General features: G+C 41.8%; 55 protein-coding genes, 1 riboswitch and 1 other annotated feature (1 of these 57 cut by a window edge). Of the genes, 20 read left to right on the plus strand and 35 right to left on the minus strand.

What is annotated here, in order from left to right:
* Window positions 1-236 precede the first annotated feature (236 nt).
* The 5 genes from ytpR to NST81_RS13445 all read right to left on the minus strand — a co-directional run bounded on the left by ytpR (window position 237) and on the right by NST81_RS13445 (window position 4,024).
* Window positions 237-842, minus strand: coding sequence for a YtpR family tRNA-binding protein (ytpR, locus tag NST81_RS13425; protein WP_341030068.1), 606 nt, complete (start codon window positions 840-842; stop codon window positions 237-239).
* 18 nt (window positions 843-860) lie between these two features.
* Window positions 861-1,655 (minus strand): DUF1444 domain-containing protein, encoded by a 795-nt coding sequence (locus NST81_RS13430; protein ID WP_341030069.1) that lies wholly within the window; start codon window positions 1,653-1,655, stop codon window positions 861-863.
* A 26-nt stretch (window positions 1,656-1,681) separates the two neighbouring features.
* The gene (locus tag NST81_RS13435; RefSeq protein WP_341030070.1) at window positions 1,682-1,999 is read right to left on the minus strand and encodes a thioredoxin family protein; all 318 of its coding nucleotides are present in this window, start codon (window positions 1,997-1,999) and stop codon (window positions 1,682-1,684) included.
* A 314-nt stretch (window positions 2,000-2,313) separates the two neighbouring features.
* Window positions 2,314-2,835, minus strand: a complete 522-nt coding sequence (locus NST81_RS13440; RefSeq protein ID WP_341030071.1) for a DUF84 family protein — start codon at window positions 2,833-2,835, stop codon at window positions 2,314-2,316.
* A 121-nt stretch (window positions 2,836-2,956) separates the two neighbouring features.
* Complete coding sequence (locus tag NST81_RS13445; RefSeq protein WP_048623850.1) at window positions 2,957-4,024, minus strand: M42 family metallopeptidase; 1,068 nt, start codon at window positions 4,022-4,024, stop codon at window positions 2,957-2,959.
* A 157-nt stretch (window positions 4,025-4,181) separates the two neighbouring features.
* On the opposite strand from NST81_RS13445, the gene NST81_RS13450 reads away from it, so the two are divergent.
* Window positions 4,182-4,496 carry a PepSY domain-containing protein gene (locus tag NST81_RS13450; RefSeq protein WP_040342037.1) on the plus strand — a complete coding sequence of 105 codons (315 nt, stop codon included), beginning with the start codon at window positions 4,182-4,184 and terminating at the stop codon, window positions 4,494-4,496.
* 127 nt (window positions 4,497-4,623) lie between these two features.
* Here NST81_RS13450 and trmB read toward each other — a convergent pair whose 3' ends face one another.
* Complete coding sequence (gene trmB, locus NST81_RS13455; protein WP_341030072.1) at window positions 4,624-5,295, minus strand: tRNA (guanosine(46)-N7)-methyltransferase TrmB; 672 nt, start codon at window positions 5,293-5,295, stop codon at window positions 4,624-4,626.
* A gap of 113 nt (window positions 5,296-5,408) precedes the next feature.
* Between trmB and NST81_RS13460 the strand changes: the two genes are divergently transcribed.
* A complete protein-coding gene (locus NST81_RS13460; protein ID WP_003355696.1) occupies window positions 5,409-5,687 on the plus strand; it encodes a YtzH-like family protein in 279 nt (92 codons plus the stop codon).
* A 5-nt stretch (window positions 5,688-5,692) separates the two neighbouring features.
* Here the strand turns inward: NST81_RS13460 and NST81_RS13465 are convergent, their stop codons facing one another.
* The 4 genes from NST81_RS13465 to thpR form a co-directional block, all read right to left on the minus strand.
* Window positions 5,693-6,466: a phosphotransferase family protein gene (locus NST81_RS13465; protein ID WP_048624514.1), complete on the minus strand. Its 774-nt coding sequence runs from the start codon at window positions 6,464-6,466 to the stop codon at window positions 5,693-5,695.
* Between the two features lie 584 nt (window positions 6,467-7,050).
* Window positions 7,051-9,192: a type I pullulanase gene (gene pulA, locus NST81_RS13470; RefSeq protein ID WP_341030073.1), complete on the minus strand. Its 2,142-nt coding sequence runs from the start codon at window positions 9,190-9,192 to the stop codon at window positions 7,051-7,053.
* A 314-nt stretch (window positions 9,193-9,506) separates the two neighbouring features.
* Entirely contained in the window at window positions 9,507-10,502 is a 996-nt protein-coding gene (locus NST81_RS13475) for a hypothetical protein (protein ID WP_048623853.1), read from the minus strand.
* Entirely contained in the window at window positions 10,486-11,076 is a 591-nt protein-coding gene (thpR, locus tag NST81_RS13480; RefSeq protein WP_244878007.1) for an RNA 2',3'-cyclic phosphodiesterase, read from the minus strand. The genes NST81_RS13475 and thpR overlap by 17 nt, the downstream gene beginning before the upstream one ends.
* Window positions 11,077-11,254: 178 nt before the next feature.
* Here thpR and cysK point away from each other — a divergent pair, with 178 nt between their 5' ends.
* Window positions 11,255-12,184 (plus strand): cysteine synthase A, encoded by a 930-nt coding sequence (gene cysK / locus NST81_RS13485; RefSeq protein ID WP_003355701.1) that lies wholly within the window; start codon window positions 11,255-11,257, stop codon window positions 12,182-12,184.
* Window positions 12,185-12,427: 243 nt separating this feature from the next.
* Here the strand turns inward: cysK and dat are convergent, their stop codons facing one another.
* Both dat and pepV read right to left on the minus strand, forming a co-directional pair.
* A complete protein-coding gene (dat, locus tag NST81_RS13490; protein WP_048623854.1) occupies window positions 12,428-13,288 on the minus strand; it encodes a D-amino-acid transaminase in 861 nt (286 codons plus the stop codon).
* 70 nt (window positions 13,289-13,358) lie between these two features.
* A complete protein-coding gene (gene pepV, locus NST81_RS13495; RefSeq protein WP_341030074.1) occupies window positions 13,359-14,774 on the minus strand; it encodes a dipeptidase PepV in 1,416 nt (471 codons plus the stop codon).
* Window positions 14,775-15,099: 325 nt separating this feature from the next.
* On the opposite strand from pepV, the gene NST81_RS13500 reads away from it, so the two are divergent.
* Window positions 15,100-15,318, plus strand: coding sequence for a DeoR family transcriptional regulator (locus tag NST81_RS13500; RefSeq protein WP_003355705.1), 219 nt, complete (start codon window positions 15,100-15,102; stop codon window positions 15,316-15,318).
* A 51-nt stretch (window positions 15,319-15,369) separates the two neighbouring features.
* Here the strand turns inward: NST81_RS13500 and NST81_RS13505 are convergent, their stop codons facing one another.
* Window positions 15,370-16,107: a pseudouridine synthase gene (locus NST81_RS13505; protein WP_003355706.1), complete on the minus strand. Its 738-nt coding sequence runs from the start codon at window positions 16,105-16,107 to the stop codon at window positions 15,370-15,372.
* A gap of 52 nt (window positions 16,108-16,159) precedes the next feature.
* Window positions 16,160-17,785, minus strand: coding sequence for a putative polysaccharide biosynthesis protein (locus NST81_RS13510; protein WP_048623856.1), 1,626 nt, complete (start codon window positions 17,783-17,785; stop codon window positions 16,160-16,162).
* Window positions 17,786-17,914: 129 nt separating this feature from the next.
* Here NST81_RS13510 and NST81_RS13515 point away from each other — a divergent pair, with 129 nt between their 5' ends.
* A complete protein-coding gene (locus NST81_RS13515) occupies window positions 17,915-19,183 on the plus strand; it encodes a BaiN/RdsA family NAD(P)/FAD-dependent oxidoreductase (protein ID WP_327823844.1) in 1,269 nt (422 codons plus the stop codon).
* A 109-nt stretch (window positions 19,184-19,292) separates the two neighbouring features.
* Here the strand turns inward: NST81_RS13515 and NST81_RS13520 are convergent, their stop codons facing one another.
* On the minus strand, window positions 19,293-19,484 hold the full coding sequence (locus NST81_RS13520) for a sporulation protein Cse60 (protein ID WP_040341861.1): 192 nt from the start codon (window positions 19,482-19,484) through the stop codon (window positions 19,293-19,295).
* A 505-nt stretch (window positions 19,485-19,989) separates the two neighbouring features.
* Here NST81_RS13520 and NST81_RS13525 point away from each other — a divergent pair.
* From NST81_RS13525 to NST81_RS13535, 3 genes are all read left to right on the plus strand, one after another.
* Entirely contained in the window at window positions 19,990-20,586 is a 597-nt protein-coding gene (locus tag NST81_RS13525) for a chromate transporter (RefSeq protein WP_003355714.1), read from the plus strand.
* Window positions 20,583-21,125, plus strand: a complete 543-nt coding sequence (locus tag NST81_RS13530; RefSeq protein ID WP_003355715.1) for a chromate transporter — start codon at window positions 20,583-20,585, stop codon at window positions 21,123-21,125. Before NST81_RS13525 ends, NST81_RS13530 begins: the two co-directional genes overlap by 4 nt.
* A 561-nt stretch (window positions 21,126-21,686) precedes the next feature.
* Window positions 21,687-23,882, plus strand: coding sequence for a methyl-accepting chemotaxis protein (locus NST81_RS13535; RefSeq protein ID WP_341030075.1), 2,196 nt, complete (start codon window positions 21,687-21,689; stop codon window positions 23,880-23,882).
* A 696-nt stretch (window positions 23,883-24,578) separates the two neighbouring features.
* Here the strand turns inward: NST81_RS13535 and NST81_RS13540 are convergent.
* From NST81_RS13540 to NST81_RS13565, 6 genes are all read right to left on the minus strand, one after another.
* Window positions 24,579-26,006, minus strand: coding sequence for an NAD-dependent succinate-semialdehyde dehydrogenase (locus NST81_RS13540; RefSeq protein WP_341030076.1), 1,428 nt, complete (start codon window positions 26,004-26,006; stop codon window positions 24,579-24,581).
* Window positions 26,007-26,538: 532 nt separating this feature from the next.
* Window positions 26,539-26,853 carry a rhodanese-like domain-containing protein gene (locus tag NST81_RS13545; protein ID WP_327797769.1) on the minus strand — a complete coding sequence of 105 codons (315 nt, stop codon included), beginning with the start codon at window positions 26,851-26,853 and terminating at the stop codon, window positions 26,539-26,541.
* A gap of 157 nt (window positions 26,854-27,010) precedes the next feature.
* Window positions 27,011-29,422 carry a leucine--tRNA ligase gene (gene leuS, locus NST81_RS13550; protein ID WP_341030077.1) on the minus strand — a complete coding sequence of 804 codons (2,412 nt, stop codon included), beginning with the start codon at window positions 29,420-29,422 and terminating at the stop codon, window positions 27,011-27,013.
* Between the two features lie 78 nt (window positions 29,423-29,500).
* Window positions 29,501-29,718: a binding site (T-box leader), on the minus strand.
* 282 nt (window positions 29,719-30,000) lie between these two features.
* Complete coding sequence (locus tag NST81_RS13555) at window positions 30,001-30,417, minus strand: hypothetical protein (protein WP_048623861.1); 417 nt, start codon at window positions 30,415-30,417, stop codon at window positions 30,001-30,003.
* A 263-nt stretch (window positions 30,418-30,680) separates the two neighbouring features.
* Complete coding sequence (locus tag NST81_RS13560; protein WP_003353826.1) at window positions 30,681-30,833, minus strand: hypothetical protein; 153 nt, start codon at window positions 30,831-30,833, stop codon at window positions 30,681-30,683.
* Window positions 30,834-30,844: 11 nt separating this feature from the next.
* A complete protein-coding gene (locus tag NST81_RS13565; protein WP_003353827.1) occupies window positions 30,845-31,114 on the minus strand; it encodes a YtzC family protein in 270 nt (89 codons plus the stop codon).
* 241 nt (window positions 31,115-31,355) lie between these two features.
* On the opposite strand from NST81_RS13565, the gene NST81_RS13570 reads away from it, so the two are divergent.
* On the plus strand, window positions 31,356-32,318 hold the full coding sequence (locus tag NST81_RS13570; RefSeq protein ID WP_048623862.1) for a TIGR01212 family radical SAM protein: 963 nt from the start codon (window positions 31,356-31,358) through the stop codon (window positions 32,316-32,318).
* A 16-nt stretch (window positions 32,319-32,334) separates the two neighbouring features.
* A complete protein-coding gene (locus NST81_RS13575) occupies window positions 32,335-32,934 on the plus strand; it encodes a class I SAM-dependent methyltransferase (protein WP_341030078.1) in 600 nt (199 codons plus the stop codon).
* A gap of 55 nt (window positions 32,935-32,989) precedes the next feature.
* On the opposite strand, the gene NST81_RS13580 is transcribed toward NST81_RS13575, so the two are convergent.
* The 3 genes from NST81_RS13580 to NST81_RS13590 all read right to left on the minus strand — a co-directional run bounded on the left by NST81_RS13580 (window position 32,990) and on the right by NST81_RS13590 (window position 36,068).
* Window positions 32,990-33,994, minus strand: a complete 1,005-nt coding sequence (locus NST81_RS13580) for an LLM class flavin-dependent oxidoreductase (protein WP_341030079.1) — start codon at window positions 33,992-33,994, stop codon at window positions 32,990-32,992.
* Window positions 33,995-34,173: 179 nt separating this feature from the next.
* Window positions 34,174-35,244 carry a tetraprenyl-beta-curcumene synthase family protein gene (locus tag NST81_RS13585; RefSeq protein WP_327797764.1) on the minus strand — a complete coding sequence of 357 codons (1,071 nt, stop codon included), beginning with the start codon at window positions 35,242-35,244 and terminating at the stop codon, window positions 34,174-34,176.
* 14 nt (window positions 35,245-35,258) lie between these two features.
* Window positions 35,259-36,068: an alpha/beta fold hydrolase gene (locus NST81_RS13590; protein ID WP_048623866.1), complete on the minus strand. Its 810-nt coding sequence runs from the start codon at window positions 36,066-36,068 to the stop codon at window positions 35,259-35,261.
* Window positions 36,069-36,370: 302 nt separating this feature from the next.
* On the opposite strand from NST81_RS13590, the gene NST81_RS13595 reads away from it, so the two are divergent.
* Both NST81_RS13595 and NST81_RS13600 read left to right on the plus strand, forming a co-directional pair.
* Entirely contained in the window at window positions 36,371-36,892 is a 522-nt protein-coding gene (locus tag NST81_RS13595) for a gamma carbonic anhydrase (protein WP_003353834.1), read from the plus strand.
* Window positions 36,893-37,021: 129 nt separating this feature from the next.
* On the plus strand, window positions 37,022-37,861 hold the full coding sequence (locus tag NST81_RS13600) for a C39 family peptidase (RefSeq protein WP_082142330.1): 840 nt from the start codon (window positions 37,022-37,024) through the stop codon (window positions 37,859-37,861).
* Between the two features lie 14 nt (window positions 37,862-37,875).
* Here NST81_RS13600 and asnB read toward each other — a convergent pair whose 3' ends face one another.
* Window positions 37,876-39,765 (minus strand): asparagine synthase (glutamine-hydrolyzing), encoded by a 1,890-nt coding sequence (gene asnB / locus NST81_RS13605; RefSeq protein WP_048623868.1) that lies wholly within the window; start codon window positions 39,763-39,765, stop codon window positions 37,876-37,878.
* Between the two features lie 364 nt (window positions 39,766-40,129).
* Entirely contained in the window at window positions 40,130-41,332 is a 1,203-nt protein-coding gene (gene metK, locus NST81_RS13610; RefSeq protein ID WP_048623869.1) for a methionine adenosyltransferase, read from the minus strand.
* Between the two features lie 287 nt (window positions 41,333-41,619).
* Window positions 41,620-41,801: riboswitch (SAM riboswitch) on the minus strand.
* Window positions 41,802-42,166: 365 nt separating this feature from the next.
* Between metK and pckA the strand changes: the two genes are divergently transcribed.
* The gene (pckA, locus tag NST81_RS13615) at window positions 42,167-43,750 is read left to right on the plus strand and encodes a phosphoenolpyruvate carboxykinase (ATP) (RefSeq protein WP_341030080.1); all 1,584 of its coding nucleotides are present in this window, start codon (window positions 42,167-42,169) and stop codon (window positions 43,748-43,750) included.
* A gap of 915 nt (window positions 43,751-44,665) precedes the next feature.
* Here pckA and NST81_RS13620 read toward each other — a convergent pair.
* The gene (locus NST81_RS13620) at window positions 44,666-44,908 is read right to left on the minus strand and encodes a DUF2584 domain-containing protein (protein WP_003352726.1); all 243 of its coding nucleotides are present in this window, start codon (window positions 44,906-44,908) and stop codon (window positions 44,666-44,668) included.
* Window positions 44,909-44,953: 45 nt separating this feature from the next.
* Window positions 44,954-45,679 carry an alpha/beta hydrolase family protein gene (locus NST81_RS13625; protein ID WP_244878074.1) on the minus strand — a complete coding sequence of 242 codons (726 nt, stop codon included), beginning with the start codon at window positions 45,677-45,679 and terminating at the stop codon, window positions 44,954-44,956.
* A gap of 331 nt (window positions 45,680-46,010) precedes the next feature.
* Here NST81_RS13625 and NST81_RS13630 point away from each other — a divergent pair, with 331 nt between their 5' ends.
* The 3 genes from NST81_RS13630 to NST81_RS13640 are packed head-to-tail and all read left to right on the plus strand — an operon-like array spanning window position 46,011 to window position 48,601.
* Window positions 46,011-47,021, plus strand: coding sequence for an ABC transporter substrate-binding protein (locus NST81_RS13630; protein WP_003352724.1), 1,011 nt, complete (start codon window positions 46,011-46,013; stop codon window positions 47,019-47,021).
* Between the two features lie 13 nt (window positions 47,022-47,034).
* Window positions 47,035-47,805 (plus strand): ABC transporter ATP-binding protein, encoded by a 771-nt coding sequence (locus NST81_RS13635; RefSeq protein ID WP_327823836.1) that lies wholly within the window; start codon window positions 47,035-47,037, stop codon window positions 47,803-47,805.
* On the plus strand, window positions 47,792-48,601 hold the full coding sequence (locus NST81_RS13640) for an ABC transporter permease (RefSeq protein WP_048623873.1): 810 nt from the start codon (window positions 47,792-47,794) through the stop codon (window positions 48,599-48,601). Before NST81_RS13635 ends, NST81_RS13640 begins: the two co-directional genes overlap by 14 nt.
* Here NST81_RS13640 and ytkD read toward each other — a convergent pair.
* Window positions 48,598-49,080 carry an RNA deprotection pyrophosphohydrolase gene (ytkD, locus tag NST81_RS13645; protein ID WP_003352721.1) on the minus strand — a complete coding sequence of 161 codons (483 nt, stop codon included), beginning with the start codon at window positions 49,078-49,080 and terminating at the stop codon, window positions 48,598-48,600. The two genes, NST81_RS13640 and ytkD, sit on opposite strands and share 4 nt — an antisense overlap.
* A gap of 77 nt (window positions 49,081-49,157) precedes the next feature.
* A complete protein-coding gene (locus NST81_RS13650) occupies window positions 49,158-49,502 on the minus strand; it encodes a hydrolase (RefSeq protein WP_341030081.1) in 345 nt (114 codons plus the stop codon).
* 238 nt (window positions 49,503-49,740) lie between these two features.
* Here NST81_RS13650 and NST81_RS13655 point away from each other — a divergent pair, with 238 nt between their 5' ends.
* The gene (locus NST81_RS13655) at window positions 49,741-49,986 is read left to right on the plus strand and encodes a DUF6154 family protein (RefSeq protein ID WP_003352715.1); all 246 of its coding nucleotides are present in this window, start codon (window positions 49,741-49,743) and stop codon (window positions 49,984-49,986) included.
* 116 nt (window positions 49,987-50,102) lie between these two features.
* Here the strand turns inward: NST81_RS13655 and NST81_RS13660 are convergent, their stop codons facing one another.
* Window positions 50,103-51,227 (minus strand): zinc-dependent alcohol dehydrogenase family protein, encoded by a 1,125-nt coding sequence (locus NST81_RS13660; RefSeq protein WP_048623875.1) that lies wholly within the window; start codon window positions 51,225-51,227, stop codon window positions 50,103-50,105.
* Between the two features lie 17 nt (window positions 51,228-51,244).
* Window positions 51,245-52,093: an AhlS family quorum-quenching N-acyl homoserine lactonase gene (gene ahlS / locus NST81_RS13665; protein ID WP_341030082.1), complete on the minus strand. Its 849-nt coding sequence runs from the start codon at window positions 52,091-52,093 to the stop codon at window positions 51,245-51,247.
* A 453-nt stretch (window positions 52,094-52,546) separates the two neighbouring features.
* On the opposite strand from ahlS, the gene NST81_RS13670 reads away from it, so the two are divergent.
* Both NST81_RS13670 and NST81_RS13675 read left to right on the plus strand, forming a co-directional pair.
* Window positions 52,547-53,419 (plus strand): EamA family transporter, encoded by an 873-nt coding sequence (locus NST81_RS13670; RefSeq protein WP_341030083.1) that lies wholly within the window; start codon window positions 52,547-52,549, stop codon window positions 53,417-53,419.
* 209 nt (window positions 53,420-53,628) lie between these two features.
* Entirely contained in the window at window positions 53,629-53,841 is a 213-nt protein-coding gene (locus NST81_RS13675) for a hypothetical protein (protein WP_048623878.1), read from the plus strand.
* 999 nt (window positions 53,842-54,840) lie between these two features.
* On the opposite strand, the gene NST81_RS13680 is transcribed toward NST81_RS13675, so the two are convergent.
* The gene (locus tag NST81_RS13680; RefSeq protein ID WP_048623879.1) at window positions 54,841-55,281 is read right to left on the minus strand and encodes a Dps family protein; all 441 of its coding nucleotides are present in this window, start codon (window positions 55,279-55,281) and stop codon (window positions 54,841-54,843) included.
* Between the two features lie 126 nt (window positions 55,282-55,407).
* Between NST81_RS13680 and yidD the strand changes: the two genes are divergently transcribed.
* Window positions 55,408-55,650 carry a membrane protein insertion efficiency factor YidD gene (gene yidD / locus NST81_RS13685; protein ID WP_270583970.1) on the plus strand — a complete coding sequence of 81 codons (243 nt, stop codon included), beginning with the start codon at window positions 55,408-55,410 and terminating at the stop codon, window positions 55,648-55,650.
* Between the two features lie 152 nt (window positions 55,651-55,802).
* Here the strand turns inward: yidD and NST81_RS13690 are convergent, their stop codons facing one another.
* A complete protein-coding gene (locus tag NST81_RS13690; protein ID WP_341030084.1) occupies window positions 55,803-57,308 on the minus strand; it encodes an o-succinylbenzoate--CoA ligase in 1,506 nt (501 codons plus the stop codon).
* A 76-nt stretch (window positions 57,309-57,384) separates the two neighbouring features.
* Window positions 57,385-57,671, minus strand: the final stretch of a protein-coding gene (menB, locus tag NST81_RS13695) for a 1,4-dihydroxy-2-naphthoyl-CoA synthase (protein ID WP_003352704.1). 532 nt of this gene lie beyond the right edge of the window; 287 of the gene's 819 nt are visible here — the last part of the coding sequence; its start codon lies off the right edge, out of view — the gene reads right to left on this strand; the stop codon is at window positions 57,385-57,387.

Consider the following 57,671-nt stretch of genomic DNA (forward strand, 5'->3'; position numbering starts at 1 on the left):
CCACCTAGATCTTTCTATACTGAAAATCTCGGAAAATCATTTTTGCAGAAATACCATCCAATCTTTACTCGTTGCTCACTTTTCAACCGATCCTTTCAATATCCACAACAAGAAATCCATTGAAACGAATAAAGGGTCCGATCCTTCTACAACCATTAATAGGATACAATCATCTTCCTATAAAGGTTGAAAGAACCAAACCCTTGTTCACATCTTTATTCACCGGCCATTATCCATTAAAAGGAAAACGGCTGACCGACTTCATATTCATCTGATAAAACTAAAATTCCTTTTTCTTTAGGAGCATTCGGCAGCTCAAGCTCGCGAGCCGAACAGATCATGCCTTTCGAAGGAACTCCTCGCAGCTCCGCATCTTTTATAACCATTCCGCTTGGCATGACAGCGCCGATCTTGGCGACAACCACTTTTTGGCCCGCCTCCACATTAGGCGCTCCGCATACAATCTGCAATGTTTCATTTCCTACGTCGACTTGGCAGATGCTCAATTTATCTGCATTAGGATGCTTTTCCTTTTCTTTCACATATCCTACCACAAATTTAGGAGAAAAATCTCCTTCTAACGTTTCATCAAAACCGCACTCCTGCAAAATCCGATTGATTTTGCCGAGAAGGTCTTCGTTCATGACGACGGGGCCATTACCTTCAATTTCCAGGAATTTGGATATATGAAAAATATTATAACCAGCCGTTTCATTGGTTGGTTCATGATAAATTCTGGCCGCTTCTTTTCGCACGTCTACGGCAATTTCCTCTTGCGAAAAATCTTTGATCGATATTAGTAGAGTATCCCCTACACCTTTTCGATTATAAAATACGTTCACTTACAATCTTCCATCCCTTCATTTTCTTTTGTTTTTGGCTAAAATAAAAATCGGTTCCAGCTTGCCATTTTCATACAAAAATGACAAAGCCGTAATCGGTATCCGTCCGTTGGCAAAAAAGCTCATCGTCATATTAGCCAATATGTCATATCCGGTTTCATTGCGAATATCCCCGATGATCAGCACATCTGCATGAGGCACGGAGACAGTCATCACACCTTCGACTTTCTCCTCCATCTCAGAAAGCCATTTTTCGTTTAAAATTCGGCTTGAATCATAACCGTCATTTGTATTTAAAAAATAAAAAACATTATCCGCTACCTCATCTTTTTTAACGGAAGTAGAAAGGGAGCGGGCGTTGAATTTCGCCGTCTCTCTCACTCTTCTGGCATCCCAGTTTTCCTTTTCCAACAGTTCCTTATCAATCAACCGATAAGTAGTCCCCATATCAAGGGCATAATATATTCTTGTTTCGGCCGTATGATCATCATACAAAAAAGGTACGCCTTCTTTCGCTTCCTTTGGAAAAGATGTGGAGCGAATAACCGGATAAATGTACTTTTCTCTTTCCGATAAGCTTGGTTCTTTTCCCATGACAGCCAGCGCTTCATTGACATAGTAAACAACCTCATCGATTGCCTTCTCTTTCATTGTTTCACATCTGCCTAAAATGGGCGGGAGTGAAACGTTAACCCCTTTTCTCGTTTCTTTGTCCTCAATTCGTAAAACATCTTTTTCCCGATCAAATGTAAAAAGGCGGTTTTCTGATTTTAATCGTTTTTCCAATTCCTTTCGCAGCGCTTTACTGTCCAATGAATTTTCCTCCTGTCCAAAGGAACTTATTTTTGGAGGCTGTCAATAAACTGATCCACTTCTTCTTTTGTTTTACGATCTCTGCTGACAAACCTTCCAAGCTCTTTCCCGTCTTCATAAGCAATAAAACTAGGAATTCCAAAAACGTCTAATTGTTGGCAAAGGTCGATATATTCATCCCGGTCAATATGGACAAACGTATAATCCGGGTGCTCTGCTTCAATTTGAGGAAGAAAAGGTTCCAAAAAGCGGCAATCTCCGCACCATTCTGCTGAAAAAAGAAAAATGTGTTTTCCGTTATTTTTAAGTTCTTCAAATTGTTCTAATGATTTTAATTCTTGCATCCTTTATTCCTCCTGACCATTCTCATTTAATAAAAATTAGAAATTGAATCCTTTAAAAACACACGGAGAAAGATACATCCGAATCTATCATAAGATTATCATAAACTACCCAGTAAAATGAAGAATAGCGCTCACCATGCCGCAAAAAACTTCATTCGTTTTTTAAAGCCACCGAGCGCTTCGTTCTGATCGACAAGCAAAGATCCCTTTTGCTTGAAATTCGAAAACCTGCCAAGAGTTACCCAAAAAAACAAAAATTTACTTCAACAAACAAACCGGGGCTTCAATGGCTATATCCTTATAAGAGTAAGATCTTACCTTTCATTCTTTCGGTACAGCCATTGTCCGAGGAGCAGCTTCATCACATGGAAAAACATGTCTTTTCTCGTGACAAGCCCGTTTGTAAAGATGCCAACTGCTCCTTCTTTTTCACGAATTTGTTTTCTGCGGCAAAATTCATCCATCACCGGTCCCAACTCTTTCCCCGCTCTTAATCTTTCGGCAATCTCTTTCGGCAAGAGAATCCGAGCTCCTCCGGCCACGAGGGACTCTTTTCCTTTTTCCGCCAGAGCTCCCCAGTTACAAAGCAAAAGACCGTGTGGCGTTTCCGTTACGCCGCCTTCCAAACCGATTCCGACATCAGCATTTTCCGCCAACAGCGATCTTTCCGCTCGTTGAATGGCTCCTCTTATGGTTTCCTCATCCGAAAAAGGCTGATTGCTTACCCCCGATTCGACGTCAACCGAAAGTACTTCGGCACTCAATTGAACAAATTGGATTCCTTCTTTCACGGCAGCGATTTTTGCTGCATTTTTTGACCCCACCGCTATTTTCACGGATTGCCACTCCCTCTGTCTCAACCAAACCACTTTCTCTATAAATGAAAAACCTTTCCGTTCCGGCAGTCACATCTTTTAGAAAAATCCATTCATGGATGGAATGTCTACCAATATTCCATTACCCGTTATTCCGAATGGCCTCAACCGTTGATTGATCACATGAACGAACTAGCTTAATCAACAATTCTTTGGCAGCTTGGTAATCATCTACATGAATCATCGAGGCGTGCGTATGAATATAGCGGGAGCAAATCCCGATCACCGCACTCGGGACGCCTTCATTGGACAAATGCACTCTTCCGGCATCCGTCCCTCCTTGTGAAACAAAAAACTGATAAGGAATTTGATTTGATTCTGCCGTATCGAGAACGAATTCTCTCATTCCTCTATGAGTTACCATCGTCCGGTCATAAATACGAATCAAAGCCCCTTGACCCAATTGGCCAAATTGATTTTTATCTCCGGACATATCATTGGCGGGACTTGCATCCAACGCGAAGAAAATATCCGGCTTAATCATATTGGCAGCTGTCTGCGCACCTCGAAGGCCGACTTCTTCTTGAACAGTCGCTCCAGAATAAAGCGTATTAGGAAGCGTTTCATCTTTTACTTCCTTCAACAATTCGATGGCAAGCCCACATCCATAGCGATTATCCCAAGCTTTGGCTAAAATTTTCTTTTGATTAGCCAATGGAGTAAATGGACAAATCGGCACGGCAAACTGCCCCGGTTTAATGCCAATCCGTTCCGCATCTTCGCGGTCGTCCGCTCCAATATCAATGAGCATATTTTTTATTTCCATCGGTTTTTTCCGCTGTTCTTCACTTAACAAATGGGGAGGAATGGATCCAATCACACCGATTACCGGTCCGTTCTCCGTTATAATTTGTACACGCTGCGCTAACAGCACTTGATTCCACCAGCCTCCCAGCGGCTGAAATCGGAGCATTCCGTTATCCGTAATCGAAGTAATCATAAATCCTACTTCATCCATATGACCAGCTACCATCACGACAGGTCCGTTTCCTTTTTTGACCCCAAAAATACTCCCTAGCCGATCTTGCACTACTTCATCAGCGTATTGAGAAAGCTGTTCCTTCATAAATGCACGTACAGCATGTTCATTTCCGGAAGCTCCCGGAAGTTCGGTTAATTGTCGAAACAATTCCAACGTTTCTTGATTCATGAGATCATGCTCCTTTTCGTTGTTGCAAAACTATGTACATCGTTATTTTACAAAACTTTGAAACCCTTTTCCAATTGAGCCTCCCCTGCCATATGGCGAATTTTTCAAATTCATGTATACTGAAAATAGTAACTTTTTTGGGGGTGTGCTCATGAGAATTGGGTGGAAGTCTTTTACATTAGGTGCAGTCGCCGGTGCAGCAGGCGCGTTGTTTGCCCAAAAAGCGGTAACGTCCTCGCCTACCGTTGCAGCTGAAAAGGTCCTTGCCCGCGTCAAAGAAGCCTTTAACAAAGAAGGAATCATTGAAGGGTCATGGATTCAAATGAAACCGGAACAATATCAAAAACTTGGAATTGACACAACTGTTTATAAAGGCGGAATTTCCAGAAGACGGGATGGCGAATTGGAGCAGTATGAATTTATTGCCGATGCCAGCACCGGAACCATTATGGACGTCTATCGCCTCTCCTGATCGCTCGCCAACGGGTTCGGTCCGATCGTTCCCGTTGGCACTGACAAAACGCTTTCCCACTTCGAAAACGGACAGTTGATTTGTGGAAAAATCATCTCTTTTTTTTCGGTTTTGTTAAGGCCCCTTTTTAAAGCAAAACTTCATTCTCCTCTGCCTTTTTTGCCGGAAACTGCACTTCACAGCGATAAATTCTATTTCCTTTTTGCGAAAATTTTTCTTCATATTCGGTCATGACATTTTCTTGATAATCGCTGTTGTGAAGATCAAGACTCACATCCTTTAAAATAAGACCGTACTGCGAGAAGCTGACAAGCGAGTATTCAAACAATCCTTGATTATCCGTTTTCATGTGGATCTCGCCGCCATCCGCCAAAATTTCCTCATAGGCTTTCAGAAAATTTTTGTAAGTCAATCGCCGTTTTTCATGTCGTTTCTTTGGCCAAGGATCTGAGAAATTCAAGTAAATTCTTTCGATTTCCCCATTGGCAAAAAAATCGGTTAAATGTCCGGCGTTCACATTCAACAGCTTTACATTCGGCAATTCTGCTTCTATTACTTTGTCAAGCGCAGATACAATCACGCTTTCTTGCAGTTCAATTCCAATAAAATTGACATCAGGATGCAATCGAGCCATCCCCACAATAAACTGTCCTTTTCCTGTGCCAATTTCCAAATGGATCGCCTGATCATTTCCGAACATTTCCCGCCATTTTCCTTTTTGCTTTTCAGGTTCAGGAATCACATATTGTGGATATTGCCGAATTTTTTCTTTAGCCCAAGGTTTGTTTCGTAAACGCATTAAAAATCCCCCACTGTCTATTCGTTCATAATCTTCATGCATAAAAAAAAAAAGAATTCCCGACACTAAAATAAGAGAATTCCTTATATGATGCGAAAGAAAGGATGAGTGCCATGCCTTTAACATGGAAGGATCAAGCACAATTATTAAGAGATATTTTAAGCGACCATCAACTGGATTGTTGCGGAACCGTCTCGGAATGCGAACAGCTCGAAAGACTGGCAAAATCGTTGATGGCCAATGCAAACGTTGATCAAGGTGTCAAATCAACATTGCAGGAAATTTATCAATACAGCCAAGATGGTCAATATACACAACATTTGGATGAGCACATCCAAGCCCATCAAAACCACTTATCTCAATGGGTCAGCGATATAGACCAATTGTCTTAACACGATCATAAGATGTTATGGAGAAAGGTAAGCCAGCGGTTCATTTCATGAAAACGGCTTTTATCTTTATGCCATTGAATAGATAATATGGTTTGCATCACCACATACCATTTCATCCGCAATTGAAGGTGAGTAGTCAGTTCCATTCCGTACAACCTAAGCCACTCTTCCCAATCATTTCCGGGGATATAACAATATAGAAGCATGCCCAAATCAATGGCCGGATCGCCTATAAGAGGGCGGTCCCAGTCAATCAAATACAAACGATTGCCTTCGGAAAGCAGCCAGTTGTTATGGTTGACATCTCCGTGGCAAACGGCATAATCGTCATAGCGAATGAACTTGACCTTTTTTTGCAGAAACTCAAAGGCTTTTTGAATGGTAGGATGCTGCAGCAAATTCAAGTCAATTCCATCTTGGACTTCCAGCAACAGCTTTTCCGGCTGAACCGGGCGCTTTTCAAGTCGCTCCAGCATTGTCAAAAGCGGTTTAGATGTATGAATTTTTTTTAGTAATTTCGTCACCCTTCTGTCCACCATCTCATCAGGAGACAGCTCTCTGCCGTTCAGCCAATGCTGGGCGGTAATCACATCCCCGCTTTCTAACCTTTTCGTCCACACAAGTTTGGGAACGATTCCCTCAGCTGACAAAGCAGCAAGAAAAGGCGAAGAATTTCGCTTTAAAAAAAGCCTCTGTTCTTCATGCTTGGCAAAAAAAGCTTCGCCGGTAAGTCCTCCGGCGGGGATAATCTCCCATTCTTGATCAAACAAATGTTCCAATTTATTTAATTTTATTTTGGCAGCTTTGTCCATACGCTCTTTTCCCGATTGATTATCCATCTTATTGCGCAATCCGATTCTCCTATATTTTTAAGCTTTCCGTCCGTTCGATCCAAACGGGCAAGCTACCACTGAATGAAATCATTCCAAGTAAAACGATCATACTCTATTCCATTCAGCTTTCCTTCAATTCAACATCCGCTTTTCAATTGAAACTACTTTTTAAATTTTATCTTCTTTCGAGTGTTTTCGTCAAGATGCCGTCCAAAACGACTTCAGCACAATGCGAAGGCAATGGTCCGACCAATGACCAATGGACTTCGCTTGAAAAAGCAGAGGGTCCCTTTTTCTCATCACAAGCAAAATAGGGGTTCGATTTTAAAGGACAATTGCCTCAAAATGACCGTTATGTCCAACTAACCATCAACAGTCCCCACTGACGGAAGTTTCGCTTTCCTCGTGTTGAAAGGATCTAAACTCATCATTTAAAAAAATAGAAACAAGTTCGCGCAAAAAAGACTTGCCGCTTTCTAAATTATTATTCTTTCCCATAGCATGAACAGAGACGATAAAAAAGATTCCTGCTATTGAACACATACATAGCAGCTAATAGGAGAAAGGACAAGCGTCTTTTCCACTTCTCGGATTGGTTGAATGCCTGCACGGTTCTCATCCGCAATCACTTTCCAAGCAGACTCGCCGGGAAGAGCCATTTCTCCAGACAATTCATTCGGATAAAACACGACGAGAATCTTATTCCAAGGTCCCTTGCCGCCCACGTCGTCCATTAAAACTGATACGATTCCCTTCCTTACTGTCCATTTTTTCAAATGCTTTCGGATCTCCTCAGCAGTTTGCAAGCGGAAAGCTCCATGATTTTTCCGAATTTCAATCAAACCTTTTATATAATCAACGGCGTCTTTATAATTCTCCTTCCTGCTCCAATCCAGCCAATTGATTTCATCTTCGCTGTTATAGCTGTTTCCAACCCCTTTTTTTGTCCGAAAAAACTCTTGGCCGCTGTGAAGAAAAGGAATCCCCTGGGAAAGCAAAACCATAGCAGTAGCTAAAAGGTGGCGGCGACGGTTTTCCTCCTCTTGGTTTGGAAAACAAGCCATTAACTTATCCCACAAAGTATGATTATCATGGCATTCGACAAAATTTACAGATTGCAGCGGCTCTGTAAATATTCCCGTTCTGCCTTCTAAAGGGATGCTTGCGCACACCGCATGGAAAGCTTTTTCATACATATCCAGCTTTCCAAGAGCAAAGCCTTTGTCCGAAAGATGAAATACGCCCCCCTTTACGGAGTCGCGGAAAAAATCATTAAACTGGCCAATTTCGGGAAGTATATGCTGATTATGAAGCGCAGCTTTTTGCTTTCGGGGGAGCGGCGTCGGCAAATCCCATCCTTCCCCGATGATAAGACAGTCCGGCTTGTAAGAGCGAGCCACTTTTACTGCTTCTTTCATCGTTTCTACATCGAGAATACCCATTAAATCAAAACGAAACCCGTCAACATTATATTCTTTCAACCAAAACTCAATGGAATCCAGAATGAATTTTCGAGCCATCAGACGTTCAGAAGCAAAGTCATTTCCAACTCCGGTGCCATTGGACGGCCGCCCGTTTTCATCAAAACGAAAATAATACCCCGGAACAAGTTGTTCGAAAGCGGAGCTCTCCCGTTCATACAAATGGTTGTAAACAACATCCATTATGACTCGCATTCCTTCAGAGTGAACGGCTTCAATCATTTCCTTTAACTCTAGAATCCGATTGTAAGGGTTTTGAGGCTCACTTGCATAAGATCCTTCAGGTACGTTATAAAATAGAGGGTTATACCCCCAATTGTATGATTCTTCCGGTTTTTCGTCAGAAACGCCGTAAAAATCGTGAAAAGGAAGAAATTCGATATGGGTGATTCCTAAATTTTTGATATAAGATAAACCCGTTATTCCTCCCGTCTTTCCTCTCGTATTTTTTTCCGCAACTCCTAAATATTTTCCCTTGTTCTTTACTCCGCTGTCAGGATGAATGGTGAGATCTCTAATCGATGTTTCGTATATGATTGCATTGACGGGCGATCCAAAAGACGGAGGAGAAACTCTTTTAACATTGGTTTTGCCGAGATCGACGACGCAGCTGTACTCGCTGTTCAGACTGACTGCTTTTGCATATGGATCAGCCGCTTTTCTCCATTCTCCATTTATAAAAACTTCGTAATAATAGCAAGATTGTTCCCAATCGCCTTTCACGACAGCAGAAAAAACTCCTCGTTCTTCCCGAATGAGCGAAAACGTTTCCCAATTGATTGCCCCTCTTCTTTTTACATGGACTTTCGCCTCTATCGCTGCCGGCGACCATATTTTAAAAACGGTCCTTTCCTTTGTATAATGAGCTCCCAAATCTTTTCCCTCATAAAAAAACATTTGGTCGAACTCTTTCGTACGAATAACTTTGCCGACAAGTAATAACGTTTCTTGCCCTCTTTCATCCAAAATATAATGACTTTTCCCGAAAACCGGAACCACCGGAGATTCGCAACGATATGTTCTGCCGTATTCTGAATCCAGTTTCTCCAATATGTTCAAGTCAATTATGGCATCTTCCGTTTTTAGTCGAAAAGAAGACGATTCTCCTTGAAAGTAATCGTATGAAAGAAAAATAGTGAAGACATCCAACTCATCTTGGTAGGCATGAAACGATTGATTTTTAGGAAGCATACATCCTTCTTTCCTTTCCACTGTTTCAGTCCTTGCTCCCGCTTAACGGATCATTAGCCAAGGAGACGGTGCCGCCCATTCATTTATAAAAATTCTTTTTGTCATCTGAGCACTCTGAAAGTGGAAATGTTTTTATCATCATTTTCTTTACTGACTTGTCAACAGAAACCTATACAACGCTGAAAAATTACAGCCGGATGATGAAATTGATCCGATTATACAGCTAAAAGAATCCAGCTTTTGCCCCCTCTGATCGAATTTTATCTAACGGTCAGGCAGTTGGTGATAAATGAAAAGCACAGCTTTTGTGCTTTTCAAAGTGTTCTATCTTCTGCTTCATCTCCGATTTCAATTTCATGATCTGGCCATTCCGCCTCATCGTCCCACTCCGGCCTATTGATGCTGTTGGTTTCCGCAAATTCCAAAACGGTTTTGGCTGCTTTTAACTGTGTCATTTTTAACGGGGAACGGAACTCTCTCATCGATTCAAACCATTTCGGATAGCTTTTTTTATCGAAAATGTGGAGATCAAAAGGAGGAGATGGATAATCAATGTAGCCGTTTCGCGATATGACCGCTTTTTTCACCGGAAAATCCACATTGTACGTACGAAATAACTTAGACACGATGACCCCCATTCTTTGCAAAGAAAGAACCGGACTTAACACTTTTTTCTCTTTTTTTCCTATTTTTTTGATCCAGAATCGATCCGATGATCCAAAATAAACAGCCCGGTTTTCCTCCTCCAAAAAAGTAAGACACCATAGTTCAGTGGGCGTCAACAGGAGAACATCCAATTCGACCGGCGCCTTTTTCAAAGCCAATATCGGCTTATACATGACGAGAAACGTATCTGGAAATCTTTGCAGAAAATATTTTAAGCGTTCATCATAAAAATATTTGTAATCAATATATGATGTTTCTGTTAAAGTGGAACTTGCCCACTTGATTTGAAATTCAAACAGCTGATCGAGAAAAAATTGTTTTAACTCCAATTCGTTCATATTCGAAAGATCCATTTGAAAAAAGGGAGACTCTTTCTTTTCATTTTCCCCTTCATCCATCGAAAAATTCCTTTTTCGAAACATATTTTTCAATTTATGGAACATATTTGTTTTTTCCTTGTTCTCATCTTCATAAAAAAGGGATTCCTCTTGCGCCCACCCCTCATGCTCCTGTTTTTGCATTTCGCTCCAATTCACAAACTTGTCCCACTGTTGTTTTTTTAATCGGATAAATTGGGATGGGTAACGGTACACATCTTGTTGATATCGAGACACATAATCTTGGAGCTTAATTAACTGAGCCATTTCCTTTCGATTCCTTTCCTTCCTTATTTTCGAAACAAAACCGGACAATTTCTTCATACATGGGCGAACGGTCTAAATGGGTCTGATACAACACCACTGAGTCTGCTTGAAAAATATGGGAAGGTGGTTTGGCGTACAAAAAACCGGTTGCATCTGTAAACGAAATATCCCCATTCCATTTTTTCGCCAGCGTAATATGAGGGCGGAATGGTTTAGAATCCAACTGAAAACCTGCCTCTTTCGCAGCTTGGAATACTTGTTTTTGAATATCGAAGAGGCGGTTGTTCTGTTTGGTTCCTGCCCAAAAAATTCGGGGAGATTCTTTACGGCCGAATGTTCCGATAGAGTCAATCTGCACGGAAAAAGGCGGCGTTTTTTCGACGATCCGTTTTACTGTATCCACCGCTTCTTGTAACGGCTTTGGATCTGCGTCGCCTAAAAAAGCGAACGTAATATGATAATCGTTCGGGTGCACCCAACGTTTGAACGGCAATGAAAATTGGCGCCGCCAAGAATACAAATATTCTTTTGTTTCATCAGGCAGCCTTAAAGCAAAAAAATAATGAGTTTTCACTTCCACCACTCCTATGATTGGCCCTCCAGCACATGATGTCTAAAAATCGAGCCACTATCCCAAAATAATAATTACATTGTATCAAAAAATGGGAAAAAGTATAAAATCTGCAAAAGTTGATTAGACCTCTAAGAATAGGTATGATGAATAATGAAGATTAGAAAGGAAGGCGTAAACAATGAAGATCGTTCAAAACATAGCTGATCTAATCGGCGATACACCTTTGGTAAAACTAAACCGTCTTAATCCCAAAAACGGGGCCGATATTTACTTAAAGCTGGAATATTTCAATCCGAGCAAAAGTGTAAAAGACCGCGCCGCGTATAATATGATTGTGGAAGCAGAAAAAGCGGGACTGTTGAAAAAAGGATCCACCATTATTGAACCAACGAGCGGCAATACCGGCATTGGTCTAGCGATGAATGCAGCGGCTAGAGGATATCGCGCCATTATCGTGATGCCGGATACCATGACAAAAGAGCGCATTAACTTATTAAAAGCATACGGCGCCGAAGTCGTTCTGACTCCAGGAAATGAAAAAATGCCCGGAGCCATCAAAAAGGCGAAAGAATTGGCTGCGGAAATACCAAATAGCTTTATCCCCATGCAATTTGAAAATCCCGCCAACCCGGATGCCCATCGCCGCACTACCGCTATCGAAATCGTTGAGGCCATGAAAGAACTCGGAAAAGAGTTGACGGCTTTTGTAGCGACATCCGGTACTGGAGGAACGATTACCGGAACCGGTGAAGTACTGAAGGAACACTATCCCAATCTCAAAATCCATGTTGCCGAACCTTATGGATCGCCGGTATTATCGGGCGGAAAACCAGGAAAACATAAACTTGTAGGGACAAGTCCGGGATTTATTCCTGCCACCTTGAATACGGAAGTATATGATCAAATCCATTTAGTAAAAGATGAAGAAGCGTATGAAATGACCCGCAAGTTGGCCAAAGAAGAAGGTATTCTTGTCGGCCCTTCATCCGGTGCTGCTTGCTTTACTGCCATCAAAGTGGCAAGTGAGCTTTCAAAAGATGACGTCGTTGTTTGTATGACAGCTGATACAGGCGAACGTTATTTATCAAGCGACCTTTTCCGATATTAATCATTCGTGTCTGTCCACCAGCAGTGTTCCTTACTCTCCACGGATTATAGGGAAAATCCTGCTGGACCCATCAAAAATAACGGAAAAACCACGTTTTTGCCGAACCTTTTGGTGGGGTATTTTTCCATCCATATTTTTGCCCACGGAATTCGCAAGGGGTCACATTCATAAAAAAGCCAAAGCCTTCTATCTCTTCTGAAAAGCTTTGGCTAAACCACTATTCTTTCTTTTCCTGTTCAATCTCTATCCTTCAGTAATTTTACTTAAAGCTTCGATTTCTTTTTCTAACAACTCCTGTATTTTTAACGTAACCGCACCTGGTTTTCCATCAGCCACCGGCTTCTCGTTTACTTCCACAACAGGAAGAACTTCGGACGTAGTGGAAGTAAGAAATACTTCATCTGCTTGCAGCAGTTCTTGTTTCGTAAACGGCTTCTCGTCCACTTGAATGCTGTTTGCTTGGCATAACGAAATGACTACCTGCCTAGTAATTCCGTTTAAAATCAAGTTGTTTGCCGGATGTGTTTGCACAACTCCTTGTTTCACAATAAAAATATTGGAAGAGGAGCCTTCCGTTACAGTTTCTCCACGATGCAGCACCGCTTCATAGCACCCCTCGGAAGCCGCTTTTTGCTTCGCCAGTAAATTTCCCAGCAAATTTAAACTTTTAATATCGCATCGCAGCCAGCGAATATCTTCCACAAACAGCGCTTTCACGCCATATTTTCTTTCCTTGTCAGGCCTTTCGAATGATTTAGTATATGCCACCACAACAGGTAAAACGCTTGAATCAGGAAAGGCGTGAGCTCTAGGAGACGCACCGCGTGTCAATTGTAAATACACGCTTCCTCCATCCAACTCATTTTTCTCAATTAATTCTTCAAGCAAGGCTTTCCATTCATCATTTGTATAAGGATTTTGAAGGGAAATTTTTTCCGCACTTGATTGAAGGCGAGACAGATGCTGATCGACAGCAAACATTTTACCATGATAAACCCTGATGACTTCATAGATTCCATCGCCAAATTGATAGCCGCGGTCTTCAATATCCACTTTGGCTTCTTTTCTCGGCAAAAACTCCCCATTTAACAGTACCCATTCCATCGGTATCTCCCCCATTCCCTCTTCATTGAAAAACTCAATTAAATCAATCCATTGTCCACAGCTTTTTCTATTATCTCGTTAATTCATATATGGCTTGAGCATAAATCGCGGTTGCTTTCCATAAATCTTCTAAAAACATATACTCATCTTTTTGATGGGCTACGTCCGGTCTTCCTGGAAAAAGAGCTCCAAAAGCAACCCCCGTATCAAGCGACCGTGCGTACGTTCCTCCGCCAATGGCCAAAAGTTCCGCTTTTTCACCGGTTTGCTGTTCATATACATTCGCCAACGTTTGAATAAACGGATGGTCTTTGTCTACATGATGAGGTTTGCTGTCAGAGAAATTTTCAATGGCCAATCCCTTTTCACGAAGAATTTTTTTTAGCTGATCTATACGATCTTTAAGAGGAAAGGTGACAGGATAACGCATACTGATCCCTATTTTTCCTCCACGATCCCGATCAAAAGAAAGAATGCCAGCATTCAACGATAATTTGCCTGTTATATCATCTTCATAAGCGAGGCCTAATGAATCTCCTGTGAAATCTTGATGGAAATAATGAGAAACAAATTGGAAAAAATCTTTTTCGTATTCTGGCAGATCTAAACGAGATAAGAAATCACATAAATACAAACCCGCATTTTTTCCTTTTTCAGGCTCCGAGCCATGCACGGATATTCCTTCCATTTCCAGGACCAGATCGCCTCTGTCCATGAAATACTTGCCCTGCAAACCGTTTTCGCTCAAATAATCGGAAAACTGCTGCAAAATTTTTGTTTCCCCATGATGAACCATCAAAACCGCTTTTGCGTGATCAGGGACCATATTATACCGTCTTCCCGATTGAAAGGAGAGCACTTCTACCTCGCTTTCGGCCGCATCCTTCTCTTTTGCCGTTTGCACGATATCAAAATCAGCAATTCCTTTTTCTGCATAAATAATAGGAAAATCCGCGTCGGGAGCAAATCCAAAAGTCGGCATTTCCTCGACCTGAAAATAATGGTCGACACAGCGCCAATCGCTCTCTTCATCCGTTCCGATAATCATTCGAACCCGTTTGTTAATCGGCACTCCAAGATCCTTAACAATTTTCATCGCATAATAAGCCGCCATCGTCGGACCTTTGTCATCGATGGAGCCACGCCCAAATATTTTTCCGTCTTTGATTTCCCCGCCGAACGGCTCCACAGACCATCCGTCTCCTTCAGGAACAACATCTACGTGACAAAGGATTCCTAAAAGCTCATCCCCTTGGCCAAATTCAATATGACCTGCCACATTTCCGACATTGCGGCTGCTGAATCCATCTCTTTCTCCCAATTTCAGCATAAATTCAAGCGCTTCTTTTACTCCTTTTCCTAACGGAGCGTCACTCGTCGCATGGCTTTCATCCAAAACGCTTTTTATTTGAATCAATGATTGCAAATCGCGAATCAATTCCTCTTTTCTTTTTTCGACTTCTTCGTTCCAACGAATTTCAGCCATATTTTGTTCTCCTTTAACTCTTTACTTTCTTCTTTTATTTTACTCTTCCCGGCCTGCAAAAAAAACATTTCGCCATTGAAAAAACCTTTAATCAAAAACTGCTATTTTACGACAACGGGATAAATTATCCACATTTGGGGCAAAATTTCAGTAAATTCAAGTTTTTTTTATAGTAAAATATCACCTAAAGGGGTATAATGTAATTATCAGACATCTTAAATTTCTTTGCAAAGGAGTTGTCTGAAACGAAAATCGTTACATAAAAATATACCACATAAGTCGTCCGTTGTTATTGCCTCTGGAAAAAAGAAGAGGGAGTGGTTTTTTGAAACCTTCAACCAATCGGATGTTGACTAGGATTAAGTCCGTTTACATGTTCATTAAAGAAAATGGAACTGTCACTACGCAACAGATTGTCGATGAGTTTGGCATCACTCCTCGCACTATCCAACGCGACTTAAATGTGTTAGTTTACAATGATTTAGTTCAAAGCCCTAGCAGGGGCAAATGGACAACAACGTCTAAGAAAGTGAAAATATCCTAATGCGAAAAAAAGCGATTCCCGCTTAATCGGACGGGAAATCGCTTTTCTTTTTTATCTTTCGCTGTTTTTTCGCATCAGGACGTACTGCTGCAAGGAAGCGATCTCCTCTTGCCGCAATTCCCGATACTCTCCTAGTTTCAGTTCTTCATCCAATGTGAGTGGCCCCATTTTAAGACGCTTCAAATAGATGACTCGTTTTCCGACGGCTTCAAACATTCTTTTGACTTGATGAAATTTCCCTTCAGTAATCGTTAACTCAATATGAGAACGAATCCCGCTTTGAAGAATGTTCAATTGAGCCGGCTTCGTTACATATCCGTCATCCAGTTCGATGCCTTTTGAAAAAACGTTTCGGTCATTTTCCGTCACTTCTCCTGCAATTACGGCAAAATAGGTTTTCGGAACATGCTTTTTAGGGGACAAAAGCAGGTGAGCCAACTGACCATCATTGGTCAACAGCAATAGGCCCTCTGTATCTTTATCAAGCCTTCCAACCGGAAACGGCTGAAACACCTGATCTTTTGGATCCAACAAATCTACAACTGTTTCCTCATATAAATCTTCTGTGGCGGAAATAACACCGGCTGGTTTATTCATCATAAAATAGACAAATTCTTTGTAATGAACGATTTCCCCCAAAACTTCTACCTTGTCCGTTTGTGGTTGAACATGCGTTTTCCCATCTTTGACCGGTGCCCCATTCACGAGCACCGCCCCTTTTTTCAACAGACTTTTCACTTCTTTTCTGCTTCCATAGCCGAGATTGGCCAGCATGCGATCAATTCTCATCATGAACCTCCTTGAAGATGGGAACCACAAGCAGCTAAAAGCAAAAGGATCATCATAATCCCCTAGATATTCTCAATTTTTTCCCGAGAAGCGTCGCTTTCTTGCCGAACATTTTCCCTATTAATTTAGTGCGGTAACTTAAATAAAAATAGACGGAAGCCCCCACCAAAGCACATATTCCGATTATGATCAATGCTTGAAGCTTGCTTGCCGGGTTCAAGAAATGCGCAAGAAGATGATAGGCGACGATCACGCAAATCGACATGATCAAATTGAACAGAAGGATTAATACCGTCCGACGAAAAACCACTCGATAAGAATAGGACGTAAATGCTTTAATCACCACAAGATTGATGATAATGGAAACCATGTAACCGATCGCCGTCGCATAGATAGCTCCTTCTGTTTGAAACATTTTAATCAAAGGAATGTTCAAACTAAGTTTTAAAAGAATTCCCACAAGTAAGCTGAAGACGGTAAAGCGTTGTTCGTTAATTCCTTGTAAAATCCCTGCCGTTACTTGGAAAAGCGCAAACAAAATCGCCACAGGGGCATATGTCTGCAAAATTTCCGTGCCAAGAGTGCTATGTTCATAAAAGACTGTGTAAAACGGCTCTGCCAGCAGAGATATGCCGAGAGAAGCCGGGACCGTCAAGTATAACAGCACTTGGAACGTCTGATTTAATTGATCGTTTACCCGTTTCATATTTCCTGAAACAAAGGATTCTGTCACTAACGGTACAAGCGTCATGGCAAAAGAAGTAGCAAGCGAAACCGGAATAATGACCAATTTCTGCGAGCCGAAATTTAAAATACCGAAAGCAGGAACAGCCGCTTTGGCTTGTCCAATAGCGGTCATCGCTCGGTTAAACGTCACCATATCCACCAACTGATACAGTGAAGTGGCGATGCCGACAAAAACAAATGGAATCGCGGAAACAAAAATTTCTTTATACATATCAAAGAGAGAAACGTTCACTTCTCCCCTGTCCTGCTTCAGTAGTTCGTTCAAATGCCGTTTTCGTTTCCAATAATACCAAAACAGCACCAGAAGGCCGGCAACCGCCCCGATAAATGCTGCAAAAGTGGCGACGCTGATCGCGGAAACAATCGTGCCATGCAGAACATGCAAAACGACATAAGCCCCGATCAATAAAAATAAAATACGTGCTATCTGTTCTACGACTTGCGAAACAGCGGACGGTCCCATGGATTGGTGGCCTTGGAAAAAGCCGCGCATGATACTCATAAACGGGACGATAATCAAAGCGAAACTAACCGCCCGAATAACGGTAGCCACGTCTTCCACCGAATAAGTTTGATCTTTATTAGTAATCACAAGTTTTGCAAAAAATGGCGCAAATTCATACATGGCGAGAAAAGACAAGAAACCCGTTATCGTCATTAATACGAGTCCTGATCTAAAAAGCCTTCGCCCTACCGAATATTCTTCAAGTGCATTATATTTGGAAATAAATTTTGATACCGCCAGCGGTACACCAGCTGTGGCAATGCTGATAAAAATCATGTAAGGAACGTAGCCGTACTGATAAAGCGAAGCGGCATCTTCCCCACCGATAATGGCATAAAAGGGAATCACATAAAAGAGGCCAATAAATTTTGAGATAAACGTACCTAATGTTAAAATAAAAGTTCCTCTTATTAATTTTGAAGCCATAACATCCCTTCCTGATCATAGAAATGTTGAAATGCACTAAGACATAGTTTACAACTTTACATAGTTTCTGACAAACTTTTTCATAGTCTTTTTAGTGTCGAAAAAGATGGTAAAGCAGGTGGTAACAATATGTATGATGTTATTGTGATTGGAGGCGGTCCTGCCGGTCTAATGGCGGCCATCGCAGCCGGCGAAAAGAAGGCAAACGTTCTTTTGGTAGATAAAGGAAACAAACTTGGCCGCAAACTGGCCATCTCCGGCGGCGGACGCTGTAATGTAACGAATCGGCGGCCGATCGAGGAAGTGATTCGGCATATACCAGGAAACGGCCGATTTTTGTACAGTGCCTTTTCGATTTTTAATAACGAGGATATTATTACATTCTTTGAACAGTTAGGAGTCCAATTGAAAGAAGAAGATCACGGGCGTATGTTCCCCGTTTCGGATAACGCACAATCGGTCGTCAACGCCTTATTGCGCCGTTTAAATGAATTGAAAGTCGAAATTCGAACGAACTCTCCCGTCAAAGATATTCTGTTTGAAACAGACCATAAACACACCATTGTCTTGGCCGACGGATCGACCATTGACGGTCGTGCCATCGTGATCGCAACCGGCGGTAAATCAGTGCCTCATACCGGGTCAACCGGCGACGGCTATCCTTGGGCGAAAAAAGCCGGCCACACCATTACCGAACTATACCCGACGGAAGTTCCTGTTACGAGCGACGAACCCTTTATTCAAGAAAAAAGGTTACAGGGCCTTTCACTAAAAGACATCGCTTTAAGCGTCCTCAATCCAAAAGGAAAAAAAATCATTACTCATCAAATGGACATGATTTTTACTCATTTTGGCATTTCCGGACCCGCCGTCTTGCGCTGCAGTCAGTTTGTCGTCAAAGCGATGAAAAAATGGAATTTGGATAAAGTGACGATGCACCTAGATTCTCTTCCTGACTTTCACGAGGAAGAACTGTTTCAAAAAGTGAATCAAGAAGTGAAAAACAATCCGAAAAAATCGGTCAAGAACACTCTAAAAGGCCTGCTGCCCGAAAGATATTTGCTGTTTTTGCTGAAAAAAGCTGAGATTGACGAAAATACGCCTTGCAGCACTCTTCCAATAGATCGAATCAGGAATTTCGTCCATCTGTGCAAACATTTTACTTTTCAGGTAAACGGCACGCTCCCACTCGAAAAAGCGTTTGTCACAGGCGGCGGCGTCTCCGTAAAAGAAATCGAGCCAAAAACGATGGAATCGAAAAAAAGACCGGGCTTGTTTTTCTGCGGTGAAATCATGGACATCCATGGATATACGGGAGGATACAATATCACCTCTGCTCTTGTAACAGGGCGGCTTGCCGGCCTGAACGCCGCAAAATATCGGACAACACAAAATTAATAGAAGTTGCGTTTCAACCTAAAACGCCGTTTGCATAGACGGCGTTTTCTTTCATTCTTTGCTTTTAAAAAGCCGAAAAGTTTCATCGACCCATTCGGCCGTTTTCTTATCATCGTTTTTCTTTCCGGTAAACCACCATCGCGCTGAAACAATAAATTTGCTCTTCTTCCTCTTCCGGCATCGCTGCAATATGATACTTTATGTCCACAATATTTGGTTCATCCACCGTTTTTAAAAATGCGTTTATTTCTTCTTCCAAGTCTTTTTCATGCTCATAATCAAACACTTTGACTTGAATCATCATTGTTACTCCTTTCACTTCCTTTTTTAATTATCTTTTCCAATTTTCCGAAAATTTAATCGCATTCTAGATTTTTGCAAGGAAAAAGCATACAATTTGGAGGACGGCAGCTCCTTCCCGACCACGGCTCATCAACGGTTTTTTGAAGTGATTGAGGTACGTCCGGAAACGTCCGTCGATCTTTCCTTGGAAAAATCCCCCCACACTCCCGTTCGATGAATGGAGTGCTAAGTGAGAGATCTTGACATGAGCCTAAAGGGAGCCGGGGAATGTTTATCGTTTTGCTGTTTTAACGGCCGTTTATCTTTGAAAACGGGCAAAGCAGTTTTAAAGTCAAACATAATGAAATTTTGTTTTAAGAGAACATTAGGATCATTTATTTTTCATCCTATAATCATATATTCCATGAAAGAGACGGAAATCAGAATATTTACGACTTGTTGCCTTGGTCTCGGATAAACGTATAAACGAAGAAGAGACAGCAGTAAAAGGAGGATAAAGGGTATTGAACAACTCTTGGAAGCTCTATTGGCAGTTATCCATAGCGATGATTCGGACCGGAATTCTCGGATACGGAGGAGGTCCATCCGTTATCCCTCTGATTCGATACGAGGCCGTCACAAGATATCGATGGATGGAAGATGATGAATTCGGAGAAACGTTAGCGATCGCAAACGCTTTGCCGGGACCGATTGCCACGAAAATGGCCGCCTACATTGGCTATAAACTAAAAGGAAACGTTGGAGCGGTTCTCGCCGTCATAACCCATATACTTCCTAGTTGCATTGCCATGATTGCTTTATTGTCTGTCGTCTCCGTGCTAAGCACTTCAAAAGTAGTGGCCGGGATGATCGCGGGAGTAGCGCCTGTGGTCGCTGTCATGCTCGGGGTCATGGCTTATGAATTTGCGAAAAAAACGATCGATGGATTAGGAAAAGTGATGGGCATCGCTATGTTTCTTTTAGCCTTTCTGCTTTTAGAAACGGTCCATATTCATCCAGCCATCGTGATCATTCTCTTTTTAGCCTATGGAAGCATCCATTTTCGGACGGCTGCCAAATGGAAAAAAGAACATAAAAACAAGGAGAGCGAAAAAGCATGACTGTTTGGATTCAACTGATGATCGGATTTTTTTTGGCAAACGCCCTTGGATATGGCGGCGGCCCTTCGTCTATTCCTTTAATGTATGAAGAAATCGTGTCCCATTACCATTGGTTAAATAATCAAGAGTTTTCCAATATGCTTGCCCTTGGAAATGCCCTTCCCGGCCCTATTGCCACCAAAATTGCCGCCTTTGTAGGGTTTGATGCAGGCGGATGGGTAGGCATGCTCGTCGCTTTAGGAGCAACTGTCATACCATCTGCTGCGGCGCTCATCTTTTTGTTAAGAGTACTTGAAAAACACCGGCATTCACTCGTCGTCAAAGGAATGACTCTCTTAGTGCAGCCGGTCATTGCCATTATGATGGTAGTCCTTACTTGGCAAATGGGAAAAAGCTCGATCTCTTCCATCGGAATTTGGCATTCACTCGGCATTGCAGCCGTTTCCTTTTGGGCGATGGAAAAACTCAAACTCCACCCTGCTCTCGTCATCGTAGCTGCCTTCGCTTATGGCGGCATTGTCCTTCAACATAGTATGTAAAAGATGAGAAACAAAATCGTTTCCCATCTTCCCGCCAACGTTTTCTTCTATTTTTGGATTTCCTCAAAAACGCAGTGCCCATTTTCATTTTTTGTGGGCTCTGCAAAGTTCTTTTATGATGTCGATCATACTTAATGATCCTCGTGCCTTAAATATTCGAAAGAAAAATGATGAAAGGTTCATTGTTTCTTTGAAAAAACGATCTGTTACGTTGAAAAGAAAGATTGAAAAGCGATTTTACGATGGCATCATACCGCTTCCTTTCTTTGCCACGCTAATACTACTTGTCATCGGCTTCTTGATAAAAACTTTCACTATGCCCCCTTTTTCAGTCATCCGTTAAACACACTTGACAGTCTGAATTTCGTTGAAAAATCGGAATTTCTTCGGAAATATAATAATTTTAACCAATCTGAAATAATGGATGAAATCCCAAAAAAGATTTGAAAATAACGATTAATCAGAATATAATATTAACATAATATGTTAGATATTCTAACATAATTTTTGGTTAATCCATTGCGCTTCTTTTACAGCCGTTTTTTGAAGGGGGTAGAAAAATTGGGGTTATTTAAGGGTTTGGGAGTTCGAGAAGGATTTCCACTGTGGTGGTCCTATCAATTAAATCGAAAAAGCACGGGAACCATTGAAGAAATTTTCGAAGACATCGCCAAAACGAGGGTCGAATTATTAACAGAATGGGCCAATGAACAGTGGAGTTTTTTAGAAAACATGACTGCTGAGTTTGAACGCATTTTGCCTTCTGAGATTGATCTGTATTTGAAAAAAATGTTGACAAAAAGCCGGTATTTTACAGAACTTTTTCTGTTGGATACAGAAAACAGAGTGACTAGTACGACTTTTCCTAACCATAAGAATGATTTTAATCATCACTCTTTCCAAAAAGGGATCGACTATGTCCTTCAAACGAAGGAACGTCTTTTATACGGTCCGTATTTGGATCCCACGACTCTGCAGATTGGGCCAAGGACATCCCAATTTCACGATGAAGTGACGTTATTATTCTTGCAGCCCGTCATATTGCAAGAGGATCTGCATTCCATCTTGGCAGGACGCGTTCCCAATGATGTAGTCGGAGACCTCATTCAGCGGGAGGCTGGTCACGTTTATCCTGATTCCGGTGACAATTATATTTTTTTAGTAAAATCCTATTTTGATCCGTCGCTTCCCCAAGGAATTGCTTTATCACGCAGCCGTTTCGAAGACCGTACCTTTACTTTCGGCGAAAATTTAAAAGACGGGGTCCATACGAAAGACGGAGGATTGGTTAAAATCAAAAACCATACAGAATTTGAAATTCGTTTTACCGATCCGGCCACAAAAGAATTACATCCCGGTGTTCAAAATACGATTCGAAAAGGGGAAAATCTTTTTGTTCATTTCCCCGGATATCCTGACTACCGTCATATCCCCGTCATAGGGAAGGGTGTGACGTTTCAGCTGCCGGGATCTCTGGATGTGTGGGGAATGATGTGTGAGGCTGATTTAGAAGAGGTGTACCGTACCCGCTCCATTAGCTGGCGATTAGGCATACGTTTTGCTTTTTACATTTTCATCGGCGTTCTTCTCAACCAATGTATATCATTTTTCGGATTTTCGCCTTCCTGGTATGATTTGCTCCTCAATGGATTATACGGCATTTTAGCCACTTATTTGTTTTATAAAAGAGGGTTGGTGCCTATTGCTTCTCGATTAAAGCAATTAACCAATATGATGCGAAAAATTGCGGAAGGCGGCGGAGACTTAACTACCCGCTTAGATACAAGGCTTCTGATCAATGATGAAATTGGATCATTGGGACGTTGGGTCAACAATATGATAGACAGTCAGGATGAATTGATAGGAAAAGTGAAATTCGCCGCATTGGACGTGGAACAAACCAATCAATTTCTGCGGGAAAAAACCGTTCTGGTTGAAAACGATTCTGTTTCGGTGATCAAGCAAATGGACGGAATGTTCGCGGCCATTCAACAGCAATTAAATGAGGTTCATGAAGCCAGAGGACAGGTGGAACAAATTCATCAAACTTTACAAGGACTGGAGCGATTATCCCAAGAACAATTGATACAAGCTCAAACCCAAGTGCAAGGCATTGATCAAAAAATGAATGATATCGTGGAAAAAGTACATAATGCCTTGAATTTAACAGATCGCTTTATGGAACTGTCCAATAATATTGGACGTATTGTCGAAACGATCAATCACATTGCCAAGCAGACCAATCTGTTGGCTCTCAACGCAGGGATTGAATCCGTAAGAGCTGGAGAATACGGTCGAGGTTTTACCGTAGTGGCCAATGAAATTCGTAAGCTGGCAGACCAAACGACCGTTGCGACAGAAGAAATCAGCAAAACTTTAGAAAAAATTAAAGAAAGTTCTGTTCTCGTTCAAAATGCGATTCAAGACAGCAGCCAAGAAGTCAAAAAAGGAGCAGACTTTATTCACAATGTACAGGAAGTGTTGGAATCCATGTCACAAGCTGCCGCTTCCCATGAAGCCACAGAACAAATGAAGCAGATTATCAATAACATTGCCGTCATTAATGAGCGAAATGCCCATACCGTCGAAAGCGTTGACGAATCGACCAAAAAAATGGTGAACTTAATCCAAGATGCACGATTCGCTTCTGAACAAAGTTCACTAGTCGTGTCTACCCTCAGAAGTTTAGTCGACAAATTCAACTTAACAGCAGAACAAACTGTCAAAAACAACGGAATCGATCATTCTCCTTCATGAACGAAATCGAGTAGGAGGGAGCGATTAACTCCCGTCCTCTCACACCACCGTACGTACGGTTCCGTATACGGCGGTTCAATTAAGATAATTGACGCAAGTCTTTATAACTTCCGTGAATAGCTGTTCTCTTTATGCCAGTGGTCACTCCACCCTCCAAGAGGTCTCCCACGGGATTCACCGCTTCCTCCCTCAAGTGAGGTACTACGTTTTCTGTGTTCATCATGACTCACTGAATACCAAGGGCTATTCTCTCTTAATTGTTCGGTCCTTCTTAGTTGTTCTAGACCAACTAATACTATGACCTCTGCTGACTTCTGACGGTTCAGCTACTTATCACTAAGTAGGTTATGAAGAGTACTTCACATATCCGCCAGACCTCCCCGGGTAAGTACATGCACTTTCACACCATCTATCCGCCTCATTTACTCGATATGACCTTCGACAGAAAGAGCTTTGTTTTGTTATGCAAACTCACTCAATCATACCTAGCCTTATATGAGGTTCGTGTTCCTCGGACCGGTGTTTTGCCTCCAGCTTCCTTCAGATTCCGCGTCACCACGGACACCCTTGCTCTTGGCTAACCTCTACTTCTGTCTTCGGGGTTCGGGACTTACACCCTATAGTTCATGTACATGCCGGGCGCACATAAAAAAGCCTTCCATCGCCAAGTGGAAGGCTTTTTTATGATTGCGAAAATCAGAAAGCAATCGATACAAATTTGGTTTCCAAAAATTCTTCCATACCGTGGTGGCCGCCTTCACGTCCGAGACCGCTTTGCTTAAAGCCGCCAAAAGGAGCTTGGGCAACAGACGGAAGACCGTCATTTAAGCCAACGATGCCATACTCAAGTTGTTCCGTTATTTGAATGGCTTTGCTGATGTTTTCTGTAAAGACGTAAGCTGCTAAGCCGTAAGGGGTGTCATTCGCTCTTTGGATGACTTCTTCAATACTTTGGAACGTAGTGATAGGAGCGAGCGGACCAAATGTTTCTTCATTCATACAAAGCATTTCATCCGTAACATTTGTGATCACTGTCGGTTCAAAGAAGAATCCTTTGTATTGATCCGCTTTTTTGCCACCGATCACCACTTTTCCACCTTTTTCCACCGCATCTTCAATATGTCTTTCTACTTTTTTCACAGCGTTTTCATCAATCAGCGGACCAATTTCGACTCCTTGATCCAAACCATTGCCCATTTTTAATTGTTGAACGGCCTCTGCCATTTTTTGAGTAAAAGATTCCACAATCTTTTCATGAACATAAATTCGGTTGGCACATACGCACGTTTGTCCGGCATTTCTAAATTTGGAGGCAATAGCTCCCGCAACCGCCTTCTCGATATTCGCGTCGTCCAATACAATAAAAGGAGCTTGACCTCCTAATTCAAGCGATACTTTTTTCACCGTATCAGCCGCACCACGCATCAAAATCTTTCCAACTTCAGTCGAACCCGTGAAAGTGATTTTTCTAACCCGCTCATCCGCCAGCCATGTTTCGCCAATTTCTTGCGGATTTCCTGTAATAATATTCAGAACGCCTTTCGGTATGCCTGCTTTTTCGGCTAATTCTGCTAATTTAAACGCTGTAAGAGGCGTCTGCTCAGCAGGCTTAACGACAACTGTACAGCCTGCCGCCAATGCCGGAGCCACTTTTCTTGTAATCATAGCAGCCGGAAAATTCCAAGGCGTGATGGCTGCCACAACCCCAACCGGCTGTTTTAGCACTAAAATTCGTTTATTTTCGTGAGAAGCTGGAATCGTCTCCCCGTAAATACGTTTTCCTTCTTCCGCATACCAAGAAATGAAACTGTTTGCATAATCTACTTCCCCGATGGCTTCTTTTAACGGCTTCCCTTGTTCTCTAGTCATGATCTCGCCAATTTCTTCTTTATGTTCATCAATTAATCGATGCCATTTATACAACAAAGCGCTTCTTTCGCCTGCTGTTTTTTTGGACCATGACAAAAAAGCATTATATGCGGCGTCCACCGCTTTCTTCGCTTCCTCTTTCCCGCCATTTGGCACGGCCGCAATCACTTCTCCATTTGCCGGGTTGATCACATCAAATGTAGGCAATTCCGTTCCGGTCCATTCACCGTCGATAAACATGGGTGCAACCTTCATCCTTGATTCCTCCTATCCCTATCATTCCGATTTTTGCAAGCGGCTTCAAATTAGTCGCATCGAAATCATGACATCCATCATATCAGGTAATCCATGTATTCCATATTCATTTCTTTTAGATTTTTTTGAAAATTAAAAGAAAAAAATTTTCATTCATAAACAACCATTGTGTCAAGCAAAACAAAGTTCCTTCATTCATCGGCCCCTGTCTTAACAGTCTTGATGAACGTTTTACAAAAGATATTCCTGCTGTATCTTAGAGGAGGTATGGTTTCAAAAGAAAATTCACCGTAAACATGTAAAAACAAAAATCTTCATAACTGCCGAATTTCTTTACCACCTCCTTTAATCTTCTCTTTTTATCATAACACTGTAAGTTTCCATTTGGTGATTTTTTGTACTGAGAGGCGGTATAAAACAGATTCAATCGGCTGCTTCCTGTGAACGGAAATCCGATTGCTTTTATTATAACGTAGAGGCTGCCGACTTTATCGACAGCCAAAACATCTGAAACATTCATATTGTGATCTTACTATTTTTTAGGTTGAACTTTTCCTGTCCATTCCAACATGCCGCCAATCATATTGCGGACTTTGTATCCTTGCTCTTGCAAGTAATGGCAAACATTTTCGCTGCGACGTCCGGAGCGGCATATAAAAATATATTCCTTTTGTTTGTCCAGCTGATCAAGAGAATTTGGAATTTCTCCCATTGGGATGTGTTTGGCTTCGGGGATCATTCCTTCTTGTACTTCTTCTTCTTCACGAACGTCAATTAAATTGAGTTTTTCGCCCTTTTCCAGCTTTTCTCTCAATTCCTCTGGTGTAATGATTGGAATTTCTTGCATGCTGCCATCTCCTTCTGAATCAATATAATGATCTGTTGCAATGGTTTAAAGAACGGAGTTTCTGCTCAAAATTTTGGACAGTCGACGTTCTTTTTCGCACTATTCATTTGTCCCCGCCATAATGCCGTGAGTTAAGCGGGCGGGGACACAACACCGGTTAATTGGCTACGATATTCACCAATTTACCCGGCACCGTAATCACTTTTCGAATCGTTTTTCCGGACAACTGTTCTTGAATCTTTTCATCGGCGAGAACGAGTTTTTCCATTTCCTCTTTGCTCGCATCCTTGGCGATGGTCCGTTTCGCGCGTACCTTGCCATTGATTTGAATGACAATTTCCACTTCGTCATCCACTAGCTTGGATTCATCGTAAGCAGGCCATGGTTCGTACGCAATAGTGTCACTGTGCCCCAATTTTTCCCACAGTTCTTCCGCAATATGAGGGGTGATCGGAGACAACAGTTTTACAAAGCCTTCAGCAAATGGTTTTGGCAAATAATCGGCTTTATACGCTTCGTTGACAAACACCATTAATTGCGAGATCGCCGTATTAAAATGGAGCTGTTCATAATCCTCCGTCACTTTCTTAACCGTTTGATGATACACTTTTTCAAGCGCATTTCCTTCTTCTTTGATCTTGCTGCTCAGCTGACCGTTTTCATCCACAAACAGTCTCCAAACACGGTCAAGGAAACGACGCGCCCCGTCAAGTCCGGTTGTACTCCATGAAATGGAGGCATCTAAAGGTCCCATAAACATTTCATAAAGACGCAACGTATCAGCGCCATGACTTTCAACGATTTCATCCGGATTGACGACATTCCCGCGCGATTTGCTCATTTTTTCATTATTTTCACCAAGAATCATTCCTTGGTTATATAACTTTTGGAACGGTTCTTTCGTTGGCACTACTCCGATGTCGTATAAGAATTTATGCCAGAAACGAGCATAAAGAAGATGGAGAACTGCGTGCTCCGCTCCGCCGATATAAATGTCAACAGGAAGCCATTCCTTTAATTTTTCAGGATCAGCCAATGCTTTTGGATTATGCGGATCTATATATCTTAAAAAGTACCAGCAGCTTCCGGCCCATTGAGGCATTGTGTTTGTTTCTCTGCGTCCTTTTTTGCCGGTTTTCGGATCCACTACATTAACCCATTCTTCGATATTGGCCAGTGGCGATTCCCCTGTTCCGCTCGGTTTAACTTCTTTTGTTTTTGGAAGCATAAGCGGCAATTCCTCTTCCGGAACCGGAGTCATCGTTCCGTCTTCCCAATGGATGATCGGAATAGGTTCTCCCCAATAACGTTGGCGGCTGAACAGCCAGTCGCGCAGACGGTATGTTACTTTTTTGGATCCGACCCCTTTTTCTTCCAGCCATTCGATCATTTTGGCAATGGCTTCTTCTTTATTTAATCCGTTCAAGAAATCGGAATTGACATGCACACCATCGCCGGTGTAGGCTTCTTTGTTCACATCTCCGCCGGCGACTACTTCTTTAATCGGCAGTCCAAATTTTTTAGCGAACTCGAAGTCCCTTTCGTCGTGGGCAGGAACGGCCATAATCGCTCCTGTTCCGTAGCTCATCAGTACATAATCGGCAATCCAAATCGGCATCTTTTCATTTGTAACAGGGTTGATCGCATAAGCGCCAGTAAATACACCCGTTTTTTCTTTTGCCAAATCGGTACGTTCCAAATCGCTTTTTGATTGAATTTGTTCTAAATAGCGTTCAACCGCTGCTTTTTGTTCCGCTGTCGTAATTTTTTCCACTAACGGATGCTCAGGGGCCAAAACAGTATAAGTGGCTCCAAACAAAGTATCCGGTCTTGTTGTGAAAACAGTGAATGTTTCATCATGGCCATCGACTTGGAAACGAACTTCTGCCCCTTCTGAGCGGCCGATCCAGTTTCTTTGCATCTCTTTAATGCTTTCAGGCCAATCCAATTCTTCCAAATCTTCCAAAAGTCGATCAGCATAAGCTGTAATTTTTAATACCCATTGTTTCATCGGGCGGCGAATAACCGGATAACCACCACGTTCACTTTTGCCATCAATGACTTCTTCGTTGGCCAGAACAGTGCCAAGAGCCGGGCACCAGTTGACCGGAACTTCATCTATGTAAGCAAGACCTTTTTCATACAATTTTAAAAAGATCCATTGCGTCCATTTATAATATTCGGGATCGGTAGTATTAATCTCTCTATCCCAATCGTATGAAAATCCTAATGATTTGATTTGACGTTTAAAATTGGCAATGTTTTTTTTCGTGAATTCCGCAGGATCGTTGCCGGTATCAAGGGCATACTGTTCCGCCGGCAATCCAAATGCATCCCACCCCATCGGATGGAGAACATTATACCCTTGCATCCTCTTCATTCGGGCAAGAATATCGGTTGCTGTATATCCTTCCGGGTGACCGACATGAAGTCCGGCGCCGGATGGGTATGGAAACATGTCTAATGCATAAAATTTTGGCTTGTCCGGATCTTCCGTCGTTCGGAATGTCTTATGTTCTTCCCAGTATTTTTGCCATTTCGATTCGATTTTTTTATGGTCAAAACTCATGTAACTGATCTCCTCCTTTGCTTTCATCGATATTGGTATATCAAAACAGGGAAAATAGAAAAAAACTCCCGTCCCCCAGTTTGGGACGAGAGATGCTTTCGCTCCCGCGGTACCACCCACATTAGTGCACAAGGCACTCAGCTCGATTCCTTAACGTGGAAGGACGGCAAACGCTACTCATCTTTCACGTCTGCAACTCTAAGGCGAGTTCATGGCAGACCCGGTTGACTTGCACCTTCCGTCAACTCTCTAAATCGGGAGTTTATGCCACTACTGCTCCTTATCATCGTTTTTTACCCATCATTTTAGTATAAGATTATTTTAGACAAATTTAAACAAACTTTCAAGTCTGTTTCAAAGAAGGGCATGGAATCAAACAGCTATGTAGCTACATGGTTATTGCTCCAGAACCAATAAAACGAAATGGTTTGATATTTTCCATAAACTAAAGAATTCAGAGAAACTATATCCGGATAAATACAATAATTTCCAACTTATTAACTAGACAGTTACTGGTAAATAACCGGCTATCAGCAGCTACATAACTGTTATACATTTTCGTTTTCTCATGATTTTTATCAATTCGTTCCGTAACAGGAAACGATAACATTCGATGTGTTGACTGCCTTTATCAATACTCGATATTTAGTTGAGGAGCTTTTTGTCTTAGTGGTAATTTTATAAGGTGTATTCCAGTAGGTTAAGTGATAACCATAGCCAGTCGTAAATTTCCAAGATCCTCCATCCAGGTATTGAAGATAAACATATACGTCTCCAGTGGTGTTTTTCACACTCACTTCATGCACGATGTTAGGATAAGAAGTCGTACAAGGACTACTGCCTGCATAAGAACCGGCAGAAAGGGTATTGTTAAAAGTTGTAGTAGCTGCAAATGTTTCAGACACAGAAGCAAATACTAATATAAGCGCAAAAATTGGAACAAGAATGAAAAATAGCCATCTCTTCATTACTCCTTGAGACAACTCCAAATTCATTTTTTATCTTCTCCCTTCATTAATAATGGTTAAAACCAACAGTACACACTCTTAAGTTAGAATGCTTTTATTTTATTCTGAATTTTCAGTCTATAAAACAAACCAATTTCCCAATAATGAAGTACGAAAATCTTAAGCCTAACTTTACTGCGACTAATGTCTCAATCATCCAAAAGCCATCATCTCATTTGTCTAATAAACAACAGAAGCAGTCCCAAAAAAGGACTTAAACTCTGTCCTTTTTGAGACTGCTTCCAATAAACTTACGATTTTGATTTCACAGGTTGGCTGTTGCGGGCATTCTGTTTTTTTGTTTTTTCGATTGTGCTGTATTCATTCGCTATTTCATAATGCTCCGGATTCGTTCCATTTTTGGTTTTTTGCTCGGGATTTTGTCGTTTGGATCTTTTTTTCACATCAGTTCCCCCTAACGATCGTGGTTAAGCAAAATCATTTTGTTTTGCATATCTTGTATCTGCAGCCTTTTACGGTAAAGCTGTTCCCTTTGTTGCGGATTGGCACTGTTATAAAGCTGCAGCCATTCATTGTAAAGATTCTCCAGTTCTTGCATGGCTTCACGATATTCGACATCATGATAATGCCCCTGCAAAGCCCCTTCCTGATATTGCTCTTGGGCTTTTAAAATTACATTTTCGCAAGTCTGAAGAAAATGATCGATGGAGTCTCTCGTAGCCATGATTTTGCCTCCTTGACAAATTGAAGCGATTTTATCCGCCTCTTAAATAGTTTTTTCCACATTTCATCCTTTATAGTTGGTAAAGTTCGGTTGACATGTTTTTTAAAAAATCGTGATTTTTCAATCTTCTCAGCCAACTGCATTCCCTTTTAAAAATGGAATCTTTATTTACTTTTACGTGACATTATTGTTCTATTGGAATGTATTCGCTCTTCATGATAAAATTTGAACGTTAGGAGGAATGCAAATGGAAAACCCTTTTCCATACAGCAACAATGACAAACGTTATCACACCTGGAATTATCACTTACGTCAGGTGTTTGGCCATAAAGTATTTAAAGTTGCTTTAGACGGCGGTTTTGATTGTCCAAATCGGGACGGCACCGTCGCATACGGCGGCTGTACATTTTGCAGTGCGGCTGGTTCCGGAGATTTTGCAGGCGACCGCGCCGACGATTTGGAAACACAGTTTCATAAAATAAAGGCAAAAATGCATCAGAAATGGAAAGATGCAAAATACATGGCTTATTTTCAAGCGTTTACCAACACTCACGCACCCGTAGAAGTATTAAGGAAAAAATATGAAACGGTCTTAAAACAAGAAGGAGTAGTAGGATTGTCGATTGCCACACGTCCGGACTGCCTTCCCGACGATGTAGTGGACTATTTGGCAGAGTTGAATGAAAGAACTTACTTATGGGTCGAGCTAGGATTGCAAACCGTCCATGAAAAAACCGCTCAATTGATTAATCGTGCGCATGATTTTGACTGTTATGTAGAAGGAGTAGAAAAACTTCGCCGACACGGCATCAGAGTTTGTTCCCACATTATTAATGGTTTGCCGTTGGAAACATATGACATGATGATGGAAACCGCTGAAGCTGTCGCCAAATTGGACGTTCAAGGGATTAAAATCCATCTTCTTCATTTGTTAAAAGGTACACCGATGGTCAAACAATATGAAAAGGGAATGTTGAAATTTCTATCCTTTGATGAATACGTTCAACTAGTGTGCGATCAATTAGAAATTCTGCCCCCTGAAATGATCATTCACCGTATTACCGGCGACGGTCCGATCGATTTGATGGTCGGTCCGATGTGGAGCGTCAACAAATGGGAAGTTTTAAACGCCATTGACGATGAACTGAAGCGCCGGAACAGCTGGCAAGGAAAATTTTTTAAAAAAGCTAAAGTCCATTCATGAACAGCAGGTGAATTCAATGATATTAGAAGGAATTTTGCCTTATGCGCGGACGCTTTTGGAAAAAGCAGTAACGCCAGGGGATGCTGTCGTAGATGCCACCATGGGCAACGGGCATGATACGGTATTCCTTGCCAATTTAGTAGGGGAAAAGGGGACAGTATTTGCTTTTGATGTCCAAACAGAAGCGTTGAAAAAAACAAAAGAACGTTTGGAGCAGCATCAACTGACTGATCGAGTCGTCCTCTATCATAGAGGACATGAAGAACTAATCCGAACAATTCCCGAAAAGTTTCACGGAAAAATTACCGCGGCGATTTTCAATCTCGGATATTTACCCGGAAGCGACAAATCGATCGTCACCAAACCGAAAACGACTAAAGAAGCGGTCGAACAATTGCTCGAAATCATGGCTCCTGGAGGCGTCATTGTGTTGGTTGTCTATCACGGCCATGAAGAAGGAAAAAGAGAAAAAGACGAACTTTGTTCTTTTGTCCGCAGCATTGATCAATCCATCGCTCATGTGCTGCTTTACCAATTTATCAATCAAATTAACGATCCGCCGTTTATTATTGCCTTGGAAAAAAGGAATGACATCTTCGGCGAGATTGAAAGATAAAAAAGGCAACTGGCTGATAAACCAGTTGCCTTTTCTTTTTAACTCAGATTGACTTTTACTTAAGCACTTCTTCCGCGATCAGTTCATAAGAGCGCAAACGGTCTTCAAAGCTGTATGTGATGGACACCAACACAATTTCTTCTGTTTCATATAATTCACTTAAGCGCAAGAGTTGATCGTGGACCTGTTTCGGATCACCGATAATCATCCGTTTTCGATTCTCCTGAACGATCTTTCGTTCCAATGAATCGTACGAATATTGAGCGGCTTTTTCCGGGCTTAGAGTTCCGTTCAGCGGCGTTCCCCGTTCCAGCATAAGTAAAGTTAAGTCTAAACTTGAAGCAATTCGTTCCGCCTCTTCTTCTGTTTCTCCGCAAATGGCAAAAACCGCTACCATATTTTTAGGCTCGCTTAAATACTTGGACGGTCGGAACTGACGGCGATACTCTTTTGTAAACTCCGGACCTCCCTCCCCATTGATAAACTGGGCAAATGTATAGGGCAGTCCTTTTTGAGCAGCCAGTTCTGCGCTGGAAAGGCTGGAACCGAGCATCCAAACTTCAGGAACAGTCTGTGTAACAGGAGAAGCTTTCAATCCGTAATACGGATGACTTTCGTCCAGCGAATCGTATAGATAGGTGAGCAGTTCATCAATTTGTTCCGAATAACGGTCAACTTTGCGGTACTGGCCGTTGTTTAACGCCAGCGTGGCTCTCGGCATTCCACCGGGGGCACGTCCTATTCCTAAATCGATTCGTTTCGGATTCAGCGCTTCTAAAACACGAAAATTTTCCGCCACTTTAAACGGACTATAATGAGTGAGCATTACCCCGCCGGAACCTAGCCGGATTTTTTTCGTTTTGGCTGCCAGATAGGATATCAACACTTCCGGTGAAGATCCTGCTAAAGTGGTTGAATCATGGTGTTCAGAAACCCAAAAACGCTCATATCCCAATTTTTCTACATGCTGAGCCAATTTCACTGTATTGGAGAGTGCTTCTTCCGCCGTCATTCCTTCTGAAATGGGCGACTGATCTAAAACACTTAATTTTAAAGCCACTTCTTTACATCCCCTTATTGAAAACTTTGGTTTGATTGTTTCATTATTCACTATGAGTAGCTAATTGTCTAATAAATTGCTCTTCCTTAACGTCACCAATACTTTCGGAAACATTCCATGAATGAACGAACGGATGAAAAACGGCTCTTTTTGTATGTTTCTGTCCAAACAGAAAAAAGTTATTTGGACACATGCTGACGAAATTTTCGATACATTCTGCCGTTATAATAGAAAAAGTAGCTGGTCGAACCTCCAAAACGGATAATTTTCTTTGCTAAAGACTGAACATCCTTTTGTTGGTTGACTTTATCCTCCGATAAATAAATGCCAAGGAGCCCCCTGTTGATCAATTGATGAAATTTGGCATGAGGCAAATGTTTCGTGCTGCTATCCGCTTTTTGAATAAAATATTGAAAGCGGGACAAAAGCTCTTCTTGACTGTCATAATAAAAGCAAAAATTTAAATCTCCGCCTTTTCGGTCCTCTTCCTGATCAATAAAATAATCCAATAAAATGTGAAGACCTTGGATATACGGAAAATAGGCTTCTCGAATCATGGACGCATATTCCGGCTTGAAATCGTCTCTAAATGCATAAGAAACTAAGCAAAAAATGCCCAAAGTGGAACCTGAACAAGCCGAAAACTCAAACCATTCCATCTTCGGAAGCTGATCTTTATAGCGAGAAAACCATTTTTTTAATCGTTCTTCTCTTTCTTCCACACAAACATGCTTATGTATTTGGAGATCGCAATAATATCGGCAAAGTTCAAGCAAGTAGGAAGATATAGCCGGATAATGATTGATTTTTTGCAAAACTGACTGGCATGTGCCGACTAATTCCCGTAAATAGCCGCCATCTTCCTGCTCGTTTCGAAATCGGTAATAAGGGCGAAAAGGAGCTCCTACCGTTAACGCATCTATCATCGATTCGTGAAGGGCAGCAAAATCTTTTGGATCAAGAGAAGTGCTCCGGTCGCATAAATTGTCCAAGTAATCGCTGATCGTCTGGTAAGCGACAATAAACTTTACAGCTTCTCCGATATGTTCGCCGGACAGCAGCGCTAAAATCGAACCGCCTTCACAATGAAACGTTTTATGTTCGATACTGGCAAGTGCTTGTTTTTTCAATTCTTGATCAGGTATCGAGTTCGCCTTTTGTTTCCATTTGTTTAATTCTTTATGAACAGTTGGAAATACTTTACGATAAGCCTGCCCCATTAATGAAAATGGATGGGTGGGGATGGTCAATATTCTCACCTCTTTTAATCAACCACATAGCCAATGGAACGCAAGCAATTTTCGACAAAACTCTTCGTATATGCGAAAACCTCTTCTCTTTCCGGCTCATTAAAAATTTCATGGTACAGTTTCGGCCACTCTTTGAAATGCATTTCTGAAAGAGACAATTGCTGAAACCACTTTTTCACTTCATTCTTATCTACAATTTTATCATCTCCTGCTTGCATGACCAAAAATGGAACATCAGGCATTTTCGAAACATTTGTGAACGCAAGCTTTACAGCCTGTATCATTTCCCTGTACCAGCGGACTGACACCTTTGTCACGTACAACGTATCGTTTAAATCAATTTCACGTACTTCTTTATTCCTCGTCGCCATTTCAATCGATAATCCCGTTGCAAATTTAACGGAAGGCACCAGGGAATTTAAACCATAGGAAAGAACATCAAGAATTTTTGGCGGCGTGTGCAGAAGCCCTAAACAAGGCGAAGACAAGATCACCCCGGCCAGTTTGACTCGCTCTTCCTGCAATAGACGGATGGCAACAAGCCCTCCTAAACTATGTCCAAGCAAGAATATAGGCAAATCAAATTGGTAGGCAGCCTGTATCCACTCTTTCACTGCCGATATGTATTCATCAAAACGCTCAATATGGCCGCGCTTAGACCTGGATGTCGTTCCTTGCCCGGGCAAATCGCCCATTACTACATGAAAACCGGAATTTCTCCACATTTCAATGAGCCATCCATATCTGCCATGATGTTCAAAAGCGCCGTGAATCATGACAATGACGCCCTTTCCTTGTCCATCCTCGGGATCCCATTTCCACATGTTGATCAACCTCGCTTTTTTACAGATCTAGAGGTCCCTTTTGCCTCCGTTTCTTGTTCCTTTCATGCTCTCTAAACGGCTTCGTTGATAAATACCGACACTTCGCTTATAGAATCCAAGTTTTTTCAAACAGTGTCGACTCTTATCCATTACGGCCACTTGCTGAGATAGATTTTCTCCAACGTTCACATCATGTAGCAAAAATACAGATTTGGCAAGGAAGATACACACCACATTATACAAATCTTCTAAAATTCGATAGAATAAGGTAGAAGGAGCAATGAAAGGAGCCAAGAACGGTCATGATCTATCCTTATCACGAAAAAACGCCGAAAATCGCTGATTCTGCCTTTATCGCTGATTATGTCACCATTACGGGAGATGTTGAAATTGGCGAAGAATCCAGCGTTTGGTTCAACACCGTCATCAGAGGAGACGTTGCACCAACGATCATCGGTAAAAAAGTCAATATTCAAGACAACTCCGTACTTCATCAAAGTCCAAATAATCCATTAATATTGGAAGATGAAGTGACAATCGGCCATCAAGTGATTTTGCACAGTTGCATCATTCGTAAAAAGGCTCTTATCGGTATGGGTTCTATTATACTCGACCGCGCCGAAATTGGAGAAGGGGCTTTTATCGGAGCCGGCAGCCTTGTACCGCCGGGAAAAGTCATCCCTCCACACTCAATGGCTTTCGGACGGCCAGCCAAAGTCATCCGTCCCATAAATGAACATGATAAAAGCGAAATGGAACGAATTGTCCGGGAGTATGCCGAAAAAGCTCAGTATTATAAGCAGCTGCAAAATCAAAAGGATTAGTAGTATGTCCAAAAACCATTATCCCATTCCTGCCATCCACTTTCCAAGCAGGATCATGCGCCGGTATTGATTCAAACATCCATTTTGTTTTCCATCCGGTGCTCTCAAAAATGTTTTAGGTGGTGCTGAATGAATTTTACTTTCATGATTTTATTCTTTTTTCTCATTAGTTTAGGAATCCTTCTTCTTTTTATCATAAGATATTTCCGCGACAAATGGAAACCGGCCGTTTTAATAGCGTTGCTTTTTTTCTTGTTTCTTTCAGTCTTTTTCCGGGATGAAGTCAAATATTCGATTCCGTTCCAAAAATCGCTTATAGCATTTCATCATTGGACTCATTATTCTACAGTCAAAGTAAAAGAGAGCGTTTTGCTTGATTCCCCTCTCATTTCTCAATTGCCGGAACTGCCACGGGGATGCGAAGTGACAAGCTTGGCCATGCTCCTTCAATCAGCAGGCGTCTCCGTCGATAAAATGGAACTGGCCAAAGAAGTGAAAAAGAACCCTGCCACTTATCGAGTGGAGAATGGACTTATTTTTTTCGGCGACCCTGACAACGGATTTGTCGGCGATATGTATACGCTTTCTAAACCCGGACTGGGAGTTTATCATAAGCCCATTTTGGAACTGGCCAATAAATATTTGCCAGAAGGCAAGAAGGCATTAGATTTGACAGGAGCGGATTTTGAAGAATTAAAAGTCCATCTTTCCGACGGCCGCCCAGTTTGGGTTATCATCAATACCACTTACAATAAGCTGCCGGACAGCGCGTTTCAAACTTGGCATACGGAGAGCGGAAAAATAAAAATTACTTATAAAGAACACTCGGTATTAGTCACCGGTTATGACGATCAGTATGTGTATTTTAACGATCCACTAACCAATGTAAAAAATCAAAAAGCACCCATTGACTCCTTTGAAAAAGCATGGGTGCAAATGGGGAGACAGGCCATTACCTATCTCCCCTAGTTTTTTACCCATTATTACACAAGCTGCATTTCCCGTTGTTTTTGTGTTTGAAATTCATATTTGCCTTCTACATATACAGCATGCCAAATCATAAAAATAAGAACGGTCCAAATTTTACGGCTGTTATCTTTCTTCCCTTGGCAATGTTCTTCCAGTAAATCTAATACATATTGCTTGTTAATAAGATGCCCCGTTTCGCTTTCTTTAATAATGGTCACAGCCCAATCATGCATTTCTGCTTTCAGCCAATGGCGAATTGGCACCGGGAATCCCAGTTTCTTTCTATTTAATACATGATCAGGGACAATTCCTTCTGCAGCTTTTCGAAGGATGTATTTGGTCGTGCCATGAGCGGTTTTATAGCGCGTTGGAATTTTGGACGCCACTTCAAATACTTCTTTATCAAGGAATGGAACGCGCAATTCCAAAGAATGGGCCATTGTCATTTTATCTGCCTTTAACAAAATGTCACCGCGCAGCCATGTATGAATATCAATATACTGCATGCGATCGACATCGTCATAACCGACCGTTTCTGCATAAAATGGCTTTGTAATGTTAGTATATTCAAGGCCGTCGCGATATTGTCGCAATAGTTTCCGTTTTTCCTCTTCTCCAAACATCTTCGCATTACCGATGTACCGTTCTTCCATCGGCGTAACTCCGCGTTCAATAAAGCTTTTCCCTTTCACACCATCAGGCAAAATGGAAGCCAACAATCGAAGCAATTTTTTCCCAACTTCCGGTATGTTTTGAAAAACAGCTAACGATTGCGGTTCACGATAAATATTATAGCCGCCGAAAAGTTCATCTGCTCCTTCTCCTGATAATACGACTGTTACATGTTTTCTTGCTTCGCGAGCTACGAAGTACAACGGAACACAAGCCGGATCGGCCAGCGGATCATCCATATGCCAAATAATCTTCGGCAGTTCTTTCATATATTCTTCCGGTGTGATCACGTAGCTAATATTTTCCACACCCAATTTTTCCGCTGTTTCTTTAGCCACATCAATTTCACTATATCCATCGCGTTCAAATCCGACAGAGAATGTTTTAATCTTTGGATGGTATTGCTTGGCAATCGCAGCAACAAAAGAAGAATCAATTCCCCCTGAAAGGAAGGATCCGACAGGCACATCGCTTCTCATGTGTACTTTTACAGAATCAAGAAGCGCCTCACGCACCATTTTCACATATTCGTCTTCTTCGCGGTAAATCGGTTGGAAAGCGGCTTTCCAATAACGGCGAATCGTCATGTTTTCGCCGACTTTTTTAATAAAATAGTGGCCAGGTTCCAATTTTTGAATTTCCGCATGCAATGTATCAGGTTCCGGAACGTATTGATACGTAAAATAATGTTGAGCGGCATTCGCATTTAAGCTGCTTTCTTCACTGGCAAGCAAAATGCTCTTCTTTTCGGAAGCAAAAAAAGTACGTCCTCCTTCTTCTTTATAAAAAAATGGTTTAATGCCGAACGGATCTCTTGCACCGAACAACACTTGTTCTTCTTTATCCCAGATCACAAAAGCGAACATACCGCGAAGCTTTTCTACAGCTTTTTCTTTTAGGCGGCTGTACAAAGCGACGATGGTTTCTGTGTCAGACGAAGTAGCAAATTCAACGCCTTCTTTTAAAAGTTCTTCCCGTAATTCCACATAATTGTAGATCTCGCCATTAAAAATAATCCAATATCGTTCATTTTCAAATGACAGCGGTTGGTTTCCGTTTTCAAGGTCAATAATACTTAAACGTCGAAATCCTAATTGAACGTGTTCATCTTGATAAAATCCATCATGATCAGGACCACGGTGATAAATGATATCGTTCATTAATTTAAATTGTTCTTCCGTTAATTTCGGATAATCTTTATGATCATAAACGCAACCGATAAAGCCGCACATGACTATCACCTTTCTGTAATTTAAGTTCACATTACTAGTTTAACGAAATTGTGAATCTTGGCAAGGAATTTATTTCATGAAAAATTTCCATTTCATTCCGGAAGTTCCAAAATCAAATCACTTCCAATACCTCAACAGGAAAAGCGTCCAAGTTCAAAAGTCGAATTTTTTATCAGTCCTTTTCTAGTTGTAGGAGAGTTTGCCTATTGGAATGTTGTATAAGTATCCCCTTTTTCACGATGATTCATCAATTGTACCATTTATTCTCCACTATAGATGGCCACAATATTTGGATTCATTAAATAATCTTCACGTTCAAATGAAAAAGGAGCTACAGCTAAAAGTGTAACTCCTGTACATTTGTCTATTGATTTAATGCTTGTTCGCGAAGCGTTTGGGCTTTATCTGTTTTTTCCCAAGGAAGGTCCAAATCGGTGCGTCCGAAATGGCCGTATGCAGCTGTTTGTTTGTAAATTGGGCGACGCAGATCAAGCATTTTGATAATTCCAGCTGGACGCAGGTCGAAGTTCTTTCTCACGACGTCTACCAATACATCTTCTGATACAGCTCCAGTTCCGAATGTATCGATGGAAATCGATACCGGCTGAGCTACCCCAATCGCATAAGCAAGCTGTACTTCACACTTTTCTGCCAGTCCAGCTGCCACAATATTTTTAGCTACATAGCGGGCAGCATAGGCTGCAGATCGGTCTACTTTCGTCGGATCTTTCCCGGAAAAAGCTCCTCCACCATGTCTTGCGTAGCCGCCGTAAGTGTCTACGATAATTTTCCGTCCCGTTAATCCGGCGTCACCTTGAGGTCCTCCAATAACAAAACGGCCGGTCGGATTGATGAAATATTTCGTTTCATCATCGATCAATTCTTTTGGAACAATTGGGTCAATAACATGTTCTTTAATGTCGCGCTGAATTTGCTCTAACGTGATTTCCGGATGATGTTGGGCCGAAATGACAATCGTATCGATGCGCACAGGCTTGTCGTTTTCATCATATTCAACCGTTACTTGCGTTTTTCCGTCCGGACGCAAGTAAGGAATAATCCCTTCTTTGCGCACTTTTGTCAACCGGCGGGATAAAGAATGGGCTAAAGAAATAGGAAGCGGCATTAATTCTTCCGTTTCATTGCAGGCAAATCCGAACATCAAACCTTGGTCGCCCGCGCCAATCGCTTCAATTTCTTCATCCGTCATCGATCCTTCTCTTGCTTCCAGGGCGCGGTCCACCCCTTGAGCAATGTCGGGAGATTGTTCATCGATAGACGTCAAGACACCGCAAGTATCTGCGTCAAAACCGTATTTCGCCCGGGTATAGCCAATATCCCGCACCGTTTGGCGTACAATTTTGGGAATATCCACATAAGAAGACGTCGTAATTTCTCCAGAAACCAGCACAAGCCCAGTTGTTACTGAAGTTTCAGCAGCCACCCTTGCATTCGGGTCTTTTTCGAGAATAGCATCGAGAATGGCATCAGAAATTTGGTCGCAAATTTTATCTGGATGCCCTTCGGTGACAGACTCTGAAGTGAAAAGACGGCGTTTTTTTGACATCAAAGTTCCTCCTATCGCAGTTTCGATCAATTCCATTTCCTTCTTTTAACCCGCCAGTTAAGGTCTTGACAACAGAGAAAGTAAGCCTTATCTTTTTGGGGTCAAAACATTTGAAAATGAATGTTCGCTTTATTTTTAAACGGTACTCGTTTCCTTTCGTAGTATGGTATGATTGCCCGTTTCCAAAGGACCGGCAATCTCAATGGTCCAGCGCCAAACTCAATCAAAAAGAAAAACCTTTCCCAAAAGAATGCAGAGGAAAGGTTTTTGGTTACATGCGCCTTTCACTCTTATCGTTCAAGGTATTTACACCTTGCATCAGGTTAGCACCTTTCTCACAAGCCCCTCGCGTCGCCGGTACGACATAAGAAGCATGTCCTTTTACCTGACGGCTTCAAAATCATCGCTTGTCGTTGAGAAGGTTGCCGGGTTTCATCGGGCCTGTCCCTCCGCCAACTCAGGATAAGAGTATCCGTTCAATGTTAAACTATAACGTAGAAACCAAACGGGTGTCAACAAAATTTTGTCTTTCCGTTGACGCAATGTTTTCTTCCTGAAATAGAAATAAATTCTATTTTAAACCCGTCGCAACAGACGGTTTAAACGGACTCATTAAAACCTGAACCAAAAAACTCTGAATCATATCCTGTTTCTCCCTTTTTTCTTCCTTTTATATAGTATAGAATAGGCATGCCAATTAAGGAAAAGATGAAAAAAAATAGACAAAAATTTACGATAAATAGTATAGACTAATCGAATAAAAGTGTTATACTATTTCTTAAGTGAACTCGAAAATAACATCTAAAAATAAAAACAAAAGGATGGTTATTATTTATGAATTCTGTCATTTCAAATGAAATTTTGGAATTAGTTAAGGGATCCAATGTCCATGTTCAATTATCTGTCCCACAACTGGTGGAAAAAGTCCTTTCCAGAAAAGAAGGCGTATTAACTTCTTCCGGCGCCGTTCGCGCTCAAACCGGAAAATATACCGGGAGATCACCAAAAGACAAATACATTGTAAAAGAGCCATCAACCAAAGACAAAATAGACTGGGGACCGGTGAACCAGCCGATTTCTCCAGAAGTTTTTGATAAATTATACCATAAAGTCATTCGTTACTTAAAAGAACAAGAAGAAATTTTCGTATTTAAAGGATTCGCCGGCGCCGATCCATCTCATCGCCTTCCGATTCAAGTAATCAATGAATACGCATGGCATAATCTTTTTGCCCATCAGCTTTTTATCCGTCCGACGGAAGAAGAATTAGCAGGTCATCAGGCGGAATTTACCATTCTTTCAGCCCCTAATTTTAAAGCTGATCCTGAAGTTGACGGAACGAGATCAGAAACCTTTATCATTATCTCTTTTGAACGCAAAGTCATATTGATTGGCGGAACTGAATACGCCGGAGAAATGAAGAAATCCATTTTTTCGATCATGAATTACCTCTTGCCGGAATCCGGCGTCTTATCGATGCACTGCTCGGCCAATGTCGGTTTTGAAGGAGACGTTGCTCTGTTCTTCGGGCTTTCTGGAACGGGAAAAACTACTTTATCCACAGACCCGAACCGCCGTTTAATAGGAGATGACGAGCACGGATGGTCATCTACAGGAGTCTTTAATATCGAGGGCGGCTGCTATGCAAAATGCATCGGGCTTTCTAAAGAAAAGGAACCGCAAATTTATCATGCGATCCGCTTTGGGTCCGTTCTTGAAAATGTAGTATTAGATGAAAATACTCGGATTCCGGATTATAACGACTCTTCTTTGACAGAAAATACTCGTGCCGCCTATCCAATTGACGCGATCGATAATATTGTCGTTCCAAGTATTGCAGGTCATCCAAACACGATTATCTTTTTGACCGCAGACGCTTTCGGTGTTCTGCCCCCTATCAGCAAATTGACAAAAGAACAGGCCATGTACCATTTTCTAAGCGGATACACATCCAAATTAGCCGGTACGGAAAGGGGCGTTACCTCGCCTGAAGCAACATTCTCCACATGCTTTGGAGCGCCATTCTTGCCTCTTCCGGCTACACGATACGCAGAAATGCTCGGCGAAAAAATCGATGAACATAATGTGCAAGTCTATTTGGTCAATACCGGATGGACAGGCGGAGAATACGGCGTCGGATCCCGAATGAAACTATCCTATACACGTGCAATGGTTCAAGCCGCTTTAGAAGGCGAACTAGCTAATACCGAAACTCAGAAAGACGAAATTTTCGGGCTGGAGATCCCTCTTCATGTTCCGGGAGTGCCGGACGAAGTATTGCTGCCGAAAAAAACATGGCAGGATGAAAAAGCATATGAAGAAAAAGCACTGGAATTGGCAGCCCGCTTCCGCGAAAACTTTAAGAAATTTACCAATGTACCCGCAGAAATTGAAAAATTGGGTGGACCTATTCAATAAAGATCGGCCGTTTGAAAGATATCCAATAATACCGAGATCCAACGTCAAACATCCCCTTCCCCCGCAAGAATTTTCTTGCGGAAGAAGGGGATAGTTGCTTTTATGATCATTTTGGTCCATTTTTCCTTTCAAAATGCCCCATCACCAACACGGTCCATGCACTTCGTAGATCAGTTGGAAGATGTTTAAAAAATGATTAGAAATCGAGTAGGAGGGAGCGATTAACTCCCGTCCTCTCACACCACCGTACGTACGGTTCCGTATACGGCGGTTCAATTAAGATAATTGACGCAAGTCTTTATAACTTCCGTGAATAGCTGTTCTCTTTATGCCAGTGGTCACTCCACCCTCCAAGAGGTCTCCCACGGGATTCACCGCTTCCTCCCTCAAGTGAGGTACTACGTTTTCTGTGTTCATCATGACTCACTGAATACCAAGGGCTATTCTCTCTTAATTGTTCGGTCCTTCTTAGTTGTTCTAGACCAACTAATACTATGACCTCTGCTGACTTCTGACGGTTCAGCTACTTATCACTAAGTAGGTTATGAAGAGTACTTCACATATCCGCCAGACCTCCCCGGGTAAGTACATGCACTTTCACACCATCTATCCGCCTCATTTACTCGATATGACCTTCGACAGAAAGAGCTTTGTTTTGTTATGCAAACTCACTCAATCATACCTAGCCTTATATGAGGTTCGTGTTCCTCGGACCGGTGTTTTGCCTCCAGCTTCCTTCAGATTCCGCGTCACCACGGACACCCTTGCTCTTGGCTAACCTCTACTTCTGTCTTCGGGGTTCGGGACTTACACCCTATAGTTCATGTACATGCCGGGCGCACATAAAAAATAAGGGTGCTGTTGCGCAACCCCTTATTTTCTGCCTTTGAAAAGGTGAACAGTCTATTGATTTTTTCAGTTCGTGGAGTTTAAAGCAATAAGCCTGTATGTGATGAGAGTTTCCTGATTTTCCCACACTACTTTTTCAATCACAGCGGTACCTGAAATATCGCCATCCAACGTTTTTTTGACAGGAACAGGTACATGCAGCGGATAAAGACGATACCCTTTTTTTCTTAACTGAAATAGATTTCCTCCCACTCTTTCCTCATTTCCTTTTGTCACAATCATTGTATTCAGTTCCAGCGGCATTCCCATCGTTTATGCCCTCCCAATGAAAATATCGTTCTCTCCCTTATCCTATCACGACAGGACCTGATTTTTCATCCATTGACAAGAGGATGTCACCATTTTGCGGTTCATTGCGGGCGGAAAATAATGAGTGAAGTTCGGAAAATACCAAGTAGTCACACGTTTTCCCAATTCTTTCAGTCTTTTTTCCAAGCGGTAAGCGTGTTCAATTGATACATTTTGATCTTTTCCCCCGTGTATGATCAACACTGGACAACAAAGATTTTCTAAATGATAGATAGGTGTTCTCCACTTATATTCTTCTGGCACTTTTTTCGGACTTCCGCCGATCACCCTTTTCATCATCCTTCTTAAGTCCTTCCGCTCTTCATAAGTTAATTCCATATCTGTTACCCCGCCCCATGAAACGACCGAAGCAGCATCCCGTTTTTCAATCGCTGTCAGCAGTGCCATAACACCGCCGCGGGAAAAGCCGAAAATATGAATTCGGTTAGGATCCACCTTCGGATTTCTTTTTAACAATTCAAAACCGGAAAAAGCATCTTCACGATCTTTTCCCGCGAAATCTTCATTTCCTTCTCCTCCTTGATTTCCCCTGTAAAAAGGTGCAAATACAACAAATCCTTCCGAAGCAAATTGCGCGATTCGGGCCGGTCGAACCATACCGACGCTTTTGATCCCGCCCCGCAAGTATAATAATCCATCATACAGACCTTCTTTTTTCGGCACCGCAAGCAACCCTTTCACCCTTAAACCGCTTGACCAATAGGTAATCATAAAAAGATTCACATTTGGACTAGGAGAAGGAAAAACATATCGTTCAATGATCTGACCATCTTGCACGTTACCACCACCTTTCCCGTTCTCTTGCTTGCAGCCGTTTTTTGTTCAACTCCAAGAATTTGTTTCCACGATCCTATGTACTTTGTACTAAAACTGATAAATTACTGTTTTTTGGAAATTGAGGCAAAAAACGGCACATCCTATTCGCCCATTGTACAGCTTTTCTTGCAACGCATTTCAAAATGGGCGTTCACACATTTTTTGCCGTCATCATAAAATAGGATGAATCAAACGTACTATAAAATGACTAAAGGAGGCATTGTCCATGTCGAGTACGTTTAAAATGTCGTTTTCCATTCTCTTTGCTGCCGTGTTAATCATTGGGTTAAGTGCTTGCCAATCGAATGAAACAACTCAAAAAACAGAAAAAATAAGAGTTGCAGAAGTGACACGATCGGTTTTCTATGCCCCCCAATACGTTGCGCTCGCCAAAGGCTTTTTTAAAAAAGAAGGATTGGACGTACAGTTAAAAACCACTTGGGGCGGCGACAAAACGATGACCGCTCTGTTGTCGGGCGGTACAGATATCGGGCTTGTAGGCTCGGAAACATCGATTTATGTCTACACTCGCGGCTCTAAAAACCCAGTTATTAATTTTGCTCAATTGACCCAAACAGACGGAACGTTCCTCATTTCCAGGAAGAAGATAGATCACTTTACATGGAGCCAATTAAAAGACTCCCGTTTTCTCGGGCAACGTAAAGGCGGTATGCCGCAAATGGTCGGAGAATACGTGTTAAAGAAAAACGGAATTGACCCGCATAAAGATCTCCATCTGATACAAAATATCGACTATGCCAACATCCCGAACGCATTCGCTTCCGGCACCGGAGACTTCGTACAATTATTTGAACCTCAAGCCTCCATTTTTGAAAAAGAAGGAAAAGGATACATCGTCGCTTCGTTCGGAAAAGAATCAGGCCATGTTCCGTATACTTCTTACATGGCGACAAAAAGCTATATGGAATCTCACCAATCTGCTGTTTCTAAATTTACCCGTGCCATCTACCAAGCTCAGCAATGGGTCGCTGACCATAACTCGAAAGAAATTGCGCAAGTCATCCACCCTTATTTTAAAGATACGGATACCGATATGCTCGCGAAAGCGATTGATCGGTATAAAAATCAAGGAACTTATGCAACTGATCCAATACTCGATCCAAAAGAATGGAATCATTTGCAATCGATCATGAAGGAAGCCGGTGAACTTCCTAAGCAAGTAGATTACAAAACTCTTGTAAACACTTCATTTGCCGAGAAAGCCATAAAAGATTAAGGAGGGGCTATTCTTGAGTTTCGTCGAAATCGATCATGTCTCTCATACTTACTTTACCCCCGAAGCAGCTTTCGAAGCTGTTCATAATATTCAAATGACCGTGGAGGAAGGCGAATTTATTTCTTTATTAGGGCCGAGCGGCTGCGGGAAAACAACCCTCCTATCGCTCATCGCAGGACTGATGACCCCGACGTATGGAACGATTTATGTGGACGGACAACATCCAAAAAATTTAAAAAATACCATCGGTTATATGCTTCAGCAAGATTACTTATTTCCTTGGAAAACCATTGAACAAAACGTTCTGCTCGGCTTAAAAGTAATGAAACAATTAAACGAAACGAGTAAAGCAAACGCCCTATCCCTTTTGGAGCAAATGGGATTAAAAAACGTTCGCAATCAAACACCTCGGCAGCTGTCGGGGGGAATGCGGCAAAGAGTGGCACTAGTCCGAACATTGGCAGTCAATCCGAAACTGCTGTTATTAGATGAACCTTTTTCTGCCTTAGATTATCAAACAAAACTGAAGCTTGAGGATTTAGTTTTCCAAACGCTAAAGTCTTTTCAAAAAACGGCTATTTTAGTGACACACGATATTGGCGAAGCGATTTGTATGAGCGACAGGATCTATCTATTTTCCAAAGGTCCCGGACGAATCCATAAAGTCTTTGAAGTGCCGGATGAACTGAGATCCCTTTCTCCGCTCGAAGCAAGAAACCATTTATCCTTTACACCGTTTTTCCAAGAAATATGGAAGGAGTTGGAAAGTCTTGAAAATAGATGATCGCATTTCCTCACTGCATCAGAACTATAAATTAAAAATCAAAAAGGAAAAACGGTTCATCACCATATGCCAGATCCTATTATTTCTCGCCTTTTTCACGATCTGGGAAGTCGCCAGCCGCCGGGAATGGGTGGATCCGCTGATCTTCAGCTCTCCCTCTAAAATTTGGCATTTGCTTCTCAATAAAATCAGCGATGCTTCCTTGTTTCACCATATGGTCGTTACTTTAACAGAAACAGCGGCGGGATTTATCATCGGGACTTTAGCCGGCACGATACTTGCCACTATTTTGTGGTGGTCTCCTCTTCTTTCCAAGATTTTGGATCCTTACCTCGTTGTGTTAAACGCTCTGCCTAAAGTAGCTCTTGGCCCGATTCTCATCGTCGCGTTAGGCCCTGGTTTTACTTCCATCATCACGATGGGAGCAGTGGTTTCCGTCATCATCACCACCATCGTCGTATATACGTCCTTTCGGGAAGTGGATCCAAACTACTTGAAAGTATTGCAGACGTTCGGAGCCACCCGGAAACAAATCTTTCAAGAAGCTGTTTTTCCATCCAGCCTCCCCGCGATCATCTCTACTTTGAAAGTAAATGTCGGTCTATCATGGGTAGGCGTGATTGTCGGAGAATATCTTGTTTCCAACGAAGGACTCGGTTATTTAATCATTTACGGGTTCCAAGTATTTGACTTTACGCTTGTACTCATGTCGTTATTGATCATTGCCGTATTGGCAGCCATTATGTATCAAGCAGTAGCCGTGTTGGAAAAATTAACGGCCAAGAATCGAAACTAAAAAGAAATGCCCTGCGATTGTTTCAAATAACGCAGCGTTTGCTGCACCACATCGTCTTTCATCAAAAAGCTGAATTTACTTGAGTTCAAATACCGATTCAAGTCCCCTTTTATTAAGACCGGGCCGTCTGTTTCCAAATAATCCTTTTTAGGAACCAACGAATCAATCATGCCGTAGCATATCGCTTTTACAAAAGGCTTTATAGGATCTTTGACCAAATATTCACCCAAATAGAGCAAATGGTTGTTCAACAGGCCGCCTGTTTCTTCCCAAACTTCCCTTTTGGCGGCCTCTTGCACCGTTTCTCCTTCTTCGATTTTTCCACCTGGAAATTCCAATCCCCTTTTCGGATGATTGGTCAAAAGCCAGCTATCGTCGTATCGGCATAGAACAAGAACATGCTTTGGAGGGATGGTAAAAGCATTTTGAGAAAAACAAAGCTGCACTTCATATCCGTTTTGATCGTAAAACTTCTTCATTTTTTGGTCACACTCGATTTTCTTGGTTTTACCGATATTATACCGTGGAATGAATCGTTTCGCATTCCTTCTATTCGTTACAAATCCCCTTTTTCGTCCCAATAGCTGCCATCCAAAATCCCTATTTGTTCGATATGATTTTTGGCCTCATCATCGCCCAATTGATAAATCATTTCATAGATTTTGCGAAGATTTCGGTCATAGGCATCATTTTCCCGATCGTAATGGTATTGAACATACGGGGCGTGGCTGCGGAAAAAATTTTGCCATTCTACCGAATAATTCGATTCAAATATTTCGCGCAAACGAGTAATTTCTTCGTCTGTGGCAAAAATCCGATAATTCCATGGGGAATCCTGGGATGTTGTGAGAATCTCTCCATTCCCGACATGTACATAGTAAGTTTTTTTCTCACCGGCCAAATGATATCCTCCTCTTTTCCTATTTCTCATTTTTACTTTTTTCCACTCGCTCTTATAATATACAAGCATTTCTATTTGCTCTTTTCACAACCTTTTAACGCTAAGAAAGAAAAAGAAGTGGAAAGTTAAAAATCCGCCATTCTCCATCGCTCGGAATAAATCATCAGCAAACGGAAAAAATGGAGAAGAATGCTTGCATAAAAGCTTTTGGAATCCAAAGGTAAAGGAGGCTTTCCATATGAAATTAGTCGATGAATTATACGAACTGTATCGAGGGCGCTTGCAAGGAACGGAAGAAGACTTAGATATGATTACGTTATCCGTTTTAGAACATTTGTCTCGAAAAGAACTGCTGGATATCATCCACGATTTGCCCGATCCAGAACTGGAATATTTTTTTCGATTATATTTATTTGAAGAATTAAAGGAAAAATTTGCTCAGGAAGATGAACAGCTGTTAAAAGGAAAGCACAATTTCCACTAATTGGTTACATAAGCCATGACTTTACGGTCCACAAAAAAAAGCACATGATGACGCCCGGTAAAAAATCGCAAGACGTCATCATGTGTTTTCGATTAGTGCTGATTGCAAATTTCCTATTATGGGAGGACAACCAGCCTGTTGACTTCACCATTGCTTAAGCGGTCAAATCCTTCATTGATTTGCTCCAAAGGAATAGTGCCGCTAAGAAGTTTATCAATCGGCAGTTTCCCTTGTTTATACATATCAATAAATCTCGGAATATCTCTGGAAGGAACGCAGCTTCCGACATAAGAACCTTTCATCGTTCTTTCCTCTGCCGTTAAAGTCACTTGCGTGAATGAAAACTTGTGCGAAGGGTGAGGAAGACCGGTTGTAATCGTCGTTCCACCTCTTCTGGTAATTTTATAAGCCGTATCCATGGCCGGTACCGCTCCTGCCGTTTCAAACGCATAATCAACCCCTCCGTCAGTAGCGGCCTTCACGTTTTCTACTACATGCTCATCTCCTGCATTGAAAACATCCGTCGCACCAAGCTGTTTGGCGAATTCCAGCTTTTCTTGATTCAGATCAATGGCGACGATCTTTCTCGCACCAGATGCCACCGCGCCTAAAAGGGCGCTCAAACCGACTCCGCCCAACCCGACAATCGCCACGGTGCTTCCCATCTGTACTTTTGCGGTATTCACTACTGCTCCGACTCCGGTCATCACCGCACATCCGAATAATGCCAATCGTTCAAACGGTACATCCTTATCCACTTTTACAACTGAATTTCTGGCAACCACTACATATTCAGAAAAAGCCGAAACGCCGAGATGGTGATGAATATCTGAACCGTTTTCATGCAGTCTTCTTTCACCGCTCAATAGAGTACCTTGATTATTTGTTTCGGCTCCTTTTTCGCATAAAGCCGGCCGACCTTCCTGACAGGGCAGACAATGTCCGCAACTAGGAACAAAGACACAAACTACATGATCGCCTTCTTGTAAATCGTCTACCCCTTCTCCGACTTTTTCTACAATTCCTGCTGCTTCATGTCCCAGTGCCATTGGTGTAGGCCTTGGTCTGTCGCCGTTAATCACAGATAAGTCTGAGTGGCATAATCCAGCCGCTTTGATTCTTACCAGGATTTCTCCCCTTTTCGGCGGATCCAGCTCCAATTCTCTTATTTTCAAAGGCTGGCTTTCTGCATACGGACGTGATAATCCCAACTCATACAATACGGCTGATTTTGTCTTCATTTTGCTAGTACATCTCCCTATTCATAATATCCTTCAGTAGACTTAATAAATGATTGAAATTGTTGGCTGTCGTGGCCAAACCATACTTGAGAATTGGTTTCTTTCGCCAATCTTTTAATTTTTTCCACTGCTTTTACATAACCTAAAGAATCATAAATAATTCCCGGAACTTTGATGGGAGTGCCATAATTTTCAGCTGAATAGACAGCATCGGAAGCTAAAATAATTCCTCCCGTACACGGCAGTTGAACATGCAGACCTAACATCCCCCAAGCATGGCCGCTGCCAAAGTTCAAAAGCGTCACATCTTCCGCCAATTTAAGCTGGTCCTCATTTCTGCCGATGGTCTTCCACTGCAGATGGTTTTTGATCCAAGCATCAATATCAGCCCAAATATAGGCGCCGCCTTTTTGATGCTCAGCATAACATCTTAAAGCACCGTTCAATTCATCTTCATGAACGATAATCGTCGCATTTGTAAACATTTCCAAGCAGCCGGCATGGTCCAAATGCAAATGAGAAGCTACAACGTATCGGATATCTTCAGGACGCACTTTCAACTGTTCCAGCCGGTTATGTAAATAGCATTCTTCGCTCGCTTCCCAAGGAAAGGTCTTTTGGGTCATTTCTTCCCAGCGCCCTTTCACTCCCATTGAGTTCGGATTGCAAGCGGTATCAAACAAAATTTTTCCTTCCGGATGATCGATCAGTACGGTATAAATCGGAAACTCAATAAATTCCGCAGGCTGGTTTGGATGATCTACAGTAGCCGGATTATGCATGGCAACCATAAAGTTTTTATCCATTTTCATTCGGCCATTATCCAGCACATATAGTTTAGAATGCGCTTTCACAAAATTCGTCATCACAGCACCTCTATCTTTCCGTATTTACTGACGGCTCTTTCATTTTCCCAACGAATCCAATACATTCAATAATCCTCTAAATTTCAGCTATCCTTTCCCTTATCCTTTTATCACCCCCGATTAGGATCACTAAAACCGTCCGTCATTTTTTCCTCCACCAGATGCAAATCAAATCACTCTTTTGTTCAATTCGGTCTATTCTTTTAATTCATTATTACATAAATTATCTAATAATTAAATATAAAGTGAAATTTCCGTTTTATTAAGGCGTACAGTTTAATACCTGCTCCATAACGACGTCTTCTTTTTCTCTTGGAAATAAAAAAGTAGTATGTTAAAATCTAAACGCTTTATAATATTATATATTTTCTGAATAATATATAATAAAGAAAAAAGTTAGATACCATCCCCCCTTTGACCATGGTGTTTCTTTTTACAGGAGGAGAATTTCTTATGACAGATGGGAGGTCTGCTTTTCTTGTTTTTCTAGCTGCAATATTATGGGGGACAACGGGAACAGCCCAAACTTTTGCACCTGATAGCGCCACCCCTGTTGTTATCGGAGCTGTCCGGTTAGCCATCGGCGGTCCCGCGTTGCTCATCTCCGCTTTTTTGAAAGGGAAATTAAATCATCAAGGGTGGTCGGTTATCCCCGTTATCATGGCTGCATTATGTATCGCTGCCTATCAACCGCTTTTTTTCTCCGCAGTGAAATTAACAGGAGTCGCAATAGGAACCGTTACGGCAATCGGAAGCGCCCCGATTTTGGCAGGCATCCTTGAATGGATTGTGAAAAGGAAAATTCCTGAACGAAACTGGTGGCTTGCGACGTTTTTAGCAATGATGGGTTGTCTATTGCTTATTCGGAATGATCATGAAATGAATGCCGCGCCGTTAGGCATCATTATGGCAATTGGTGCGGGATTATCATTTGCAGCATATACGTTGATCACGAAACATTTGCTCGAAAAGCACACACCCGAGGCAGCAGTTGGGGTTGTGTTTACTTTAAGTTCGATTTTCTTAACCCCCTTTTTATTTGTATACAATCTCAAATGGCTATTAGATCTTCATGGGATAGCAGTTGCTTTATATCTCGGACTTTTTGCCACTGCGCTTTCTTATATGTTTTTTGCGAAAGGACTGATGGGGATCCACGCCTCAAAAGCGGTTACCCTTTCTTTGGCTGAACCGCTCACTGCTGCATTACTTGGTGTTTTCATAGTTGGTGAGACGCTGGCTCCCATTGCATGGACAGGAGTTCTTTTGTTATTCATCGGGTTAGGATTATTGTCCTTTAAACCCGGAAAGCAAAAAAGAAGATAGTTTGACCCATCGATCATACCCGTTATTTCATAACATGATCGCTTTCAATAAGATCGGAAAGAGCATATTAAAGGAAGTTATCATCATGTTAATAATTATCTTTCCGAATTTCCAAGCTGAAGAATTACCTGTATTCCCCGACGTTTTACCAGATGTAAAACTAATTTATTATCAAAACGTATGTTTTTAGGAAATAGGGGGCAACACAAATGGAAACCAATAATCGAAACTGTTTAAGATGCCAAGAAGAGATGACTAGGGTGTCTGTAATCCCCGGCGGTGGCGGGGGAGCATTGCTAATTGAAAAGATGAAGTCAGGATTCTTTAAAGGAAAAACGTCAAGCGTTAACGCATTTGTATGCACTCAATGTGGGTATGTAGAACTTGTTGCTGAAAATCCAGCAATTTTCAAAGAAAAATAAGTTTTATGGATTTCTAATCGAGTAGGAGGGAACGATTAACTCCCGTCCTCTCACACCACCGTAAGTACGGTTCCGTATACGGCGGTTCAATTAAGATAATTGACGCAAGTCTTTATAACTTCCGTGAATAGCTGTTCTCTTTATGCCAGTGGTCACTCCACCCTCCAAGAGGTCTCCCACGGGATTCACCGCTTCCTCCCTCAAGTGAGGTACTACGTTTTCTGTGTTCATCATGACTCACTGAATACCAAGGGCTATTCTCTCTTAATTGTTCGGTCCTTCTTAGTTGTTCTAGACCAACTAATACTATGACCTCTGCTGACTTCTGACGGTTCAGCTACTTATCACTAAGTAGGTTATGAAGAGTACTTCACATATCCGCCAGACCTCCCCGGGTAAGTACATGCACTTTCACACCATCCATCCGCCTCATTTACTCGATATGACCTTCGACAGAAAGAGCTTTGTTTTGTTATGCAAACTCACTCCATCATACCTAGCCTTATATGAGGTTCGTGTTCCTCGGACCGGTGTTTTGCCTCCAGCTTCCTTCAGATTCCGCGTCACCACGGACACCCTTGCTCTTGGCTAACCTCTACTTCTGTCTTCGGGGTTCGGGACTTACACCCTATAGTTCATGTACATGCCGGGCGCACATAGATAAATGGACCTCATCCATCTAAGGTCCATTATTTTGCAAAAACAGCAAACATTTAACAGAGCCATTTAAAAAAAGAAATGAGAGTGTTACACGAATAAAAAATAGTAAACACTCGGAAAGGTTGCTTTTTCATTTAAACACCAACATGCTCTGAATGATGTTTGAGCCTTCATTCGGATATTTCCGGAAGTTCATTTTTGAAAGTGTGAATCTCCCAGTTCATTGGCTCAATGTATTGACTTGTATTGTACTCTTTATACACTCCATAGTGTTTTTATGATGATTGCATGAATAAAAAAGGGTGTTCCTCATTCAAATTCAGGACACCCTCACACTACTTATTTGCCAAGAAAAGAATTCAACATCCAAACATGCTTTTCTAGTTTTTGGTGAATGGAAAGCAGCATATCTCCCGTCGTGTCATCGCCCACTTCTGCGGCCAAGTCCATTCCTTCTTTTAATTCTTTTATTAAGATCGAGAAATCGTTTACGGTCGCCTGCACCATTTCTTCAGCGGTTTCCGTTCCTTCGGCTTCCTTCACACTAGCTACTTCCAAGCTTTCTTTCAACGTAGCGATCGGCTGACCGCCTAATGCCAGCAGTCGTTCTGCCAATTCATCAATATTTTCGCTTGCTTCATTATAAAATTCTTCAAATTTTTCATGAAGGACAAAAAATTGTGAACCTTTTACATACCAATGGAAGTTATGTAATTTTGTGTAAAGCACTGTCCAATTGGCTACTTGCTTATTGACGATTTCCAATAATTTTTCCGACATTTTTATCACCCTCCACATTTATGTTGTTCCCATTTCCATTTTAAACTAAACATGGAACCTTGTCATTTTTTGTACCTCGATCTTGAATCATGATAAAATAAACCTACTGCTAGGGAGAGGTGTATCATGGGAAAAAAGTTTGCCATATTCTTTATCCGAATTTACCAACAAGCGATATCTCCATTAAAACCTCCTTCTTGCCGATTTTATCCAACCTGCTCTCAGTACGGTTTAGAAGCGATAGAACGCTTCGGCGTCCTGAAAGGCGGAATGTTAACATTAAGACGAATCAGCAAATGCCATCCTTTCCATCCCGGCGGCTATGATCCCGTACCAGAAAAATGGCCGCAAAAAAAGAATGATGATTGAAAAAGAAACTCGTTCGTTAAGAAAGCGACCATCTAAATTCCGAATCGTTACAATTCGCTTCCAACTTTATATGTAAGTAAGAGGCATTGACATTTACCTTAAAAGAAAACGTCAATCCATAAAAAAGAGGCTGCCGCTTTGGCAAGCCTTTTTTATTCATCCGAGTTTTGGGCATTCTTTTTCATCATTTCCCGGTACAGCTGTTTTAATTCTCTTCTTAACAATTTGTTGGACGCATTTCTTGGCAATGCCGGCACGGTAAAAAAGCGCCTTGGAATTTTATATTTTGCCAAATGCATTCGGCAATAATCCAATAATTCCTTTTCTGGAACGTTTTTTTTCACGACGAGAAACGCAACCGGCACTTGGCCCCAGTTTGCATCATTTACCCCAATGACTCCGGCTTCAACAACATCCGGATGTCCCGTTAGAACCGATTCGATTTCTGCCGGATATATGTTCTCTCCACCGGAAATAATCAAATCTGAACGACGATCCAACACATACAGAAAACCCTCTTCATCCAAATAGCCGATATCCCCCGTGAACAGCCAACCATCTTGGAATCGCTCGCGATTTGCGTCTTCCCTTTTCAAATAACCTTTCGTCACATTTGGTCCTTTCACGACAATTTCTCCGGCTTTCAGAGGAGGCAGCACTTTCCCATCTTCCATAATGCGAATTTGCGCTGGAAAAAGCGGCTTTCCGGCTGATCCAAGCTTGCTCAAACTATATTCAGGCGGAAGCGTTACGATTTGCGAGGAAGTTTCGGTCATTCCGTATGTTTGAAAAATGGGAATTCCTTTTTCAGAGCATTGTTCCAAAATCGATTTTGGCGCCGGCCCTCCGCCGAGAAGCATGCAGCGGAAACGTGATGAATAGGATTTATTCCCAAGATTATTCAACAAACGCTGCAACATCACCGTCACAACGGAAATAATCGTTCCTTCACCGTTGATCAGCTTATTGTTGATGTCTTCTTCATCAAATCGTTCATATAGCCGAACAGTCATTCCGTATATGATGCTGCGCATTAATATGGAATAGCCGCTGATGTGGAAAAGAGGGACAGCACAAATCCATAGATCATCTTCTTTTAACCCTAAATTCAACGCAGAACCGGCTGCACTCCAAAAATGATTTTCATATGATTGCAATACTCCTTTTGGATTGCCGGTCGTACCTGAAGTATACATAATGGAACATATATGATCCATCTTCCACTCTTCAGCAATAAATGTAAGACGCGGCTCTCTTTCCTTCAGTTCATCTATGCTTGCTTTTTCCAAATTACCGTTTTGATTTTGGACGCGATCCGCTGTATCTTTAAATTCATCATCGTAAATCAGGAGCTTGGCCTCTGAATCCGTAATCTGCCATGAGATTTCTGATTCTGTTAATCTTGTATTGATCATGACCGCCACTGCGCCTAACTGCTGTAAAGCATAAATAATAAAAATCGATTCCGGTTTGTTTTTGACTAACAAGGCTACCGCATCCCCCGAACTGATGGAGTAGGATGCAATTTTTCCCGCGAATTTCAGCGCTTTTTCGAAAACGTCTTGAAACGTATAAGACTGATCATGAAAAAGAACGGCAGGACGGTCAGGAGTTAATGATGCCCGCTGTTTTAAAAAATTGGGTAATACTGCGGCCACACGAAAACCTCCTTTCTATGATTCAAAAAAGCTTGATGGAATTCCATCAAGCTTTCTTCGTGATTCTTGTACGATATCAAGGGAAACGCGGGAATTGTCCAAAATTTGGTTTACGTTTTTCTTTAAAGGCATCGCGTCCTTCTTTTGCTTCATCGGTTGTATAATAAAGCAACGTTGCGTCGCCGGCCAATTGCTGAATTCCGGCTAAGCCATCGGTATCGGCATTGAACGCCGCTTTTAAGAAACGAATGGCCGTAGGACTTTTTTCTAAAATTTCTTCCGCCCATTTCACCGTTTCTTCTTCTAATTTCTCAAGTGGAACAACTGTATTGACAAGCCCCATTTCCAATGCTTCCTGAGCGT

The sequence above is a fragment of the Bacillus sp. FSL W8-0223 genome, assembly GCF_038006805.1.
Lineage (GTDB): Bacteria > Bacillota > Bacilli > Bacillales > DSM-4216 > Bacillus_O > Bacillus_O smithii.

Excerpts from the sequence above, each read along its gene's own strand:
- NST81_RS13520 (WP_040341861.1), bottom strand. The coding sequence starts at position 19,484 with ATGATTCAAGTCAAAGTGTTTGATTATGAGCATGAAAAAGACTTGGAA.
- NST81_RS13515 (WP_327823844.1), top strand. The coding sequence starts at position 17,915 with ATGTATGATGTTATTGTGATTGGAGGCGGTCCTGCCGGTCTAATGGCG.
- NST81_RS13660 (WP_048623875.1), bottom strand. The coding sequence starts at position 51,227 with ATGAAGACAAAATCAGCCGTATTGTATGAGTTGGGATTATCACGTCCG.
- ytkD (WP_003352721.1), bottom strand. The coding sequence starts at position 49,080 with ATGAAGAAGTTTTACGATCAAAACGGATATGAAGTGCAGCTTTGTTTT.
- trmB (WP_341030072.1), bottom strand. The coding sequence starts at position 5,295 with ATGCGTTTACGAAACAAACCTTGGGCTAAAGAAAAAATTCGGCAATAT.
- NST81_RS13590 (WP_048623866.1), bottom strand. The coding sequence starts at position 36,068 with ATGTGGAAATGGGATCCCGAGGATGGACAAGGAAAGGGCGTCATTGTC.
- NST81_RS13540 (WP_341030076.1), bottom strand. The coding sequence starts at position 26,006 with ATGAAGGTTGCACCCATGTTTATCGACGGTGAATGGACCGGAACGGAA.
- NST81_RS13510 (WP_048623856.1), bottom strand. The coding sequence starts at position 17,785 with ATGGCTTCAAAATTAATAAGAGGAACTTTTATTTTAACATTAGGTACG.
- NST81_RS13655 (WP_003352715.1), top strand. The coding sequence starts at position 49,741 with ATGAAATTAGTCGATGAATTATACGAACTGTATCGAGGGCGCTTGCAA.
- asnB (WP_048623868.1), bottom strand. The coding sequence starts at position 39,765 with ATGTGCGGCTTTATCGGTTGCGTTTATGATCATAAAGATTATCCGAAA.
- NST81_RS13435 (WP_341030070.1), bottom strand. The coding sequence starts at position 1,999 with ATGCAAGAATTAAAATCATTAGAACAATTTGAAGAACTTAAAAATAAC.
- NST81_RS13670 (WP_341030083.1), top strand. The coding sequence starts at position 52,547 with ATGACAGATGGGAGGTCTGCTTTTCTTGTTTTTCTAGCTGCAATATTA.
- NST81_RS13600 (WP_082142330.1), top strand. The coding sequence starts at position 37,022 with ATGAATTTTACTTTCATGATTTTATTCTTTTTTCTCATTAGTTTAGGA.
- NST81_RS13625 (WP_244878074.1), bottom strand. The coding sequence starts at position 45,679 with ATGATTACCTATTGGTCAAGCGGTTTAAGGGTGAAAGGGTTGCTTGCG.
- NST81_RS13545 (WP_327797769.1), bottom strand. The coding sequence starts at position 26,853 with ATGCAAGAAATTCCAATCATTACACCAGAGGAATTGAGAGAAAAGCTG.
- pulA (WP_341030073.1), bottom strand. The coding sequence starts at position 9,192 with ATGCTTCCTAAAAATCAATCGTTTCATGCCTACCAAGATGAGTTGGAT.
- yidD (WP_270583970.1), top strand. The coding sequence starts at position 55,408 with ATGGGAAAAAAGTTTGCCATATTCTTTATCCGAATTTACCAACAAGCG.
- NST81_RS13565 (WP_003353827.1), bottom strand. The coding sequence starts at position 31,114 with ATGGCTACGAGAGACTCCATCGATCATTTTCTTCAGACTTGCGAAAAT.
- NST81_RS13530 (WP_003355715.1), top strand. The coding sequence starts at position 20,583 with ATGACTGTTTGGATTCAACTGATGATCGGATTTTTTTTGGCAAACGCC.
- leuS (WP_341030077.1), bottom strand. The coding sequence starts at position 29,422 with ATGAGTTTTGACCATAAAAAAATCGAATCGAAATGGCAAAAATACTGG.
- dat (WP_048623854.1), bottom strand. The coding sequence starts at position 13,288 with ATGGAATGGGTACTGTTAAATGGGGAGTTTTTGCCGAGAAAAGAAGCC.
- NST81_RS13570 (WP_048623862.1), top strand. The coding sequence starts at position 31,356 with ATGCAAATGGAAAACCCTTTTCCATACAGCAACAATGACAAACGTTAT.
- pckA (WP_341030080.1), top strand. The coding sequence starts at position 42,167 with ATGAATTCTGTCATTTCAAATGAAATTTTGGAATTAGTTAAGGGATCC.
- NST81_RS13595 (WP_003353834.1), top strand. The coding sequence starts at position 36,371 with ATGATCTATCCTTATCACGAAAAAACGCCGAAAATCGCTGATTCTGCC.
- NST81_RS13620 (WP_003352726.1), bottom strand. The coding sequence starts at position 44,908 with ATGGGAATGCCGCTGGAACTGAATACAATGATTGTGACAAAAGGAAAT.
- NST81_RS13630 (WP_003352724.1), top strand. The coding sequence starts at position 46,011 with ATGTCGAGTACGTTTAAAATGTCGTTTTCCATTCTCTTTGCTGCCGTG.
- NST81_RS13680 (WP_048623879.1), bottom strand. The coding sequence starts at position 55,281 with ATGTCGGAAAAATTATTGGAAATCGTCAATAAGCAAGTAGCCAATTGG.
- NST81_RS13445 (WP_048623850.1), bottom strand. The coding sequence starts at position 4,024 with ATGAATCAAGAAACGTTGGAATTGTTTCGACAATTAACCGAACTTCCG.
- metK (WP_048623869.1), bottom strand. The coding sequence starts at position 41,332 with ATGTCAAAAAAACGCCGTCTTTTCACTTCAGAGTCTGTCACCGAAGGG.
- NST81_RS13675 (WP_048623878.1), top strand. The coding sequence starts at position 53,629 with ATGGAAACCAATAATCGAAACTGTTTAAGATGCCAAGAAGAGATGACT.
- NST81_RS13460 (WP_003355696.1), top strand. The coding sequence starts at position 5,409 with ATGCCTTTAACATGGAAGGATCAAGCACAATTATTAAGAGATATTTTA.
- pepV (WP_341030074.1), bottom strand. The coding sequence starts at position 14,774 with ATGGCTGAAATTCGTTGGAACGAAGAAGTCGAAAAAAGAAAAGAGGAA.
- NST81_RS13505 (WP_003355706.1), bottom strand. The coding sequence starts at position 16,107 with ATGAGAATTGATCGCATGCTGGCCAATCTCGGCTATGGAAGCAGAAAA.
- cysK (WP_003355701.1), top strand. The coding sequence starts at position 11,255 with ATGAAGATCGTTCAAAACATAGCTGATCTAATCGGCGATACACCTTTG.
- ahlS (WP_341030082.1), bottom strand. The coding sequence starts at position 52,093 with ATGACGAATTTTGTGAAAGCGCATTCTAAACTATATGTGCTGGATAAT.
- NST81_RS13555 (WP_048623861.1), bottom strand. The coding sequence starts at position 30,417 with ATGAATTTGGAGTTGTCTCAAGGAGTAATGAAGAGATGGCTATTTTTC.
- NST81_RS13575 (WP_341030078.1), top strand. The coding sequence starts at position 32,335 with ATGATATTAGAAGGAATTTTGCCTTATGCGCGGACGCTTTTGGAAAAA.
- NST81_RS13475 (WP_048623853.1), bottom strand. The coding sequence starts at position 10,502 with ATGGCTCAGTTAATTAAGCTCCAAGATTATGTGTCTCGATATCAACAA.